Origin of the sequence: Rhodococcus sp. As11 (assembly GCF_048957735.1) — a bacterium.
Taxonomy (GTDB): domain Bacteria; phylum Actinomycetota; class Actinomycetes; order Mycobacteriales; family Mycobacteriaceae; genus Rhodococcus; species Rhodococcus gordoniae.
Map to the genome: position 1 here is coordinate 1 of NZ_JARDJE010000020.1, position 56,564 is coordinate 56,564.

The 56,564-nt window shown below is 66.1% G+C and carries 58 protein-coding genes and 2 pseudogenes (1 of these 60 running past the window's edge); 43 read left to right on the plus strand and 17 right to left on the minus strand.

The features are described from left to right. Positions 1–582 precede the first annotated feature (582 nt). The 3 genes from PV766_RS19835 to PV766_RS19845 all read left to right on the plus strand — a co-directional run bounded on the left by PV766_RS19835 (position 583) and on the right by PV766_RS19845 (position 2,713). On the plus strand, positions 583–1,050 hold the full coding sequence (locus PV766_RS19835; protein WP_421097699.1) for an ImmA/IrrE family metallo-endopeptidase: 468 nt from the start codon (positions 583–585) through the stop codon (positions 1,048–1,050). 104 nt (positions 1,051–1,154) lie between these two features. Beyond that, positions 1,155–2,135 (plus strand): hypothetical protein, encoded by a 981-nt coding sequence (locus PV766_RS19840; protein ID WP_421097700.1) that lies wholly within the window; start codon positions 1,155–1,157, stop codon positions 2,133–2,135. Then, positions 2,132–2,713 (plus strand): hypothetical protein, encoded by a 582-nt coding sequence (locus PV766_RS19845; RefSeq protein WP_421097701.1) that lies wholly within the window; start codon positions 2,132–2,134, stop codon positions 2,711–2,713. Before PV766_RS19840 ends, PV766_RS19845 begins: the two co-directional genes overlap by 4 nt. Here the strand turns inward: PV766_RS19845 and PV766_RS19850 are convergent. Both PV766_RS19850 and PV766_RS19855 read right to left on the minus strand, forming a co-directional pair. Then, on the minus strand, positions 2,710–3,057 hold the full coding sequence (locus tag PV766_RS19850; protein WP_019287537.1) for a helix-turn-helix domain-containing protein: 348 nt from the start codon (positions 3,055–3,057) through the stop codon (positions 2,710–2,712). The genes PV766_RS19845 and PV766_RS19850 overlap by 4 nt on opposite strands. Positions 3,058–3,274: 217 nt before the next feature. Further along, positions 3,275–3,721, minus strand: a complete 447-nt coding sequence (locus tag PV766_RS19855) for a helix-turn-helix domain-containing protein (protein ID WP_421097702.1) — start codon at positions 3,719–3,721, stop codon at positions 3,275–3,277. Positions 3,722–3,875: 154 nt separating this feature from the next. Between PV766_RS19855 and PV766_RS19860 the strand changes: the two genes are divergently transcribed. The 19 genes from PV766_RS19860 (at position 3,876) to PV766_RS19950 (ending at position 22,238) form a co-directional block, all read left to right on the plus strand. Next, complete coding sequence (locus tag PV766_RS19860) at positions 3,876–5,510, plus strand: cutinase family protein (RefSeq protein WP_387429040.1); 1,635 nt, start codon at positions 3,876–3,878, stop codon at positions 5,508–5,510. Between the two features lie 43 nt (positions 5,511–5,553). After that, positions 5,554–6,663: an insoluble domain protein gene (locus tag PV766_RS19865; protein ID WP_421097703.1), complete on the plus strand. Its 1,110-nt coding sequence runs from the start codon at positions 5,554–5,556 to the stop codon at positions 6,661–6,663. A 67-nt stretch (positions 6,664–6,730) separates the two neighbouring features. After that, a complete protein-coding gene (locus tag PV766_RS19870; protein WP_421097704.1) occupies positions 6,731–7,777 on the plus strand; it encodes a hypothetical protein in 1,047 nt (348 codons plus the stop codon). After that, positions 7,774–8,553, plus strand: a complete 780-nt coding sequence (locus PV766_RS19875) for a hypothetical protein (protein WP_421097705.1) — start codon at positions 7,774–7,776, stop codon at positions 8,551–8,553. Before PV766_RS19870 ends, PV766_RS19875 begins: the two co-directional genes overlap by 4 nt. Then, the gene (locus tag PV766_RS19880; RefSeq protein WP_421097706.1) at positions 8,550–9,122 is read left to right on the plus strand and encodes a hypothetical protein; all 573 of its coding nucleotides are present in this window, start codon (positions 8,550–8,552) and stop codon (positions 9,120–9,122) included. Before PV766_RS19875 ends, PV766_RS19880 begins: the two co-directional genes overlap by 4 nt. 15 nt (positions 9,123–9,137) lie before the next feature. Further along, positions 9,138–9,431, plus strand: a complete 294-nt coding sequence (locus PV766_RS19885) for a hypothetical protein (RefSeq protein ID WP_033098898.1) — start codon at positions 9,138–9,140, stop codon at positions 9,429–9,431. 16 nt (positions 9,432–9,447) lie between these two features. Continuing rightward, entirely contained in the window at positions 9,448–9,822 is a 375-nt protein-coding gene (locus PV766_RS19890) for a membrane protein (RefSeq protein WP_033098897.1), read from the plus strand. Next, the gene (locus PV766_RS19895) at positions 9,819–10,427 is read left to right on the plus strand and encodes a hypothetical protein (RefSeq protein WP_421097707.1); all 609 of its coding nucleotides are present in this window, start codon (positions 9,819–9,821) and stop codon (positions 10,425–10,427) included. The genes PV766_RS19890 and PV766_RS19895 overlap by 4 nt, the downstream gene beginning before the upstream one ends. Continuing rightward, entirely contained in the window at positions 10,424–11,263 is an 840-nt protein-coding gene (locus PV766_RS19900; protein WP_421097708.1) for a hypothetical protein, read from the plus strand. The genes PV766_RS19895 and PV766_RS19900 overlap by 4 nt, the downstream gene beginning before the upstream one ends. Next, on the plus strand, positions 11,254–12,831 hold the full coding sequence (locus PV766_RS19905) for a hypothetical protein (protein ID WP_421097709.1): 1,578 nt from the start codon (positions 11,254–11,256) through the stop codon (positions 12,829–12,831). Before PV766_RS19900 ends, PV766_RS19905 begins: the two co-directional genes overlap by 10 nt. After that, positions 12,828–14,333, plus strand: coding sequence for an SCO6880 family protein (locus tag PV766_RS19910; RefSeq protein WP_421097710.1), 1,506 nt, complete (start codon positions 12,828–12,830; stop codon positions 14,331–14,333). The genes PV766_RS19905 and PV766_RS19910 overlap by 4 nt, the downstream gene beginning before the upstream one ends. A gap of 15 nt (positions 14,334–14,348) precedes the next feature. Further along, positions 14,349–16,100 (plus strand): ATP-binding protein, encoded by a 1,752-nt coding sequence (locus PV766_RS19915; protein ID WP_421097711.1) that lies wholly within the window; start codon positions 14,349–14,351, stop codon positions 16,098–16,100. After that, positions 16,097–16,411 (plus strand): hypothetical protein, encoded by a 315-nt coding sequence (locus PV766_RS19920; protein ID WP_106201973.1) that lies wholly within the window; start codon positions 16,097–16,099, stop codon positions 16,409–16,411. Before PV766_RS19915 ends, PV766_RS19920 begins: the two co-directional genes overlap by 4 nt. Beyond that, a complete protein-coding gene (locus tag PV766_RS19925; protein WP_421097712.1) occupies positions 16,408–18,039 on the plus strand; it encodes a peptidoglycan DD-metalloendopeptidase family protein in 1,632 nt (543 codons plus the stop codon). The genes PV766_RS19920 and PV766_RS19925 overlap by 4 nt, the downstream gene beginning before the upstream one ends. A gap of 14 nt (positions 18,040–18,053) precedes the next feature. Continuing rightward, positions 18,054–18,605 carry a hypothetical protein gene (locus PV766_RS19930; RefSeq protein WP_106201990.1) on the plus strand — a complete coding sequence of 184 codons (552 nt, stop codon included), beginning with the start codon at positions 18,054–18,056 and terminating at the stop codon, positions 18,603–18,605. A 17-nt stretch (positions 18,606–18,622) separates the two neighbouring features. Further along, on the plus strand, positions 18,623–20,587 hold the full coding sequence (locus PV766_RS19935) for a type IV secretory system conjugative DNA transfer family protein (protein ID WP_421097713.1): 1,965 nt from the start codon (positions 18,623–18,625) through the stop codon (positions 20,585–20,587). 2 nt (positions 20,588–20,589) lie between these two features. After that, positions 20,590–21,087: a DUF4913 domain-containing protein gene (locus PV766_RS19940; RefSeq protein WP_193904099.1), complete on the plus strand. Its 498-nt coding sequence runs from the start codon at positions 20,590–20,592 to the stop codon at positions 21,085–21,087. 9 nt (positions 21,088–21,096) lie between these two features. Then, a complete protein-coding gene (locus PV766_RS19945) occupies positions 21,097–21,567 on the plus strand; it encodes a hypothetical protein (RefSeq protein ID WP_193904098.1) in 471 nt (156 codons plus the stop codon). Between the two features lie 77 nt (positions 21,568–21,644). Further along, on the plus strand, positions 21,645–22,238 hold the full coding sequence (locus tag PV766_RS19950) for a hypothetical protein (RefSeq protein ID WP_033098637.1): 594 nt from the start codon (positions 21,645–21,647) through the stop codon (positions 22,236–22,238). 55 nt (positions 22,239–22,293) lie between these two features. On the opposite strand, the gene PV766_RS19955 is transcribed toward PV766_RS19950, so the two are convergent. After that, positions 22,294–23,436, minus strand: coding sequence for a hypothetical protein (locus PV766_RS19955; protein ID WP_421097714.1), 1,143 nt, complete (start codon positions 23,434–23,436; stop codon positions 22,294–22,296). Positions 23,437–23,483: 47 nt separating this feature from the next. Then, positions 23,484–27,761 (minus strand): MobF family relaxase, encoded by a 4,278-nt coding sequence (gene mobF / locus PV766_RS19960; RefSeq protein ID WP_421097735.1) that lies wholly within the window; start codon positions 27,759–27,761, stop codon positions 23,484–23,486. 249 nt (positions 27,762–28,010) lie between these two features. On the opposite strand from mobF, the gene PV766_RS19965 reads away from it, so the two are divergent. The 4 genes from PV766_RS19965 to PV766_RS19980 all read left to right on the plus strand — a co-directional run bounded on the left by PV766_RS19965 (position 28,011) and on the right by PV766_RS19980 (position 29,907). Then, on the plus strand, positions 28,011–28,574 hold the full coding sequence (locus PV766_RS19965; protein WP_421097715.1) for a hypothetical protein: 564 nt from the start codon (positions 28,011–28,013) through the stop codon (positions 28,572–28,574). A 10-nt stretch (positions 28,575–28,584) separates the two neighbouring features. After that, entirely contained in the window at positions 28,585–29,154 is a 570-nt protein-coding gene (locus PV766_RS19970; RefSeq protein ID WP_421097716.1) for a hypothetical protein, read from the plus strand. 98 nt (positions 29,155–29,252) lie between these two features. Beyond that, positions 29,253–29,723, plus strand: coding sequence for a hypothetical protein (locus PV766_RS19975; protein WP_421097717.1), 471 nt, complete (start codon positions 29,253–29,255; stop codon positions 29,721–29,723). 13 nt (positions 29,724–29,736) lie between these two features. After that, a complete protein-coding gene (locus PV766_RS19980) occupies positions 29,737–29,907 on the plus strand; it encodes a hypothetical protein (protein WP_421097718.1) in 171 nt (56 codons plus the stop codon). 137 nt (positions 29,908–30,044) lie between these two features. On the opposite strand, the gene PV766_RS19985 is transcribed toward PV766_RS19980, so the two are convergent. Together PV766_RS19985 and PV766_RS19990 are read right to left on the minus strand one after the other, a co-directional pair. Then, positions 30,045–31,049, minus strand: a complete 1,005-nt coding sequence (locus PV766_RS19985; protein WP_421097719.1) for a DUF4192 domain-containing protein — start codon at positions 31,047–31,049, stop codon at positions 30,045–30,047. A gap of 873 nt (positions 31,050–31,922) precedes the next feature. Further along, a complete protein-coding gene (locus PV766_RS19990; protein WP_084295212.1) occupies positions 31,923–32,075 on the minus strand; it encodes a recombinase family protein in 153 nt (50 codons plus the stop codon). 207 nt (positions 32,076–32,282) lie between these two features. Between PV766_RS19990 and PV766_RS19995 the strand changes: the two genes are divergently transcribed. Both PV766_RS19995 and PV766_RS20000 read left to right on the plus strand, forming a co-directional pair. Then, entirely contained in the window at positions 32,283–33,134 is an 852-nt protein-coding gene (locus tag PV766_RS19995; RefSeq protein WP_421097720.1) for a PHP domain-containing protein, read from the plus strand. Positions 33,135–33,237: 103 nt separating this feature from the next. Further along, on the plus strand, positions 33,238–33,594 hold the full coding sequence (locus PV766_RS20000; RefSeq protein ID WP_421097721.1) for a hypothetical protein: 357 nt from the start codon (positions 33,238–33,240) through the stop codon (positions 33,592–33,594). Positions 33,595–33,680: 86 nt separating this feature from the next. On the opposite strand, the gene PV766_RS20005 is transcribed toward PV766_RS20000, so the two are convergent. Beyond that, the gene (locus PV766_RS20005; protein WP_421097722.1) at positions 33,681–34,619 is read right to left on the minus strand and encodes a phosphotransferase family protein; all 939 of its coding nucleotides are present in this window, start codon (positions 34,617–34,619) and stop codon (positions 33,681–33,683) included. A gap of 230 nt (positions 34,620–34,849) precedes the next feature. Continuing rightward, positions 34,850–35,893 (minus strand): alpha/beta hydrolase, encoded by a 1,044-nt coding sequence (locus PV766_RS20010; RefSeq protein ID WP_421097723.1) that lies wholly within the window; start codon positions 35,891–35,893, stop codon positions 34,850–34,852. A 509-nt stretch (positions 35,894–36,402) separates the two neighbouring features. On the opposite strand from PV766_RS20010, the gene PV766_RS20015 reads away from it, so the two are divergent. Further along, on the plus strand, positions 36,403–36,912 hold the full coding sequence (locus tag PV766_RS20015) for a hypothetical protein (protein ID WP_421097724.1): 510 nt from the start codon (positions 36,403–36,405) through the stop codon (positions 36,910–36,912). 223 nt (positions 36,913–37,135) lie between these two features. Here PV766_RS20015 and PV766_RS20020 read toward each other — a convergent pair whose 3' ends face one another. Beyond that, positions 37,136–37,270, minus strand: coding sequence for a hypothetical protein (locus tag PV766_RS20020; RefSeq protein WP_255163198.1), 135 nt, complete (start codon positions 37,268–37,270; stop codon positions 37,136–37,138). A gap of 278 nt (positions 37,271–37,548) precedes the next feature. On the opposite strand from PV766_RS20020, the gene PV766_RS20025 reads away from it, so the two are divergent. The 3 genes from PV766_RS20025 (at position 37,549) to PV766_RS20035 (ending at position 39,995) form a co-directional block, all read left to right on the plus strand. Continuing rightward, on the plus strand, positions 37,549–37,884 hold the full coding sequence (locus PV766_RS20025) for a DUF6412 domain-containing protein (protein WP_421097725.1): 336 nt from the start codon (positions 37,549–37,551) through the stop codon (positions 37,882–37,884). A 78-nt stretch (positions 37,885–37,962) separates the two neighbouring features. Beyond that, positions 37,963–38,628: an ABC transporter ATP-binding protein gene (locus PV766_RS20030; protein ID WP_421097726.1), complete on the plus strand. Its 666-nt coding sequence runs from the start codon at positions 37,963–37,965 to the stop codon at positions 38,626–38,628. A gap of 80 nt (positions 38,629–38,708) precedes the next feature. Continuing rightward, positions 38,709–39,995 carry a DUF6297 family protein gene (locus PV766_RS20035; protein WP_421097727.1) on the plus strand — a complete coding sequence of 429 codons (1,287 nt, stop codon included), beginning with the start codon at positions 38,709–38,711 and terminating at the stop codon, positions 39,993–39,995. 6 nt (positions 39,996–40,001) lie between these two features. On the opposite strand, the gene PV766_RS20040 is transcribed toward PV766_RS20035, so the two are convergent. From PV766_RS20040 to PV766_RS20050, 3 genes are all read right to left on the minus strand, one after another. Continuing rightward, positions 40,002–40,445, minus strand: coding sequence for a hypothetical protein (locus PV766_RS20040; RefSeq protein WP_421097728.1), 444 nt, complete (start codon positions 40,443–40,445; stop codon positions 40,002–40,004). Positions 40,446–40,500: 55 nt separating this feature from the next. After that, on the minus strand, positions 40,501–40,665 hold the full coding sequence (locus tag PV766_RS20045) for a hypothetical protein (RefSeq protein ID WP_421097729.1): 165 nt from the start codon (positions 40,663–40,665) through the stop codon (positions 40,501–40,503). Positions 40,666–40,899: 234 nt separating this feature from the next. Continuing rightward, positions 40,900–41,145, minus strand: a complete 246-nt coding sequence (locus tag PV766_RS20050) for a helix-turn-helix transcriptional regulator (protein ID WP_421097730.1) — start codon at positions 41,143–41,145, stop codon at positions 40,900–40,902. Between the two features lie 818 nt (positions 41,146–41,963). On the opposite strand from PV766_RS20050, the gene PV766_RS20055 reads away from it, so the two are divergent. After that, positions 41,964–42,161, plus strand: a complete 198-nt coding sequence (locus tag PV766_RS20055) for a hypothetical protein (RefSeq protein WP_421097731.1) — start codon at positions 41,964–41,966, stop codon at positions 42,159–42,161. A gap of 672 nt (positions 42,162–42,833) precedes the next feature. Here PV766_RS20055 and PV766_RS20060 read toward each other — a convergent pair. Continuing rightward, positions 42,834–43,283 carry a hypothetical protein gene (locus PV766_RS20060; protein WP_421097732.1) on the minus strand — a complete coding sequence of 150 codons (450 nt, stop codon included), beginning with the start codon at positions 43,281–43,283 and terminating at the stop codon, positions 42,834–42,836. Between the two features lie 682 nt (positions 43,284–43,965). On the opposite strand from PV766_RS20060, the gene PV766_RS20065 reads away from it, so the two are divergent. Both PV766_RS20065 and PV766_RS20070 read left to right on the plus strand, forming a co-directional pair. Beyond that, positions 43,966–45,144 (plus strand): tyrosine-type recombinase/integrase, encoded by a 1,179-nt coding sequence (locus PV766_RS20065; protein ID WP_033098744.1) that lies wholly within the window; start codon positions 43,966–43,968, stop codon positions 45,142–45,144. Continuing rightward, on the plus strand, positions 45,141–46,163 hold the full coding sequence (locus PV766_RS20070) for a hypothetical protein (protein WP_006553261.1): 1,023 nt from the start codon (positions 45,141–45,143) through the stop codon (positions 46,161–46,163). Before PV766_RS20065 ends, PV766_RS20070 begins: the two co-directional genes overlap by 4 nt. Before the next feature lie 130 nt (positions 46,164–46,293). On the opposite strand, the gene PV766_RS20075 is transcribed toward PV766_RS20070, so the two are convergent. Both PV766_RS20075 and PV766_RS20080 read right to left on the minus strand, forming a co-directional pair. Then, positions 46,294–46,494, minus strand: coding sequence for a hypothetical protein (locus PV766_RS20075; protein ID WP_006553262.1), 201 nt, complete (start codon positions 46,492–46,494; stop codon positions 46,294–46,296). A 182-nt stretch (positions 46,495–46,676) separates the two neighbouring features. Next, positions 46,677–47,132: pseudogene (locus PV766_RS20080) on the minus strand (HAD-IC family P-type ATPase); the annotation flags it as partial. 95 nt (positions 47,133–47,227) lie between these two features. Between PV766_RS20080 and PV766_RS20085 the strand changes: the two are divergent. Then, positions 47,228–47,542: pseudogene (locus PV766_RS20085) on the plus strand (arsenic resistance protein); the annotation flags it as partial. Between the two features lie 6 nt (positions 47,543–47,548). Here PV766_RS20085 and PV766_RS20090 read toward each other — a convergent pair. Beyond that, positions 47,549–48,472, minus strand: a complete 924-nt coding sequence (locus PV766_RS20090; RefSeq protein ID WP_039958313.1) for a cation diffusion facilitator family transporter — start codon at positions 48,470–48,472, stop codon at positions 47,549–47,551. A gap of 206 nt (positions 48,473–48,678) precedes the next feature. Here PV766_RS20090 and PV766_RS20095 point away from each other — a divergent pair, with 206 nt between their 5' ends. The 7 genes from PV766_RS20095 (at position 48,679) to PV766_RS20125 (ending at position 56,312) form a co-directional block, all read left to right on the plus strand. Continuing rightward, the gene (locus PV766_RS20095; protein ID WP_421097733.1) at positions 48,679–50,691 is read left to right on the plus strand and encodes a cytochrome c oxidase assembly protein; all 2,013 of its coding nucleotides are present in this window, start codon (positions 48,679–48,681) and stop codon (positions 50,689–50,691) included. Between the two features lie 370 nt (positions 50,692–51,061). Then, complete coding sequence (locus PV766_RS20100; protein WP_006553267.1) at positions 51,062–51,724, plus strand: M23 family metallopeptidase; 663 nt, start codon at positions 51,062–51,064, stop codon at positions 51,722–51,724. Positions 51,725–51,760: 36 nt separating this feature from the next. Continuing rightward, the gene (locus tag PV766_RS20105) at positions 51,761–52,123 is read left to right on the plus strand and encodes a BlaI/MecI/CopY family transcriptional regulator (protein WP_033098755.1); all 363 of its coding nucleotides are present in this window, start codon (positions 51,761–51,763) and stop codon (positions 52,121–52,123) included. Beyond that, on the plus strand, positions 52,120–53,067 hold the full coding sequence (locus tag PV766_RS20110; protein WP_006553269.1) for a M56 family metallopeptidase: 948 nt from the start codon (positions 52,120–52,122) through the stop codon (positions 53,065–53,067). The genes PV766_RS20105 and PV766_RS20110 overlap by 4 nt, the downstream gene beginning before the upstream one ends. 111 nt (positions 53,068–53,178) lie before the next feature. Next, on the plus strand, positions 53,179–54,957 hold the full coding sequence (ctaD, locus tag PV766_RS20115) for a cytochrome c oxidase subunit I (protein ID WP_255024910.1): 1,779 nt from the start codon (positions 53,179–53,181) through the stop codon (positions 54,955–54,957). Positions 54,958–55,009: 52 nt separating this feature from the next. Then, positions 55,010–55,528 (plus strand): hypothetical protein, encoded by a 519-nt coding sequence (locus tag PV766_RS20120; protein WP_039958327.1) that lies wholly within the window; start codon positions 55,010–55,012, stop codon positions 55,526–55,528. Positions 55,529–55,676: 148 nt separating this feature from the next. Next, complete coding sequence (locus PV766_RS20125; RefSeq protein ID WP_006553272.1) at positions 55,677–56,312, plus strand: hypothetical protein; 636 nt, start codon at positions 55,677–55,679, stop codon at positions 56,310–56,312. A gap of 106 nt (positions 56,313–56,418) precedes the next feature. Here PV766_RS20125 and PV766_RS20130 read toward each other — a convergent pair whose 3' ends face one another. Next, positions 56,419–56,564, minus strand: partial view of a vitamin K epoxide reductase family protein gene (locus PV766_RS20130; RefSeq protein ID WP_006553273.1) — the 3' portion only. The gene runs 484 nt beyond the window's last position; the window shows 146 of its 630 coding nt (coding positions 485–630); its start codon lies beyond the right edge, outside the window; its stop codon occupies positions 56,419–56,421.

Consider the following 56,564-nt stretch of genomic DNA (forward strand, 5'->3'; position numbering starts at 1 on the left):
TGCAATCCTTGCGTTCCTCGCGTGGCTTGCGTTGCAGGCGTGCCGTGCGTGGCGTGCCGACAGTGCAATCCTTGCGTTCCTCGCGTGGCTTGCGTTGCAGGCGTGCCGTGCGTGGCGTGCCGACAGTGCAATCCTTGCGTATCTCGCGTGGCTTGCGTTGCAGACACGCCGTGCAACATACGCAACATGTGCATTGCGTGCACGCAATGCATGCCGTGCATGCCGTGCATGCCGTGCATGCCGTGCATGCCGTGCATGCAATACCCGCGACACATGCGATGCATGCACTGACTGCTCTGCACGCGCAGCTCACTTGCGTGACGCCACACGCATTACACGCAGTGCATGCACGAGACGCGGAATGCTTATCTGCAGACGTGGTGCCACAGATCACATTTCGAGCCCGTAGAACTCGGTACGATGCCAAAGGTCGAATCTCCGGATTCGTCGATGTTCCGTCGGGGGGACGTCGGTTCGACGCGATTGCTGCGACCCCTCGACTTGGTGTGTGCCGAGTTCTCTAGAGAGCGACGTGAGGCGCCGAGGAGTGGGAGGGCGTCTGTGGACCCGGTAGTGGGTGCAGTGAGCGAGCTACTTGCACATGCGCGGGGGGATGAGGCGGCGTCGGTCTTCGGACTGATTCCGACGATCGAGCGGCTCCGTGACCGTCCCTTGCAGGTGGTCCGTAGTGACGATCTCGCCCCTGGCGTCTTCGGGGTCTGGCGCAGTTATCCGGAGCGGGACGAGATTCACTACGCCCCGTGGGTCGCGACTCCCGATCGGACCGTTGCTCACGAATTCGGGCACATGCTGCTGGGGCACAAGGGGGTGCCTGCGTTGGAGACTGCAAACCGGACGCTTCCCCCGGAGTGGCATGACATGGCCAATTTGATGCTGCGCGAGTGCGGCCAGCTCGACTGTCTCGACGAGTCTCGGCGGCGACTCGAGGTGGAGGCGGAGGCGTTCGCGTCGGAGTTGTGTCGGCGGATTGCCGGGGCAGATGGGGCGCGGTCGGCTCGGATTCGATCGTTGCTGAACGAGGCGTTGTAGCGGTGTTCGCTTCGATCGTCGTGTCGGTCTTGTTGTGGTGGGTGGCTCTCACTCGGTTGTGGCGTTGGCGCACTTCGCGCTCGGTTCTGACGCTCGGTACCGCTGTGGTGTTCATCTTCATGGCGCTGCACACGACGGTGAATGTCGGTGCGGTCGATCGGTTCATCAGTGAGGCCGTGGGGGTTGCGAACGCAACGTCGGCGGTCAAGCACGGGATCTTCTTCGGGATCTGTCTCGGCGCGTCGATCATCATCGTGGCGCTTCGGGTGCCTGACGTGGATCGTCAGCGGCGGTGGATCGCCCCTCTGTCGGCAGGGGCGGCGGCTGCAACCGCGGTGGCGGTCGCGTTGTTCTTCTCGGCGGAGCCAGCTCCTCAGGCGGCCGATGGGTACCAGTTCGACGAGCTCTACGTGCATCTGCCGGGCTATGCCGACTCCGCGGCCTTCGTGATGGGGGTGGCAGCTGTTCTGTGCACCGTCATCGCTGTGGTCGTGTTGCTGGGTTGGGATCTGGGCACGCCCTCAGGGCGGGGGCTGGCGATCCTGGCCTGTGGGGTTGCTGTGCTGGCATCGTATGCGTGGATTCGGGGCGGATACATCGTCGCTGCGCGCCTCGGGTGGGTCGAGACCTCGACGTATGCGCTGGATCTGACGACCCAGCTGGCTCTGATCGGAGCGGTTCTGACGACGCTCGGGCTGCTGTGGTCCTCTATCGAGGGCGTGTTCCGGAGTCAGAAGCAGCGTCGGGACTTCGCGGAGCTGTACATGGTCGTGGTGAAGGAACGCTGGCCGGGGGTGATCCGGGGCTCGTGGGCTTCGTTCGATCCGTCCCGGCGTACCGCGGACCGGGCGAATGAGGTGCTCGATGCGCTGTCGATGCAGGCCGATGTGGACAAGTTGCCCGAACATGGGGTGCCGGCGACTCCGGAGTCGATCGCGCGGTGGGTGGACACCGGCGAGTCCGGGGGCATCGGGGTCGATGGGTTGCGGCCCCCGGTGGGGTTCGATGCGGTCAAGTGGGTGCGCGCCGTCGGTAGGGCGTTCCAGGATATTCACCTCTGCGATAAGGCGGAGATGCGGAAGTGAAAGACCTGGTGGCCAGGGTGCTGACCGAGATCGCTGCGCCGTGGACGGTGAATATCGCGTCGTGCTTGATTCTCGGTTTCGCGATCGGTCATCCGGGCTGGGGCGCCTTCGTTGCGCTCTTCGCCGGGGTGCTGCCGATGGCGTTGATCGTGTGGGGGATGGTGCGTGATCGGATCGGGAACCATCACGTGACGGAGCATTCGGAACGTCATGGGTTGATCGGGGCGATCCTCGTCCTGGTGCTTGTGGCGCTCGTTGTGCAGCTCGTAGCTCAGGCGCCGAAAGAGATGATCGCCCTGACGTGCGCGGGCTTGGTGACCCTGGTGGGGATCGGAGTCTGGACCAGTGGGGTCGGCGTCAAGGCGTCGGTGCACATGGGGGTGTGGTGCGGCGTTGTCGCTGTCCTCGCGGTCGCACTGTCCCCCTGGTGGTGGACCGGATTGGTTCTCGCGCCGGCGATCGCATGGTCCCGGATGAGGTTGAAGCATCACACGAGGAAAGAAATTGCGGTCGGTGCCGTCACTGGCCTGGTCATTGCGCCGTTGACGTATCTCGCGATCGTGAACTTCCCCTATTAGGGCCGGGTGGGTTCGTCGTCGTAGGGGTTGTAGGTGCGAGCAGCTGCTTCGACGTCCTCGGTTCGCAGGGATTGCACCCACGAGATGTACCGCACAGCTTTTTCGAACGAGTCGTCGTCTGCGAAGTACTGCAGCGGGACGCGGAAGAAGTCGGCGAGGTCCTGGGCGACTTTCAGGCCCGGATTGGGGCGTTGACCGTTGAGCAGCATGGAGATGTAGCCCTGGGTGATGGATCCGCCGTTGCTGCGGATGCCATCGACGATCTCGTTCATGGTGAACGGGCCTCGGTCCTTGGGGTGGACGTTGTCGATCAGGTAGCGGAGCTTTTCGGCGAACGTCGCCACGGTGGACCTCCTCGTGAATCTCGACAACGGCCAGGTGAACCGGGCTTGTCAAATCTACAACCACCCCCACTGCGTGAATCGACTCGCCGCTGTGGGGGCTCCTCTACGTCCATCGTCTATCACCACGGTAATATTACGATCGTGATTTTGACCTTCGGGGGGTTTCCGATCGGATGGTCGGCGAAACGCAGGAGTGTGAGTGAATGTGCCGGCGGGGTCACCGTGTCGGTCTGCTCGACCGTCGGTGAGCGCGCATCCACAGCGCTCTCACCTGTTCCTCGGTTGTCTCGAAGATGCGTGCCAGCTTCAGGCATTCGGGATCGGTCAACGGGCGCTCGCCCCGTTCGAGACGGGAGTAGGTGGACTTCGACAACCCCAGTTCGTGAGCAATGTCGGCCTGCGCCAGGCCCTGTCGGGTCCGCCAGCTCGCCAGGGTTTGTACTCCGTCCGGCACGACGGCGAGTTCGCTCATTGCAACGTCGAGGACTGAGGCCACGCGTTCGAGCGCACTCGGGCTCGGTGCTCCCTCGCCGGTCTCCCAGCTTCGGATGGTGTTGTACGTGACCCCGGACAGGCGTCCGAGGTCGGAGCGGGACAGGCCCCGTTCGCGGCGCACCTCGGTGAGCCGGGTGGGATCGAACCCGTACAGGGCGCGGCGCGGCACACTCACCTCCGTCTCGGGTCCACTCCGGTAACTCTCGCACCAACTTTGCCGCATATGCGCAGCTAGGTGGAAATCGCCGCCGACATTCTTTAGGAAATAACTGTGGGAAATAACTTCGATCTGGAGTAAGGTCGTAGCCGTGAAGGAGGGGAATATGAGCGCGTGGCCCAAACGCATTGCAGCCGTATCAGTTTCGGCAGCTGTGCTGGCTACTGCCGGCCTGGGTACCGCCCCGGCCTATGCCCAGTCGAGCACGGGCGATGAACCGCACTGGCTCGGCGAGCTGGTCTCGGACTGCCCGGACCTGTACGTGCTCGGAATGCAGGGCACCACCGAGACCTCGCCCGATGCGCCGGTGAAGGTCGATACCGGAATGCTCTCGAACATCATGGGGCCGCTGCTCGATCAGGCCCGCCAGCTGGGCGCGAGCGTGGACCGGGCGTATGTGCCGTATCCCGGTTCGTTCGGTGGCCTGACGCCCGGCGGCACCGAGTCGTATGTCGAGTCGGTGACCGCGGGGGAGGAGAACCTGTCCCTGGCGGCGCAGAAGGTGCTCTCGCAGTGCCCCTCGGCCAAGCTCGCCGTCGTCGGCTTCTCCCAGGGCGCCCATGCCGCATCGAACTTCCTGCGTTCGGTTGGTGAGGGCACCGGGGCCGTTCCGGCCCGCTCGGTCGCAGCCGGTGCCTTGTTCGGCGCGCCGACCCGCAGCCCCGGATCGGGATTGTTCCCCGGGACCTCGCAGACAGCCCCGTCACCGGTTCCCGGTACCAGGGGAGAGGCGGTCAAGGCGCTGTCATCGGTGTCGTTCACCGCCCCCAAGGGGGGTGGCATCGGGCCGGTGGCCGATCTGACCAGCAGCTACGGCAGCCTGTCGGGACGGGTGTCGTCCTGGTGCCAGGGCGGGGATCTGGCCTGTGATGCGCCGGCGAACGCCCCGGTCGTGCGGGCGGTGGTCAACGTCGCCGGTCAGGTCGAGGTCGGCGGGGATCCGTTCGTCGCGATCTCCACGGTCGGACGGGCACTGGCATCGACAGCGTTCAAGACCGCCGTCGATGTGGTCAACCAGGACATTCAGGCGCCGAAGAACGCGCTGTCGGCGATCTCGGTCCAGCCGAAGAAGACCATCTCGCAGCGCCTGGCCGAGGCATCCGATCCTCGGGCCACGCCGCCGACGGGGCAGGAAGTCACCGCAGCGTTGATGAAGGTCGGGCTGATCGGCATCAATGCGGCGGTCACGGTCGTCAAGAAGGTGCTGACCCCGGAGACGATCGCAGCGGTCGCGGCGGCCGGGTTGGCCAATCCGGCCGCGGCCTTCGCTGTGCTCGCGGCCAAGACGGTCAGTGTGCTGCCCGAGCTGGTCCCGCCGGCGACCTCGCAGCGGCTGGTGCGGCAGACCTTCCAGATCGTGCAGAACGAGGTCAAGGCCAACCGGGATGCGTTCGACCTGGTGGCGATGACGACGGTGCGCAATGTCGCCGCCGAACATGGCTCCTACGGGTCGGTCCCGGCCACGGCCAGCGGGCAGGCTCCGACCCGGTTCGCTGCGTCCTGGCTCGCGGCCGCCGCAGCCGATATCCGGGCTGCGGCAGACCCCGCCGTCTCCACGTCCACCTCGGTGACCTCGACGTCCACGTCCACGTCCACCTCGGTGACCTCGACGTCCACGTCCACGTCCCCGTCGACGACGCCGCCCACCACCTCGGCACCGGCGGTGAGCACCACGACTGTGGTCGACGCGGGACCGACGGTGCTCGATCAAGGCGGCATCTCGGCCGCCGAACTCAATTGATTCACGTGATTCACGCCTCGACACAGAAGAAAGAGAAGCGAGTATGAGCAAACATCGCAGGGCATCGCGCATCGCCAAGGCGAGTGTCGTGCCCGCCACGGCCGCCGCGATCGTGGCAGCGGGCACCGGCCTGGCCTCGGCCGATCCGGTGGAACTTCCCTCGCAGGGTGGGGTGACCACCCCGGCACCGTCCACTCAGGGCGGTACTACCAGCGCGCCCGAGCCTCCGGCCAAGCAGATCTACTGGACTCCGCCGCCGGCGCAGCAGCGCGAGTATGCGCCGCTGCCGGACTACAACTACGACACGAACCGCTACGAGCGGCAGTCCTCTCCGCCGCCGATCGACCCGCTGGAGCTGCGTGCCCCGCAGCCGGTCGAGCCGGAACCGATCTACATCGCTCCGCCCGAGAAGATCATGGTCGGGGACATCCACTTCAACCAGCCGAACTGGGTCACCGACGATGACCGGGAGCGCACCAACAACACCGCCGGTCTGATCCGGTCGGATGTGGCGACGTTCTACAAGTCGGTCGGTATCGAAGCCAGCCGCGCCGATCGGGTAGCAACCGCTCAGATCACGGCAACCGCCGTCGGCGCGACTGCGGTCGGCACGGCGTGCGCCGTCGGTGGTGGCGCACTCGGCGGAACGATTGGTGGCCTTGCCGGTGCCGGGATGGCCGGCATGGTTCCGTTGCCGCCTCCGCTGCCCCAGATCACCACCGGTGTCGCCGGTACCGCCCTCGGTACCGCTGTCGGCGCGACGCTGGCCGGTGTGCCCTGCGCCGTCGGTGGTGGGCTGGTGGGTTTGGCTGCCGGGACCGCTTTCGGTGCCGGTGACGACGAAGGTCAGCCCATCGAGGTGGAACTGCCGGACGTAGGGGAGGACGTGCTCACCGAGCAGGCCGACTCCACAGTCGAGCAGTGGCAGTCCTCCGGCCCGGTCGGACAGGCCGCCGCCGACGCCGTCCGCAATGTCGTGCAGACCGCCCCGCAGGTCGATTCCCAGGTCCGTGAGTGGGTCAAGGTCCAGCCCGGTGGTGAAGGCGTGATCGCCGGTGTGGACAACGCACTGGATACCTTCTTCGGCGGTTCGGCCGGCACTGCCGCCGAGATGATCTCCACCGCGATCGGCGACGGCATCGTGCCGGCCTGACCTGCTCGACCAGCTTTCGGTGGGGGCGGGCACGCCCCGCCCCCACCACCCGACGACGGAGGACACTTTGTCGACCGACAATCGAGGAACACTCTTCCCGGATGTAACCGAGCACTACGGGCCGCAACCGACTCCCACCGAAGACACCGACACCGGATCGGTGCACTTCCCGATCCCGGACGAGACGATCGCCGACGCGGCGCTCGCCTCCTCGGACCTCGAACCGGTCGCTGCCGAGACCACCTGGGAATCCGACGACGATGCGGTCATCCAGACCGACCTGGAGCCGATCGGCACTGCTGAGACCCCCGTCGCCGACACTGCACCGGCCCCGCACCCTGACCACGACACCGGCGACGACCCGTATGCCACCGCCCCGGACTGGGTGCGCGCCCACATTCCGCGAGGTCCGCTGGTGATCGCGCAGCGCAACCGCGGGGGACTCAAGTCCGCGATCGGCCGTGCCCGTCCTCCCCGGCCGACTCCGGCCCCCGAGCCGGCCGAGGCCCCCGCCAGCGCCCCCGCCGTGCCGGTCACCGACACCGCTGCCGCTGCTCCGGCGAAGCGGGACGGCGATCGGTCCCGCACCTGGATGCTCGTCGGCGGCGGTGTCGCCGTGCTGGCAGTGGTCTCCGCTGCGGTGGTGACCGCGACGGTCGGCAGCACCGACGAACCACAGGTGCCGCCGCTGCCGTCCTCGTCGGTGGTGGCCTCGCCCTCGACCACCCCCACCACGACCGCGACCGCGGCGGCACCGGCGTGGTGCGCCCCGGTCACCGAGCCGGATCGGATCGTCGGCAACGGTCCCGGCGGACGTGATTCCGGTCCGGCGGTGATCCAGGCGTTCGAGCACGCCTACTACGTCCAGCGGGACGGCAAGGCCGTCGCAGAGCTGATGGTGCTGCCCGGCAACGATATTCAGAGCTTCATCGACGCTGTTCCGGCCGGGACCGAGCACTGCGTGACCGTGCTGCCGACCGAGGACCCCAACCGCTGGTCGGTCGATGTGCTGCTGAAGTTCCCGCCCGTGGGAGACGAAGGCATCCACAAGCAGTGGATCACCACCATGCCCGCCGACGGCGGCGTGAAGATCGCGAACGTGGAGAACCGATGAACAACGTTGTTGCATTGCGTCGCAGCCCGAAAATCGAGCAGCCCGAACACCTCTCGGCCATCGTGGTGGCCGGCTCCGGGGGAGCGGCCGCGACCACGACCTGCTTCGGCCTGGCCACTGCCCTGCGCCTCGGTGCCGATGCGCAGGTCGCGGCGATCGACGGCACCACCGACGGCGGGAACCTGCTCGCCCGTGTCGGGGTCGAACCGCTCGATTCTGCGCGGGCGGTCCGCCAGCTCGGCTCGCGGATGGCTGTCAGTAGTGCCGGGGCGGTGGTCGTCGGTCACGGCGAAGCCACCGACTCGGCCCTGGTGGACAGCCTGCTCGCCGACCGCAGCCTCGCCCGCATCCACGATGTCGGAACAGCCCTGCGCGCACGCCGTGTGGCTCCGTTGATCGAGGCCGGGGCTGCGATCGTCGTCGCGGTGCCGCCCCGTGCCGAACCGCTGGCCCGGATGCGCGGCGCCCTCGACTGGCTGGTGCGCACCTACGGACGCGACGTGCTCTCCCACACGGTGGTGGCGATCTCACACCAGCTCCCGCAGAGCGTGGTCGATCTGACCCCGATCCGCGATGCACTGTCCCCGCTGGTCGCCGGGTTCGTCGAAGTGCCCTTCGATGCGAGCCTGGCTCGCCCCGGCACCGTCGACCATCGCCGCCTGTCGGTCGAGTCGATCGATGCCTGGACCGATGTGCTCGACGCTTTCGGCCGCATCGAGGCCGGCCACCAGGACAACGACACCGCTGATCGGGTCGGGACGGGGGAGCTGGCATGACCGCCAGAGAACGCACCAGTGTCGACGCTCGTATCGAGCCGTACCCGGTTCCGGCTCCCGGACCGGCGGTGTGGCTGCTCGGCGCACACGGCGGGTCCGGGGTCTCCACCCTGGCCCAGTACTGGGACTTCGCCGACGACGCGAAGCGTCAATGGCCGTGCGGGAATGCCCGAGAGATCGAATCGCCCTATGTCGTGGTCGTCTGCCGCGAAACCATCCAGGGCCTGTCCAGTGCCCACGATCTGATCCTCGAACACCGCAACCGCGATCTGGCCTGCGAGTTGCTCGGGCTGGTCACCGTGGCCAACGCGGCCGGTCCGCTGCCGAAGGATGTGCGCCAACTGCGTTCGATCGTCACCGGCGCGGTCCAGGCGCACTGGTCGATCGGCTGGCACCGCTTTCTGGCCTCGGCCGCCCGATCGAGCCTTCCGACCTGGCGCGCCCTCGACGGCGTGCCCATCCAGACCAAGGGAGCGGTCATCGACGTTCCCGAGGACGTGATCGCTGCCGGGGTCGGCATCGTCACGGCAATCCAATCGAGTCTCCCGACCTTGTGGTCGGGCCAGTAGCACGGAGGACAGTTCATGATCCAGACGGTTGTAGATACCGCGTATCTCGCGCAGGGTGCCGTCAATTTCGACATCAACCCGGAAGTGCCTCCGGGCGCGAACGGCCTGCTCAAGCTGCTGAACTGGCTGCTGTGGGGCGTCACGCTCGCCTGCGTTGCGGCCCTGATCTTCTCGGGCGGCAAGTTCGCGTGGGAGAAGTGGCAGCACGGCTCGGGGGACTCGCCGAAGATGCTCGTCGGCTCGCTTGTCGGTGCGATCGTGGCGATCTCGGCGAACCAGATCCTCGGCGCCGTCACTTCTGCGGCGTAAGGGCGGGGGTCAAGCGATGCAGGTATCCGCTCAAGGGGTCGTGCCCCTTCCCGGCGAGGTCGTCGACGGCTTCCAAACGCTGCTGGGCTATGCGGCCGGGATCGTGTTCATCCTGTGCGTGGCCAAAGTGATCTTCGTCGGCGGACGCCTGGCCTGGGACCACAAGCACGGTGCCGGCATCGAATCCCCCACCGCCGCAGAGTTCGTCGCAGCGAACATCGGGGCGATCCTCGCCGGCGGCGTGGCCGCGACCATCGCCACGATCCTGCTGGCCACGGCCCAGGGGCCCCAAGCCCAGCAGATCGGAAGCGGTCATTCCCCGACGGTCATCGACCAGCTCGAACAGAGACAACAGCAACAGCAATCCGGCAACGAGGAGAACGAACGATGATGCGTCGGTGGGCGCGAGCAACGGTGGTCGCGGTGGCGCTGACTGCCACCAGCTGCGCAGGAACGCACACCCCCGGGTCCGAGCTGTCGATCACCGATCCACCGCAGATCAACCGGTGGATCACGCTCGGCGGGATCGAAGTGCCGATCGGCACCACCGACGGCCCCAGCAATGGTGAATGGGAACCCTTCGCCGGATTCAGCCACACCCCACAGGGAGCGGCGCTGGCGGCGATCACCCAGTCGGTGCAGCTGGCCACCGCTTCCGATCGCAACTGGCCCCAGATCCTGGCCGGTGTCGCCGCACCCGGCGACGGCCGCGACCTGTACGCCGCCCACCGGGGGCTGGTGGAGATTTCGGGCACCGACCCCGAGATGGTGCCGACCATCGTCGGCTACACCATCGACGACTACAGCGACGACGCTGCGACCGTCGGTGTCGTGCAGCGATTCTCCGATGATTCGCTCGCCTCTTCGACCACCCAGGTGGTGTGGGTCGACGACGACTGGCGACTGAACCTGCCCAGCGACGAGACCGCCGCCGCCATCACCGCTCTCGACGGATTGCCGTCGGAGCTGGTCGATCTCGAGGAGACGCGCAAGTGACCGAGCAGAACACCACCGACTCGACCCACGAGAAGAACACCCCTTCATTCGACGCCGAGAACGAACGCGCATCGTCGGCAACCAAACTCACCATCGGCTTGGCGGCGGTGGCCGTCATCGTCGTCGTCGGTGTCGTGGTCAGCCTGGTGATGGTCTTCCGAGGCGAGGACGCAGAGCCGTTGGTCTCTCTCGATCCGACCACCGGCAGTAGCGCCACCGCCCAGGACAAGGACGGTCTGTTCGAGCCGGACCCGGTCTTCGACAAAGGCAACCGTGTTATCTACGTGCCGCTCGAGCCCCACGGCGTGATCCTGTCCGACACCCTGGCCAGCTCGAACCGTCCGGCGGACCAGGCCCCTAGCGGGGTGATGCTCCAGCGCATCCACGGGAACATGGACCTTCCGTTCTCGACCTCCGATGGCCCCACCGCGTTCACCGACAACGGTGTCGCCACCGGGTTCTCTCGCACCGCGCAAGGAGCGGCACTCGCAGCAGCCCACTACTTCGGCTATGCCTACGCGGGCGGGAACCGGCTGAAAATGGCGACTGAGGCGGGACTGGTGTCGGACCCGAAGGGCGAGTTCTCCGCTCTGGGGATTGCTGACGACACGCCGGCGTCGGTGATGCCGATGGTCAACGTGCTGTTCAACCCTGATCTGACTCTGGTGAAGTTCGGCTACACCGTCGAACGCCCCAATGGCTCGGCCCAGATCGCGGTCTCAAAGATCCCGATGGTCTGGCGTGAGGGCACCGGCTGGGTGCTCCAGGCCGATTCCACCGCTCTCGGTGTCGAGTACGAATCCCTCTCGGCGGACGGGTGGCAACAATGGTGGTGACCCGCAGCTTGTGGACAGCACTGATCAAGGTTGTCGCCGTGACGTGTGTTGTCGGTGTCCTCGCCCTCGTGGGAGCACACACCGCAGCAGCGCAGGAGACGGATTCCTCCCTCACTCCGGCTACTGACGACTCGTCCCAGGTCGACGACGAGGAAGCCACAGGCTTCGAGCAGCTGGAGACCACCCTCGGCACGTTGACCTGCACCCCGGGTGGAATGCTGGCCGGCACCGTGGGTGGCTGGATCGCCAATCAGATCGGCGACGTGGACCTGCCCAGCTGCGGGGACGCGGTCGGCACCGCGGTCGATGCAGGTATCGGCACGATCGAAGATGTCGCCGGGGGCGTCGCTGAGGGTGCGGTCGAGAAGACGGCGCTGTGGATCGGCAATGCGGGTGTCGCGGTGCTGAAGTTCGCGCTCGGATGGTGGATCACCAGCACCGAAATGGACGGGGACACCTTCCAGACGACGGTAGCGACAGTCAACGACTACACCTTCTACATCCAGGTCGCGGCCCTGTCGTTGTCGCTGATCCTGCTCGGGGGCCGGCTGGCACTGGCCCGATCCGGCGCGATCCGCGACACCTCGGAAGAGGGTCTCAAGCAGATGGCCCGTGCGGCGGTGCTCGCCGGGGGAGCATCGACGCTGATCGTGCTCGGCACCGAACTGTCGGACCAGATTTCGGCCTGGTTCATGGACAGTGCGGTCGGCTCCGACCCGTCCCGCCTGGCCGAAGCGATGGTCTCGATCACCCTGTACTCCGGTCCGGCCGGTGTGGGCCTGCTGTTTCTGATCGGCATTATCGGCATGCTCGGCGGGTTGATGATGGCGTTTCTGATGCTGCTGCGCACCGGCATCCTCGTGCTCATGGCAGCGGCGCTGCCGATCGCCGGCGCGGCCGGAGGCACCAAGGTCGGCAGCCAGGCATACGAGAAGATGCTGGCCTGGACGATCGCATTCCTGCTGGTCAAGCCGGTCGGGGCGTTCGTGATCGGGGTCTCGGCGATCCTGTTCCTCGAGGCCACCCCGACCATCACCGATCCCGAGAACGGCGACGGGTTCATGGCCCTGTCCGGGGTCATCACCTTGTGTGCCGCGGCGCTGGTGCTGCCCGCCCTGATGCGCCTGATCGTCCCGAACATCGGTGCACTCGGAGGCGGCGGCAGCGGCCTCGCTGCTGCCGCAGGTTTGGTCGGTCTGCTCGGTGGGGGCGCGAAAGCCGCCGGGATGGTCGCCACCGGAGGTGCCAGCGGCGCGGCATCCGGAGCGGGATTCGCTGCGTCGAAGACGAAGGGTGACGACGAGCCACCCGGCGGCGGTGCGGGCGCACAGCCCACCGGCGCACCCGCTGGGTGGGGTACGGCAGGTGGCAACCCCGAAGGCAATCAGCAAGGAACTCCGCAGGGCAGCGGCATGGCTCCCCAAGGCAACGGCGCGGGCACTCCCGGCAGCACTGCTTCGAGTGGTTCCGGCGGTTCCGGTGCGGGCGGGTCCGCTAACACTGGCTCCGATGCGCCTGTGGCGACGGGGGCCGGCCACCAGTTCAACCGAGGGGGCTTCGAACAGTGAGCAACGAGCCGACATTCAACACCTACGGCAACTGGCGCCGACCCCGCAGCACCGGCCTGCTCGGAGCCACCTTCGGCACCTCGATCGCAGGGATCGCCGCCGCAGCCGTCGTCATCATCGCGGGCCTGTTCCTCGGCATGACGGTCGCATTGCTGCTCGCCATCCCCGTGATCGTCTGCTTCATCCCCCTGGTCATCTCCCGTGACGGCCGCTCCGGCTACGAAAGGGCACTGATGCGATTCCAGTTCTGGCGCGGCCGCCGCCGCGGTGAACACGCCTACGCCTCGGGCACGTTCTCCCGCGTTCCCGGGCGGGCCTACCGACTTCCCGGCGTGCTCGGCGACACCGAGCTCTACGAAGGCATCGACTCCGACGGGCGCACCTTCGGCATGATCCACATGCCCAGCCGGGGCGCCTACACCGTCGTCTTCGACGCCTACCCCCAAGGCGCCGAAGCCGTCGATCAGGACGTGATCGACCACTATGTCGGCAACTGGGCACAGTTCCTGTCCGGGGCCGGTGAGACCTCGGACATCCTCGCGGTGGTCACCACCGTCGAGACGCTGCCCGAGACCGGCATCGAACTGTACGAAACGGTGCACCAGAACACCCGCGCCGACGCCCCACAGCTCGCCCGCGATGCGGCCTACCAGCTCGCCACCGGCTTGACCTCCGGCGGTATCCGCCTCGCGGCGAGGATCGCGATCACCTTCGAGGCCAAGACCACCGAACGCAAACAGGACCCCTCCGAGCAGGCCGTCGAACTCGGCCGGCGTCTGCCCGCCCTGACGGCGTCGGCAGCACGCTCCGGTGTGCCCTGCTCGCCGATGGATGCCGACGACATCATGGCGTTCGTGCGCCGCTCCTACGACCCGGCCTCGCTCGTCGATGTCGAAGCCGGCGTGTACTCCGGGGAGGGCACCGGGCTGACCTGGGAGGACTGCGGTCCGCGGACCGCGCTGGAGAGCGCCGATGGCGGCAAGTACGTCCACGACGGTGCGGTGTCGGTGACCTGGGAGATGCGTGAAGCCCCCAAGGGAGCGGTGACCGAACGGGTGCTCCAGCGCCTGTTGGCCCCGAACGAGGCGGTGCCGCTCAAGCGGGTCTCGGTGATCTACCGGCCGCATTCGGCCGGGGAAGCCACCGACATCGCCGACAGCGACTACCGCAACGCGATGGCCGAAGCGCACGGTGGGTCGCTCAAGAACGGATCGATCGGTTCGGCGAAGTCGCAGATCGAGCTGGCGGCCACGGCCCAGGCCCGCATGGAACAGGCCCGTGGCGCCGGGATGGTGCGCTTCGGGGTGCTGGTGACCGTGACCGAACCGGCCGGCAGCTCCGATGTGCCGAAGATCGACGCCCTGGTCGAGGACCTCTCGCGGCAGAGCCGGCTGACGATCCGCCGCTCGTGGTGCTGGCAGGCCGCCGCGTTCGCGGCCTCCCTCGGCGTGGGAGTCATCGCGCCCGACCACACCACTATCCCGTCGTTCCTGAGCAACTAGGAGGAGGACGCTGTCATGGGTAAAGCCACGACCTCGACCCGGATCGCGCAAGCCGAGAAGATCGCCAAGACCCTGCTGTCGGACGACGAGTTGTCCGCTCTCGAGGAGCAAGCGGCCTCGGCGACCGGCATCACGAAGGCATGGAAGAAAAGCCTGGTCACCCGCCAGTACAGTCGCCGGGCGACGGTCGAGCGGTTGACCCGGATCAATTCCGACGGCTTCGACCGCCCGCTCGCCGAGCTCGACGATCGCGGATTCGACGGTGCCGGTGGGGGCCGGATGTCCACGGTGATGCCGCCGGTCGAATACCGGGGCACCTCGGTCCAGGTCGCCGGGATCTACCCGTGGATCGTCGGCGCGAAGGCTCCGCTGCTGGGCACCCCGCTGGGTCGGCATCTGACCACCGGCGCGGCCGTCGGATTCGATCCGCTCTACGCCTGGAAGATGAAGGCGATCACCGCCCCGTCCTGCTTCATCTGCGCCCTCAACGGCTTCGGCAAGTCGACGCTGCTGCGCCGGATCGCCCTCGGCGACATTGCGCGAGGCACATTGGTGCTCGTGCCCGGTGACGTCAAGCCGGACCTGCGGGTGCTCACCGAGCAGGTCGGCGGGCAGGTCAGCGAGGTCGGCTACGGCACCGGCGCGATCAACCCCCTCGATCGCGGCCCGATCGGCGATGCGATCGAGCAACTGCCTACCGGTTCCCTCGAACGGGAAAAGGCCGAGTTCGCGCTGCACGCCCGTCAGCTCAACATGATCTGTGCGCTGCTCGAGATCGTCCGCCGCGGCCCCCTGAAGGACTTCGAGGAAACCCTGCTCGCCTCGGCGATCCGGCTGCTCTACGCCCCGGACTCGCAGTTCGACAACGATCACGCAGCCCGCCTCGAGGACCTGCTGGCACTGATCGCGACCGGATCCGAGGAGCTGATGGACGACGCGGTGGCCGACACCGACGACGAATACCGCGGTCAGATCAAACCGCTGCTGCGCTCGCTGCGCGCGCTGGTCAAGGGCCGGTTCGGAGAAACCTTCAACCGGCACAGCACCGTGCGGATCGATATCACCAAGCCGATGGTGGACCTGGACATGTCCTCGGTCCCGCCCGGTGACGAATTGATGCGGGCCGCTGTGCTTCTCGCCGGGTGGAACGAAGCGTTCGCGGCGGTAGAAGCGGCGCATATCCTGGCCGACAACAAGGTGCCCGGAGCGAAGTCGATTGCCGCCCACATCATCTTGGACGAGGTCTGGCAGGTGATCCAGACCGGCAGCTCGGCGGTGGCCCGGTTGGATGCGGTGCAGCGGTTGCAGCGGTCGATGGGCGTGGCGATGACGATGGTCACGCACTCGCTCGCGGACTTCGAAAAGGTCGGGGCGCTGGGCATGATCGAACGCTCCCGCGCCCGCATCATCGGCCCGGTCCCCGAGGCCGAACTCGACCGGCTCGGCCGGTTCATGAAGTTTTCCCGCGCTGAGCGGGCGATGGTGACCGGCTGGGCCAACGACACCACGTCCTCGGTGGAGGAGAAGAAGGCACTGCGCCAAGCACGCCGCAAGGTCACCGGAGACGGCGATGGCACCGTCTCGGCGGGCAGTAAGCGCACCGCCGCCGGTGTCGGACATTTCCTGCTCAAGCTCGGTGAAGGCGCAACACCGGGCACCCCGTTCAAGGTGTGGGTGCCCCAGGCAGAAAAGGATTCCGGGATTCACGACACCGATGCCCGTCTGCGGGCGGCCGACGAGGACCGAGCCACGGGGCGTGCAGCGTGAGCCGGCGGGAGCGTCGCGGCCGTCGCCGGTACACCCTGGTCGATGACCTCACCCGTGAGGCCGCGATCGAGACGGTCCTGGGGCGCATGAAGGCCGGGGTCAGCTTCACCGCCGCTACGCGAGCCGCCGCTGCGCAGCTCGACGTCGCGGAGACGACGGTGCGGGGCTGGGTCAACCGCTCCGGCCGGCGCCCTCGCCGCACCCCGCAGGAAGTCGCCGCGTTGGAAGCGGAACTGGCACTGGCACAGGAGCTGAACCGGGCGCTGGCACGCAAGCACGGCATCGCCGCCGAGGATCTGAGCCTGCGGTGAACGGCAAGGGGGGTACCGGCCTGATCGCGCTGATTCTGGCGCTCACACTCATTCCGTTCTTCCTGCTCCTCGTCCTGGTGATGGGAATTGCGGACGAGGAAGATCGCGAGAACGGCACGAGCTGCCTCGGACCCGGCACCGGTCTCGGATCCGGCGACAAGCTCGCACCGATGGGTTCGTTCATCAAGCCGGTCGATCCCTCCACCGTCACCTTCACCTCCGGATTCGGCCCGCGTTGGGGCACCGAGCATCAGGGCATCGACCTGGCCGGGGCCATCGGCACCCCGATCTACGCCTCGGCCGACGGGGTGGTGCGCCAGGCCGGCCCCGCCAGCGGGTTCGGGCAGTGGGTGGTGCTCGACCATGTGATCGACGGTCAGCTCGTGTCCACCGTGTACGGGCACATCGAGACCTACACCGTCGCCGTCGGCGAGCAGGTCCGCGCCGGTCAGCAGATCGCCACCGTGGGCAATCGCGGGGAATCGACCGGCCCGCATCTGCACTGGGAAGTCTGGCCCGGCGGCTGGGGCACCGCAGCGGTGGACCCGTTGCCCTACTACGACTCCGCTCCCGCACCGGGACAGACCCCGGCCGGGCCGCCCACCGCGGTGCCGTCCGCCCCGCCGGAGGGGAACTTGGCGCAGCCGTTGCCGCCGTCGGCCGGTTCCGAGCAGGGCCTGCAGGTCGATGCGAAGAAACTCGCTCGCGCTGCCCACCTGAAGTTCGGGGACCGGATCGCGAGCATCGGGGGGTGGCGCGCCGACGGTGGCTACGCCAGCGATCACACCGAAGGTCGGGCTGTGGATCTGATGATCGCGAACTATCGCTCCGGTGACGGGGTGGCTCTCGGGGACGAGATCACCGATTACGTGCTGGCCAATGCGGAGTTCTTCAATGTCGAGTACGTGATCTGGCGGAAGACCTACTACCCCGTCGGCGGTGCCTCGAGTCTGATGGAAGACCGCGGCAGCGAGACCGAGAACCACTACGACCACGTGCACATCAGCGTCCACGGTCAGGGCACCGACGAGAGGTTGGTGTCGTGGGGGTCGCTGCCCGGTGGCAGCGGCAACGCCACCACGATGGCGGCGGACTGCCTCATCTCCGGGGACGGGGTGGGCGACTACCTCGCCGACGGCACCGTGCCACCGGAGTTCGTTCCGTGGATCGAGCGGGCCGGGTCGATCTGCCCGCAGATCAAACCGTCGCTGCTCGCTGCTCAGCTCGCCGCCGAGAACGGCTTCCGCCACGGAGACTCCGCTCCGGTATCGGTGACCGGAGCGATGGGACCGGCGCAGTTCATGCCGGGCACCTGGGCGAGCTACGGCCGCGACTACGACGGTGACGGCCGGGTCGATGTGAACAGCATCGGCGATGCCGTCATGGCCCAAGGCCACTACATGTGCACTATCGCCGACACCATCGACGGCTGGATCGACGACGGCACGGTCAGCGCACCGAACGGGCGCACCGAGCTGTATCTGGCCGGCTACAACGCCGGCGAAGGCGCCGTCCTGAACTCCGGCGGGTTCCCCACCGGGCACACCGACTACGTGGTCCAGACCCGCCCCTATGCCGACAAGATCATCGCCGCCGAACCGCAGTACCGGGCGATGAGCAACCAGTGAAAGAAGGCAAACCCGTGAGGATCACACGAGTCACCGCCGCGGCGGTGTGCACCGCGGCCGCCGTCGCTGTGGCGGGCTGCGGTAGCAGCGACCCCGCAGGTGAGCAGCACGTCCATGAGGGCAGCGACGACCATCAGGTGATCGAGCCGCTCTCACCCCAGCAGATCGACGCCGACGACACTGCGATCACCGCGATGCAGATGATCCTGTCCTGGCAGCCCGCGATCGACGAGAGCAAGACCGACGCCCTGATCCGGGCCACGCCGTATCTCGGTGGGGACCTGCTCGCCGTCGCCGAATCCGGCAGCCGTGCCGACGTCCGTCCGGATGCCGATTGGCAGCAGTGGGCGGCGGCGAAAGACGCCGTGACGGCGGTCTGCGCCCATTCGGATACCACCCCGGAGGCCCCGGCCGGGATGCGCACCGTGGTCATCGACGTGATCTGCACCCAGTCGGTGCTGCACGCCAGCGGGCGCAGCACCCGCCTGACCCCGCAGCTGTGGCGCACCACCATCGTCCGCACCGACGGCGGCTGGCGACTGACCGACTACCGATTCCAGCAGTAGAAGGGGACACACAAACGATGGCACAAACGAGACGCGAGCGACCGCGCAGCTCCTCGGCCGCCGACGAGGTGTTCCTCAAGGCGTTCCCGGCCCTGCTGGTGGCGGCGTATCTGCCGACGATCGCCTACAACACCGGTGGGGGAGCAGACCCCACCTGGAATCCGATCGGCTTGTTCTTCGCTCTGGGGTTCGGCTCGACGAGCTGGCCGGCGGGCGCGACGCTCGTCCTCGGCGTCGAGCTGGTCCTGCTCGCTGCTCTCGCCGGGGCCGGGTGGTGGGCGCTGCGCCGGTTCGGGGTGCTCGAGACCGTCAAGGGCAAGCAGTTCGAACAGCGCATCGACCGCCTCGCCCGCACGATGGTCGATCCGCGAGAAGTCGACGAGGCCGACCCGAAGTACCTCGCCGCCTCCACCGACCGGCTCGCCCCCGCCATCTCGCAGACTCATCCCGGCTACCTCGGCATCCCCCTCGGACACACCGTGGTCGGGGATCGTACCCTGCGCATGACCTGGGAATTCGTGGCGATCGCCTTCGCCGGCGCCCGCATGGGTAAATCCGCCTCGTTCGCTATCCCGGCGATCTGTCACGCCCCGGGGGCGGCGCTGGTGGCGTCGAACCGCGGGGATGTGTACTCGCACACCGTCGGTATCCGCCGCGAAACAGGACGGGTATGGGTATTCGACCTGCAAGGCGTGTCTACCGGCAACCGACAAGAACGTGCGAGCTTCTGGTTCAACCCGCTGCGCACCGTCACCGACCTGCCTTCTGCCGCGGCGGTATGCGGCTACTTCATCTCCGCTGCCACCGACGCCGGTGCCCGTGTCGATGCCTACTTCGACGGCAACGCCCGCGATCTGTTCGCCTCCTACATGCTCGCCGCCGCCCTGGCCGGCGGGGACATCCGGCATGTGGTCGAGTGGCTGACCAACACCCAGTCACAGATCCCCCCGGCCGTGCTCGAGCAGTACGGCTACCCGGAGCTGGCCCGCACGATGCGCGGTAAGCAGGCCGTCAACGCCAAGCAGCGTGACGGCTTCTACGACATGGCCCGGCGCTTCTTGTCCCCGTTGGACGAGCCTCGCTATGCCGAAGCAGTTCTGCCGAACCGCCGGGTCGTCATCGGCACTGATCAGTCCGGCAGGGTCACCGTCACAGAAGGGGAGCACGTCCACGACCTACCGGAGTTCATCTCCGCCGAGTTCGTCACCCGCACCGACACGATGTATGCGCTGTCCAAAGACGGTCCTGGTTCATCCTCGGCGATCTCCAGTGCCCTGGTCGGGCAGATCCTCACCTGCGCCGAGGAATACTCCGAGCAGCAGGAATCGGAACGGATGCCGATCCCGTTCACTGCGGTGCTCGACGAGGCCGCCAATATCTGCAAGATCGAGGACCTGCCCCGCTGGTACTCGCACTTCGGTGGCCGCGGCATCATCCTCATCACCTTCTTCCAGTCCCCCTCCCAGGGAGAAAAGGTCTGGGGCCGCGAAGCCTTCAAGTCCATGGTCGATGCGTGCAGTGTCGTCTGGTACGGCGGCAACGTCGAAGACGACGCCTTCCTGTCGGGTCTGGTCGATGCCGTGGGCACCCACTACGTCGACACCGAATCTCGCAGCCGCCCCACCGGCTTCTTCTCCAGCGGTCAGGCGAGTGTGTCGAACAACTGGCAGAAGGAAACCATCTTCGAAAAGCGGGACTTGCGGGCGCTGCCGAAAACCCGGGCGCTGGTGACGATCGGTGGCTCCACCCCGATCCTGGTCCGCAAAGCGTTCTGGGGGAACTCGCCGTTCGCCGAGGCGATCCGTCAGTCGACGAAGGACAGCAAGCAGCTCGGCCCTGCCCAACAAAAAGCGCTGCCGATGGGGGAGTCCGATCGCCTAGGCAGTGAGGGTCCGCAGCAACCACGCACCGTAGACGCGCCTGTCGTGGAGTCCTCCCGCACCACTGCCCTGTTTACGTCCGAGTTCATGTCGAAGGAATGAACATGGTGAATCTGCCCCGCACGACCGACGATCGCTGGGACACCGGCAACGAGTCCGGAGACGGCACCGCCGACGAGTGGACCCCGGAACAGGCCGCAGCAGTCGGCTCCACTCCGGAACCGCAGGAGAAGAAAGAGCCGAAGTACGCGAATGTCATCGCCTGGGTGAACGGTTTCTTCCTGCCGGTGATCCGCCGGCGGATCAGCGACAACGACGGCGGCCTGTCCTGGGATGCGAGGTGGTGGGCCTACCCGGAGGTCGTCGCCCGCCTGACCGCGCTACACCAAGCCTGGGAAGAAGCCCGCGCCTCGGATTCGATGTCCGCGATGTCCTCCTGGTGGATACAGCACCTCGAACCACATCTGAAGGTCATCCTCGACGGCGACACCGGACCGATGGCCAACGCCAAAGCCGACCGCAGCTTCATGGGCTGGCCCGCCCTGCCTGCCGACCCGGTTCCGTCCAACGTTCTTGACAAAATCCTCGACCAATACAACTAGGAGACAGCGATGATCCTCCAGACCGTCGCGCCCGCCCTCGTGTCCATCGACCCTGTCCTCCCGCCGACCGGACCACCGGCGTACCCCGTCATCGGTTTCATGCTCGGGGCAGTCCTGCTGCTCGCACCGACCGTCCTGCTGGTGAAGCTCGGGGTCGTTGCCCTGCGCGTAGTCCGGTGTCAGGAAATCGTCGGCGAACACTACATCCGTGATCGACACCTCGCCCCGACGACTCTTTCGATCGTGTGCTGGCTGATCGGACTGGGAGGCGTGTCCATGATTCCGGACCTAAGTCAGACCCTGATATTCCGCACCGTCCCCCCGACGGTGTTCGTCAGCGTAATCGTTGCTCCGCTGGTGGCGACCCTGGTGCTCGACGCGATCGCGTCGATGGTTCGTAGACGAACAGGCCGGTTCGTGGATGGTTCGAGCGCCCGAGCCGAACAACGGGAGACGCAGATCGTCAGCGAGCACAGCTAAGAGACAGCAGTGATCCGAGCGACGACACGACGACCCTGGGCCGGGACGGTCCGGGACGAGACATGGGAAGAAATGGCATGAAACTGACTTTGCCCAAGCCGGATCTGACACCGGCCGGTGACCAGTGGCGTCAGATGATCCGTGACGAACAGCAGCGATGGCTCGACGAGTGGGAAGTGTCGTTGAGCGACGATCAACGGGAGCTGGCGTTCTATCAGGCTGCGGCCGCGGTCGAGGAACTACGCGAGCGTGATCCTCGAGTGTCCGCCCTTCACGTGCAGGGCAGAGCATTCGATGCACTGTCCCGCTACGCACCTCGCAGCCGGTGGTGGTGGGTCCGGTACGCGGCCCCGACCCTGGTGTTCATCGTGGTGGCCGGCTGGTTCTATCTCGACCGGGACCTGGTGGTCCTGTGGGATTACGTCCCGGCCGGCGACACCACCGACCTGGTGGCGCAAGCCGTGGGATACGGGCGGTGGGCCACCGTGGTAGCGGTGGGCGCGGTACTGGTGTCCGTCTTCGGCCTTGCTGGGGTGATGTGGTTCAGCGGCTTCAAGGAAAAAGCCGCCCAATACTGGCTGACGGCCCTCGCAATGGCGCTGTGTGCTCTGGGCACCGGCGTGTTCGTCCTCGCTGCCACGATCTGCGTGCTGTACACCTACTCCAGCTGATCGAAAGACACCTGTGGGGGCCACCGTCCGGTGGTCCCCACAGTGCTGTCTTCGGTCAGTACCCGAGCGTTGCTTCGTGACTGTGTTCGACGCCGGTGTCAGGGACGAACGCGGCCTCGTTGGTGTGGTCGGGCGTGCGTTCGATGTTGAGCATCTCGGTCACCGACCGGGGATGACTGCTCATCGCAGCACCGACCGCATCGAGTAGTTCCTGACTGAGCTGGTTCAGGTTGACGGGTGACAGGGGAGGAGCGACCTCGTCGTCACCGTTGACCGGGCCGACCGCGGCGGCCAGACCCCGGCCGGCGGACTCGAGGGCAGCTCCGATCTTGCCCAGGTCACCACTGCTCGTCGGTGCCGTCTCTGCGATCCGTTCGAGCTGGTCGGACACATCCGCTTCGTTTTCTTCTTCGACTGCGTCGGCCGGGTCGGGCTGCGGGGCACGGTCGCTGGACGCGTCCGGGTTGGTCTCGGACTTGTCGACGTTCATCTCTACGGTGTCGGAGTCGGCGGTGTGTTCGTCGGTGGTGGGGGCGAGGGGTTCGGTCACCGCTGCCGGGACTTTCTCGGTGGGTTCGGCCACTGCGAGGTGCTGTTCGGACAGTTCGGCGAGCTTGTCGAACGACGGCACACTTCGGGCGGCGACGTAGGTCAATGCGACGGCGGCGGCGGCGTCGAAGACGCGGTTGTCGGCGTCCCGGTCGATGGCCTGCCGCTCGGCGAGGCGGCGGGCGATCTCGTCCGGGGGCATCTGCACCTGCACATATCGCTGCTGCTCTTGCCGGTACTGCTGTGCTCGCAGTGCGTCCAGTCGTGCCGCATTCTCCTGCGCGAGCTGCTCCCATTTGCGGGTGATCTGCGCCTGCGCGCCCACATGCCGGGCTGTTGCTGCTGCTGCCAGAATCTGGACCGTGGTCTGCTCGGCGGGCTGTCCCCGGAATGCGCCGAGAACCTCGGTTCGGTTCTTCGGTGCCGGGGCCGGATGCCCTTGAGCGCGGCGGCCGTCGACTTGGCGAAGAAAGCCGACGAGGTCGGTCACGTCCTGGCTGGCTTGCGCCCTGGCCGGTCGGGGTTGCGGTCTCGCCTGGGCACCGGCCGAGGGCCCGTCGGGCGAGTTCGGTGCACTCGCCGCCTCGGTGGGGTGAGCTGCTCGTCCCCGATTGCGCAGGAACCGCCGCTTCTGGTCGTTGTCCGCCATAGTCCTTCTCCTTGTGCCATCGGGGGCGGGGGTCGCCGCGTCCGGGCCTACAGGTCCCGTTCCGGTCCGGTGTCGTGGTCGAGGGGGTCGAGACCGAACTGGACGTTCGCCCCCGAATCGGTGCGTGTCCGTCGCGTCGACATGCCGGTGGTGAAGTCGGGTCCGCCGGCCTTGCGTCGGGCGAGTTCGGCGTCGATCTGGCCGAGGATGGTGCGTTCGGCGGTGATCGATTCTTCGAGTCGGGTGATGCGGTCGGTGATCCGCCCGATCGTGCGTTCGTCGGTGGCGCGGGCGCGGGCCTTGGCGGCTTCGGCGGCGCGGTAGTGCTGTGCACCGCGTTCGATCACCGCCCAGCGTCGCTCGGGCGGCGCTGCCTGTTCGGCGGCGGTCACAGCGGCGCGGGCAGCGGCGATCTGGTGTTCGGTGGCCTGCGGGGACCGGGTCAGGGCATCGAGTCGGGTGCGGGCAGCACGCACCACCGCGATGTTGCGTTCGTCGATTTCGACCTGTGCGAGGGACCGCTCCACGCCCGAGAGGGCAGACATCTCCCCTCGTGCCCGCTCGAGTTCGTCGCGGGCCAGCGACAGCAGCATCGCATCTTCGGTGAGCCGTCCCCGGCTGACACCTTGCGCGGACGCCAGCTCGGCGTCGCTGTAGCGGGCGTAGGGTCCGGCCACCTCGTCGCGGGTGTTCTCGGGTCGGCACAACCGCTCGATGTTCGTCTCGACCGCACCCTGGCGTGCCTGCCGGATGTGCGCCATCGGATCGGTCTCGTCGGCGGAGGCGTCGGCAAGCACCCGCGAGACCGCGATTTCCCGCACCGTGGACTCCCACAGCCGCACCCGGCGGGGATCGGTTCCCCGCTGGCCGATGGCGGTGATCCACGGCGCGCTGCATTCGAGTGCGGTGGTGGTGTAGGAGTCGATGAACGCGTGCATCTGCTGCTCGCACGAGCGGGCGTAGGCGGCGAGGATGGGATCGGTTTCGGCCGCGGCGTCGGTCAGTGCTGGCACACGGTAGCCGGCCACCGCATCGGTACGGCGGCGCGGCAACTGCGCTCCGTCCCCGGAATCGATGCGGGTCTTCAGGGCGCGGGCGATGACCTGGCCGGGGGAGTTGGTCTCGGTGTCGATCCGGCCGGCTCTGCCTTCGGAGCTCATCACGGCGGCGGCCTCACGCAGCAGAGTCTCGGTGTCCCACCCGAAAGTTTCCGACTGGGCGACGTAGGTGACGATCTGATCCCACCCCCCGAGGCTGTGCACCCAGCCGAACTGCTCCTCGGTGAGGATCCGATCGAGTAGCTCTTCGGTGTAGTCCTCGTACAGCTCCCCGACGGCAAGCATGTAGGTATTGGTGATCGTCGACCAGGACGCGGCCTTGCGCTGTTCGTCCTCGATCATCTGGTGCACGGTGCGCTGGGAACCGTCGCGGGCGATGATCTTCGCGAGCAGACCGATCGCGCCGGGATGCTCATCCGGGCGATGTTCGAAGTCCCAGTCGGGCAGCTCGTCGTTGGCAGCGTAGACGATATTGGCGTGTTTGCCGCGGGTGAGCGCGACGTACAACGACTGACGATCCATGTTCGCCCCGGCGAGCACGTGGCAGCTTCCCACCGTCATGCCCTGCGAGCGGTGCACGGTGGTCGCGTACCCGAGTTGCACGTTGTCGGTGATGTAGTCGGCGGCGACGGTGACCTGGCCGCCGCTGATGTTGTTGCGCAGCCGCAGCGATCCGTCGTCGCCGATCTCGGCGACGGTCCACAGGTCGCCGTTCTTCACCCGGCCCGAGGTGTTGCCGTCGGAGTCCTCGACGACGTACTTGGAGTTGTTCTTCCGGGTGACCACCACATCCCCGACAGCGGCTTCGAGACCGTCGGCCAGAACGATGCCGGGTCCGGTGACGGTGCCGCCTGCGCGGTAGTACGCAGCGGCCTTCTCGTTGAGCTCGCGCACCAAATCGTTGGTCGGAGCGACCATCAACGCAACCTGCCCGGCCTCGACGTCGGCGACATAGGCGTCAAAAACCAGATCGGCCAGCTCGTGCGCCATGCCCTGCCGGATGCGATCGTTCTGCTCGTACCACTCGAGCACCGTCACATCGCCCTTGCGCAAGCGCAGGCTCGCCTCGGCCTCACCGACGGTGGCGAAACGGTGGACCTTGCGCAGGAACGGGGCGTTGGTGCGATCGGCCAGATCACGCAGAACGCCACCGGCTTCGACGGAAGCGAGCTGCTGCGGATCACCCAGCAACCGCACCACCGCACCGGCCTCGGTGGCGATGCGGGTCAGGTCGGCCAGATCGCGGGCCGAGGCCATGCCCGCCTCGTCCACCAGCAACAGATCACCGCGGCTGATCCCGGTCGCGATACCGACGCGATCGCGGGTGAGCACGTCGGCGATGGTGCGGCCCTGAACCGAAATTTCCTCACCGAGCACTTCGGCGGCACGGGCCGACGGACCCAGGGCGATGACGTTTCCGTTGACGGCCTCCCAGGCCCGGGCGATCACGGTGGCCGCGGTGGTCTTGCCGGCACCGGCCGCACCGACCGCCACGGCAACCCGTGTGCCGGCCGTGAGGAAGTGGGTGATCATCGCGAGCTGATCGGCACCGAGCTCGTGGCCGTTCGCCTCCTCGACGGCGCGGATCGTGCGGCGAATGATCCGATCGTCCACGGTGTGCTCATCGTCCATCTGAGCCTGCTGACGCATGAAATCCTCGGCGTCGAGAACCGACTGCGCGGTATACCGCATCTGCGCGCGATCGACGAGCAGACTGCGCCGGCGTCCGCGTTCGACGCGGTCGCTGATCCGCTCGGGCAGGTGGTATTCCTCGATGTCGATGGGCAGGCAGTAGTCGCGCAGTGCGAGTTCGAGTGCATCATCGTGGATCGCGCGCAGCTGCTCGTCGTCGGCGAAACTGAACTCTCGCAGCCGCCTTTCGATCTCGGCGGTCACCGAGAACACCGTCCACGAACCGACCTTGTGCGAGAGCGTATCGACGACCTCGTCGACGAGCGCCGGCACCTGCTGCGGAGTCAGCACCGGACGGCGATCCCGCTCCCCGCGGACAGCGTCGACCAGCTCTGCGGGATCATTCCCCGCAAGAATCGCTTCGGCGCGCTCGCGCCATTCGGCCCGCAACTCGGCCAGTGACCGTGGGGGATTCTTCGCGTTGCGGGTGTCCAGAGTGGCCTGCTGCGCCTGGGCGTACTGCACCTTTTTCGGGGGATTCTTGCCGTAGCGGGTCTTGTAGTCGCGGGCCAGTTCTTCCTGGCGTGCCTCGATCGCGGCGCGGCGGGAGAACTCCTCGATCAGCGACAACGGGATGCCTTCGACCTCGTAGACCGGTTGCTTGCCGACCGGCGTATCCGGCCTCGGAGCGAAGGTGACACCGAGCTTGCGGGCCACCAGATCGGCCACCCGGGTGTTGTACTTCTCCGACGCCGACACGTTCGCCTTGTAGAGAATCGACCCGTCGATGGTGGTCCATCGGCCTTCGGCATAGACACGATTGACCACGGCGCTGTGGGTGTGCAGGTTCGGGTCCGCAGCGCGATTGTCGAAGTGATCGAACCGGGCGATCAACAGCCCGTCGGCCTTGACCTTGCGCTCCCCACCTTTACCGCGGCGGGTGTAGATCACCTGATCTTCGATCCACTCCAACGCTTCGTCCACGGCCTGCTTGTGGGCTTCCTCGACCGCGGCCTTGACCTGCGCGTCGCCCAGGCCCCACAGCAACGAGATGGACTTCATGGGGGTGAACACCAGGTCGTAGCCGGCCACCGGCTGACGCGCCTTGTTGTACTGCTCGGTGATGAACTTCCACACGCCTTCATCGCTGAGCAGCCCGGCCTGCTCACCACTTTCGCGGTTCAGGTGCTTGCGGGCGGTGGCGAACTGAATTTCCTTCTTCGCCTCGGTGGTCGGGTAATCGCCGTGCTTGGCCTTGTAGGCGCTGCAGAGTTCCTCGACGTCGTGGACGTACTCCTGACTGTTCTGAAACCACGAAAACGCCCGTCCGAGGGCGGTGCTCTGGGACCAGTTCAGATGGTCCTCGGCCGAGGCGCCGGGTCCGGGCTTGGTGTCCAAGGCGGTCGGAGTACGCGCTGCACCGAACACCGACCGCATCGCGGATTCGGTGACTTCGGTGCCGATCTCGACACCGACCTTCTCCGCCAGTTTCCCGCACCACACGCCGGGCGGGGTGCCCTTGGCGAGGTAGTAATCGACCGCATCGGGCTTGCGGGATTCGGTGGCGTCGCCCTTGGCGACATGCTTGGTGAGATAGACATAGCCGTCCCCAGCATTGAGCTTGTGGACGGTCATCACGGCGCCGATTATGCCACGTCGCACCTTTAGTGCATGAGGTGTGTATAGCTTTTTGGACCGAACTGAGTTCGGTCCAAGGTCGGACAGGGCCTCGATGGTCCTGTCCGAGCAGCGGAGCTGCGTGTGTCAGGCACGTGGGCGTCACGGTTGGTCGGTGTGGTGATCGGATCCGGACGTCGATGGAGCGTCCTCGATTCCGGTCGTCGGCCTCCCCGCCACCGGCGCGAGCCGCTACACTTCCTGCCTATGGCCTCGACTTCCCATTCGGCATCTCGCCGCTCACTTCGTCCGCACACGACGCCGAACGTTCGGGAAAACGCCCGCCGTCAGCGGGAGCGACTGCTCGCTCGACAAGCGGAACTCGAAGCGTTGGCCGGCCCCATCCACGACGCGACGGACAAGCTGTCCAAGCTCGAAGCAACGGTCGCCTCGCGGGCACAGGCTCCGCTGAAGAAGATCGAGCGGCTCGAGCAGACCCGCGATCGTCGCATCAAGAAGATCCAAGAGGAGTATGCGGCGAAGATCGCCGAGATCCAGCGGGAGATGGAAGCCGGCACGGAGACGTTGACTCCGCAGGAGCGCGAGCAGGAATCGTCGCTGCTGCGCGAGTACGCGGAAGCGATCGTGACGTTCAGCCGCAGCGCCTCGGCGTCGGAGCTGGCACCGCTGCTCGGCGTGAGCACCCGCGAGGCGAAGACGCTCATCATGCAAGCCAAGGCAGATCTCGGTGTCGCCGATGCCGCCGGGTCGGCTGCATCCTCGTCCGAGGACAAGCAGGACGACAAGCAGACGGTGCCTGCGGCGTCGTGATGCTGCCGTCATGAGTGACGACGGGGAGCCCGCGCTCGACATCGGGTTTCCCGATCTCGATGTCGAGATCGTCACTGAGGAGTCGGAGGAGCGGCCGCGGCGGGTCCGGGTGGTGGACAACTCGCTGCGTCCGTCGAAGACGAACATCGCGGCGTTCTGGTCGAAGGTCGTCAAGTCCCCGACGTGTTGGTATTGGGTCGGTGCGATCAGTGCGCCCGATGGATACGGGCGGTTCAACTTCCAGCGTGAGAACCGGCAACGCACGATGCTTGCGCATCGCTTCTCGGTGGAGTTGGTGCACGGTCCTCTGGCACCGGATGTGGTGTGCGAGCACAAATGCAACGAGCCGCTGTGCGTGCGCGTCGGGCCGGGGCATCTGGTGGAGTCCACGCACAGCGAGAACGTGCGCTACGCGATCGCTCTCGGCCGACTGTCCGGTCACGCCCTGCTCGACGGGCAGGGACGCTCACGTTATGAGCGGTCCCTCGCGATCCGTGAAGCGTTGTGCAACGGCTATGACGAGGACGCACTTTTTCATGCCAAGACCAACCCCGGTGACTGGCAAGGCACGTTGTTCTGACCATGACCGACATGAGCGGTACGCCGCCGTTGACGTCTTCGCCTTGTCGTGTCGGCGCAGTCGGTTACGGTTCGTCCAGCCCGCGAAAGGATCGGTAGATGACCACACCGCCGCTGCTGACCTTGCACACCGAGCACTTCGATCGCCTGACCCCGTATCCCGGTATTTCGACTGGACACTGGCTGGTGCAGGACGCCATTGAAGCTGAGGTCATCAGCTGGGACCGCGCAGTCTGGGGCGAGCTGATCTTCACCGTGGGGATAGAGGACTACGAGTTCGTTGTCGGTTACAGCGTCACCGGCGAGGTGTGTCTCTCGCGGGCCGCGAAAGTGGACATCCCCCATCCGGGGAATCCGTCACTGGATCCCCTCGAGGACAACGACCGCTACCCGCCGTTGCCCGATCCGTTGCAGCAGCCGGCCGAGTTCCTGCGTCTGGTCGTCGATGAACTCAATGCGCTGCATGAGGCCAGCACTCGCATGGTCGCGGTGTGGCCGGGTAACACCGGCGTCCCGGTGCTACCCCCACCACACACCGAGGCCCGGATTCCTGGGTCGGGTGCGGGATAGGCGAGAGATAACCATGGTGGAACGGTCACACATCGAAAAGCAGTTGTACGACGCGATCAAGCACGGCATCCGCCCGAACGAGAGCGAGCTCGAAGCGATCGTGGGCGATGAGAGTGTTCTCCGGTCGCCGTCGCCGGCGGTCGATTTCGTGTTCCCCGACGATGCGGAGCGCGACGAGTTCTGACGGCGTGCGCGTGGTTATGCTGTGCTCGGTAGGACGTGCGCCAGTGTCGGTCAGGCTCGATGCCTGATCGACACTCCAGCGCAACGGGCGAGGCCCCCGGAACTACCGATTCCGGGGGCCTCGCCCGTGTTGTGGTGTCAGATCCAGTCGCCGCTGGGGGCGGGAAGCTCGACGCGGAACTTCTCACGGGCGATACCGACTCCGGTGCCTGCGAGCTTGCGGATCATCGTCGGGTGCAGCCCTGCGGTGAGTGCTTTTTCGAGCAGTCCGAGCATCCGGGTGTCGCACAGCGGATGCTGGGTCGCTTCCTCTCGGGCGGCGGTGAACGCGCTTCCGGCGGCCGGTCCCTGGAAGTTCACGTAGGCGAAGAACCCGGCGACGGTCAACGCTGCCACACGCTCGCGGGTGCGCAGCTTGCTGGCGATCGCTTCCATCGTTTCGGAGGCGACGTTCGGGTCGATCACCGCCAGTCCCAGGATGGCGTCGCGGGCGTGGATGTCGGTGGTGAGCAACAGTCCGACTCGTGCGGCGAGAGCGGGATCGGGGGTGGTGCGGGTGCTCACCAGTTTGGCCAGCTCGCGGATGATGCTGCTCGCGAACTCCTCTCCCATCGTCTCTTTCGCGGCGCGGGCGCGTCGACGATCGGTGACGGTCACCGAGTCCTTGCGGCGGTAGCGGGCGGTGAGCTCGGAACGGTCGCGGGCCACGGTGCGGCCGCTCAGGACGGTCGCGGCGCCCACCTCGGTGATGGCGGGGTCGGGGACCGTGCCGGTCTCGAACAGTCCGCGCAGGTCGGTCCAGGTCTCGCCGCCGCGAATACTCGGGGTGTAGAAGCTGCCCCACACATCGGCTCCGGCACCGAGCAGCATCGCGATCACTCGCTCGGACTCATCGAGCACCTCATGGAAGGTGCGGTTCTCAGCGACCACGATGACGTACACGCTCTCGGTGTCATTGGAGCGTTTGATCGCGGCGGTGACGAGCGGATGGTCCATCTCGCCGAAGTCCATCCGGGCGATGTGGGACAGCCGGTTGCCCGCGAGGAAGACCAGCACGACCGACTGCGATGGCACGAAGCCCAGCATGGCGGGGATGGCAGCGATCATCTCGCCGGTGTTGTCAATCTTGATGGGCTCGGTCATGAGCCGCCTCCTCAGTGTCGGGGCGGACCTGCTCGGCCCGCCTGTTCTTGGTGCCCTTCTGGCAAGGAGATGACGACCTGCACAGGGCCGCGGGAGTGCAACCTCCGGACGGAAAAATCTTTCGAGGAGCGAAGCGGGGGAAAGAATTTTCCGGGCCACCAGGCCGCGCAGCGCCGGGGGTTGTGCGAAGCGGACCGCAGGTCAAAATCGGATGGTCAGAAGGGCACCTTCTCGGGGTTGTTGAGCAGGGCGGCGCGTCAGCGACGCTCGTTTCGGTGGACACCGAAGGTGGCCCGTGTCCGGCATCGAGGTGCCGGACACGGGCCACGGGATGGGGAGTGATGGGGGTGTACAGAGATGCTGATCGGTCGTGCGGGATTCGGTACCTGTCTGGTCTTGGTGGTGCTCGACGCATTGTTGGCGGCGTGGTTTCTTGCGGCCGGCTCACCCGGCCCAGGTCTCGGTTTGCGGCGATCACATCACTGTTCGTCCTGGCCGCGGTTCTGCGGCGTCCGCGAGCGGCACGCACGTCCTCGTTCGCGGACTCGGATCGGCCGGCCTCTGAATCTGGTGCTGCCGCGCCACCGCTGCGCGCCGACTTGCCTTCGAATGACCGTGTCGGGGATGGGATCGGAGCCCGCTCGGTGGCCCATGGAGGCAGCGCGGCGGAGGTGGGCCAACAACACCGAAGTCCACCCGTCGTGATCATGGTCGGTGGTGTCCGGCGGGTGCGCTACAGTCCTGTCCAGCGAGTCCGGGGGCCGCTACTGCCCAACACTCGGTCCGAGGATCCCTCGCGGGGCCTCGGCCCGAACTCGGTAACCTGGGGGATCACCGGGTTCGAGCAGTCGCGACCCCTTCGACGCCGTGACTCTAGCTGCGGACGGCGTAGGTGTGAGCGTCGGCGACGGTGTAGCCCTTGTCGGTGTAGATCCGGTCGTCGCGGGCTCCGAGGCGTTTGAGGGCCGTGCGTTGGGCTCGCAGATCTTGGCCCGCGGTGCTGCATCGGGCATATCCGATCAGGATTCCAACCCTGAGGCGACCACCGCACTGTTTGGGTCAGCGATACGAGATCCAAATGCAGGACGGTTAAACAGGACGGTCCAGCGACTCGATTCGGCAGGATGTGATCGAGTGCCAGGCCGTTTCGAGTGTGTTGTTTGGGGATCGTCGAACAGCACACCGCGCCCCCGAGGATCGGAGAATGGGTTCAGGCCATGCGAATATCGAACAATGCCCCTGCCTGCCGACAGTCACGTCCACAGCGAATGGTCCTGGGATACCGGCGGCCCGAATTCGTTCGCCGCCGGCCGGATGGAGACGATGTGTGAACGCGCCGTCGCGATCGGCCTCCCGGCAGTGGTCTTCACCGAACATTTCGACTTCGACGACGCGTGGCGCACCACCCCCGAGGACCTTTTGTCCCACCAACAAGACATGCTCGACCCCGACGGGTACCTGCGACCACCGCCACTGGACGTGGCCGGATACCGCGAGAGCATCGACCGATGCCGTCATCGGTTTCCCGACCTGACGATCCTCGCCGGAGTCGAGTTCGGCCAACCCCATCTGTTCCGGCGGCAGGCATCGATGCTGGTCGACGTGTCCACCTTCGAGCGGGTCAACGGTTCTCTTCACACCCGCGAGGTCGGTGACGACCGCTACGAACCCGACACACTGTTCCGGATGTGGCCTGCCGACGACGTGATCTGGGCCTACCTCGAGGAGATTCCCCGGATGGTCGCCGGATCCGATGAGTTCGAGGTGTTCTGCCACATCGACTACGCGGTCCGGGCGTGGCCGAGTGTCACAGAAGGCCCGTTCGATCCCCGACGCTTCGAGGAGGGGTTTCGAGCGGCGATGCGCTCCCTCGCCGAGAGCGGGCGCGCCTTGGAGATGAATACTCGCAGATTGTGGCCGTGGATTCTGCAATGGTGGACCGAGGAAGGCGGCCGGGCCATCACTTTCGGTAGCGATGCACACGTGCCGGAGGCTTTGGCCGACAACTTTCCCGAAGCTGTGGCGATGGTGGAGTTCTTCGGGTTCCGGCCCGGCCGGTGCGCGGAAGATTTCTGGGCCCGCTAGCGGATGTTCTGCGGTCTCCACGATCGGTCGACGAGACAATCCGGTTCGCGTCGGTCCTCGGCGTGCATGTCGTCAGGCGCGCTACGGTCCCAGGATGACGAGCGTGGGTGTTGTCGCCATCTGGCACGGTGAAGAAGGGTGGGGTGTCATCGAATCGTCGGACACTCCCACCGGGTGCTGGGTGCACTTCAGCAATCTTTGGACGCTCAATCATCCGCCTCTTGCCCGCGGGGAATCGATCGAGATCCGCGGACAGGGCTCCGACCTTCAGGTCGGCGAAATCGTGGACTTCGAGTGGGAGCGGGTACCGCAGGACCGCTATTCGTTCCGTGCTGTCGACGTCCGTCCGTGCAGGCAGCCGCCGCGCAGAACCGTAAGATTTTCCGTCAACGGTAAGCGGGTTCCATGGCCGATCGATCGCTTCGGCGAGCTCCCCTACGGTGACCTCTGGACCGAATAAGAAATAGGATCAGTCGCTCCCGCAGGTACCGAACACAGTGCCGGACAACCAACCAGCGACCACCGGCCTCGACTGCCGACAAGAGATCAAGCCAGGAGAGCGTCGACGACGTCCGGCCGGTTGAGAGCGTCGGCACACCAGGCGAAATGCCCGTCGTTGCCGTCGGCGTCGTACGCGTTCGCGGTGATCAGGGAGTACGCCGCGCGGTAGACCAACAGCGTCTCGCGTTCGTACCCCAGGCGGTCTTCGAGTTGCGCGTAGAGATCGAGTTCGGTGTTCAGGGCGCCATCGCCGTACATGTCGAAGATCGAAGCCGCTACGGCGCCGTCGAAGGCCGGATCTCCTTCCGTAGTGAAAAATCCCCAGTCGAGCACGGCGGTAGGGGTGCGGGCTTCGCCGATCAGGATGTTGCCCGGGATCAGGTCACCGTGGATGACGGAACGACGGCGGCTGTCGACCTCGTGCAGACGAGCGCGCAACGCGACAACTTTCTTGTCGAGTTCTTCGACAGCAGAATCGAGCGTCCGCCGGAACCGGGCGAGGCGACGCTCGGCCACGTCTGCGAGAGCGTTCGAGAAATCCTCGGACCCCTCGTAGAGGGGCGCACTCTCGTCCATGACCGGTAGGGTTCGCGCTGCGGGCACCGCGCCGCTTCCCGCCAGCTCGGCGAGTGCGTCGACAAGTGTGGACCGCGCTTCGTCGAGACCGGTGTGCCCGGTTTCGAGGAGATCAGCCAGGCTGGTGCCGACCAGCCGCTGTTCGATCGTGACGCAGCGGCCTTCGACTCGATGGATCTCGAGGATTCGAGGGATTTCGAACCGGAAGGAGTTGGCGGCCAGGGCGTTGCAGAAACACTGAAGCCGCTGTAGTGAGGCTTCCGATTCGTCGAACCAGATCTTCGCGACTCGGTTCCGGTCGACCGCGTAGACGGTGCCTTCCATCCCTTGCCCGAGCAGTCGAGGGCTCGTCCCGTCGGTCCAGCGCTCCAGGATCCGAATCGCATCGTCGTGGGGAAGGTAGCTCATCCATGAAGTCTCGCATCCCTCATCTTCCGGCTCGGAGCGTGCTGTTGACGCTCCACAAGCAGGACGTCCTCAATGGACCTGATGGTCCTCCGAAGCGGAGCGGGACTTCGAGACCGCTCGGAACCGTTCGACCTCCAGTACACGCGCCATCACGACACAGACGGGCGCATGCGGATGCAGTCGTGCCGGGTACCTGACGATCCCGGTGAGCGGTCACCAGCAAGGCTGAGTCATTCGGGCTGCGGCAACCCCAGTTCCTCCGCCAGCAGCGGCCAGGACCGGTGGAACGCGTCCTGCCAGTAACCCCACGAATGCGTCCCGGCCGGCTGCAGATCGAACGTCGCGGGAATGTCGAGCTCGTTCAGACGGGTCTGCAAATTGGTGGTGCACCAATGCACGGCCGCTTCGATCACCCCACCGACGACGACCTGATTGGCCAACGCCAACCCTTGCTGATCAAGCGCCGCATCCTGCTCCCCGATGGTGAACTCGTTGCCGAGGGTGTCGTGCGGACCGGGCAGCCCCGTCGCATCCGAGAGGAACAGACGCGTACCGCGCAACCCTTCGGCATGGACCACCGGATCATGGGCCACCCACGCCGGATCATCGTCCTCGCCGTACATATTCCGCACATCGCCGCCGCCCCAGGTCTCGACGACCAACTTGACGAACTCACGGCCGACCGGATCCGAGGTCTGGGCGCATCCGCTGTACCCGGCCACCGCCGAATAGAAGCCCGGCCTGGCGATCGCATACTGCAACACCGCCGTGGCGGTCATCGAATTCGCCGCGATGGCCTGCACCCCATTGGTGCCCAATGCGGCGTCGATCAGCGGGGGCAGCTCGTCGAGGAAGAACGTCTGCCACTTGTTCCTCCCGAGCTGCGGGTCCTCGCGCTTCCAGTCGGTGTAGTAGGAGAACGCCCCACCGAGGGGCATGACCACATTGACATTCTGACCGGTCAGGAACTCCCCGACATCGGTATTGACCCACCACGTCGCCGAATCGGTGCCACCCCCGGCACCGTTGACCAGATACAGCACCGGACGCGGCTCGGACGCATCGCGGGGGCGTTGCACCCGCACCGGAATGGTCGTGTCCATCGCCGCCGAGTACACCTGCACCGTCAGATACTGGCCGTCGATCTCACTCGACACGATGCGCGAGCCGTTCGAGGCGACCGGATCAGCGAGCAACGCGTGTGAGGCCACGATCGGATCCGACTCGCGGTCCTGCGCCGGCGCCACCCCACTACCCAGAGGCACGATCATCATCGCCGCCACCGCCGCGGCAACCGACCTCGCCCGGGCCCGCCCTACCGATACTCCGTCTCGCACGTCGACTCCCCCTTCGTCCTGCATCCCCCGGCCGGAATGCCGGCCACCCCGGATCTTCTCGTTCCGGACGCGTCGACGCTACCCAACGCCGGAAGGCAGAACCGACACCGGCAGTGAGGCACGGCCGTCACAAGTCCGTGTCGGGTCACATCCCGCGAATCCGAGCTACAAGCTGATAGAACCGGGTACTCGCAGCAGAGCGGTGGATCAAACGCTCAACCTAGTCACCCTTGAGGTTTCGGGGTGCTCGTCGATTCATTGCGCCGCAGTCACCTCGTCGCTCAGTGTGATGCTGACGCAGTCAGTATCACCGCCGTGGCCCACAGCTGAACGAGCCGCTGTCCCAAACAGTATGGGCGGCCTCGATGCTGAGCCTGGCTCGCTCGGCATCGATATCCTGACGTCTCGACCCTGTTCAACACCGCACACCCGGCAAGGACTCTTCCATGACCGCACGCCTGCCGAGCAGCATCGCAACCGCCATCGTCGCACTCGTGGCGATCTGCGGGTGCAGCACCGACCCGGGCTTACCGACCGCCGGGCGTGCCCCCACTTCTGCGGACGCGTTCCCACCGACGCATTCGTCCCTCGAGTTGCCCGCCTCCAGCATTCCGCCCGCGGAGCAGGTCACCGAGATGCTCGCTGCCGCGTTCGACTACGACGTGGAGTTGGAGACGCGAGTGCGCCTGTTCGAAGGCGCCAGCCTCGACACCCCCGATCCCGTCCAGCAGGTCGCGCACACCGGCGAAGCAACATTGCGCGCCACCACGGTCGTACCGGATGGTGCCCAGGCCCTGGCGGTCTCGGTGGTCGGCACCGGTGCCCCCGGCGGCGTGGCGCAGGCCATCACCATCGCACCCGGCAACAGCGCCGTCGTCCCGCTCGTCGCCGAGCACGGCATCTGGAAGATCAGCAGAGCGTGGATATGCACCTTGGCCGGGCCGCACTGTCGGTAGCACCGCATCAGGGACCGCGTCGTCGGTCCTGGTCGGTGTAGGCGATGCACTCGGCCGAGACCCCTTATGGCCGCGGCAGCCTACGGGCACCGGCGGCTCCGGCGATGCTCGACGTCGCTGGGAGTCGTGAATGTAAGCGTGTGCCTGGCGCATTCGTGCTCGCGCAGCCAGGACGACGTGGCGTCTTCGTCCGCCCGGGGATACCGGTGATAGTGACGTAACGTCACCCGCGGTCGGTCCGCACATCATCCATGTGCTCGGTGCGTAACCCCATCCAGCTCCCCACGCCGGCCACCGCGACGACGAGACCGACGATCGCCGGTGCCGACGGCCCCCATTCCACGACTCGCTCGGACACGGAAGCACCGGCATGAGGTCCCGGTCGCGAACGTCCATTGACAACAGGACGCGACGATCCTCACCCACTCCTTGCCCACACGCCTGCCGGAAGCTTCCAGGAAGACCGGCCCGACGAACCCGCCACCCGGTAGGTGTGTGAGCCGACGGCGCACATTCCCGAGGGACCTGTCGAGATGCAGCCCGGAGTGACGAGACATGCCCCGCTACGTCGACGGAGGCAGAGCATGTCGACCGTGCTCGTCCACCCGCGGGTGCGCCGTATATAGACTTGCCGGTATGTTCTTCGGTCCGCGCAGCGGTATGACCCTGGTGTGCTTTCTGTTGTCGTGGGCTGTTGCCGTTGTCTTCTCCGTCGATCTCGGCTCGGCCGGTCCTACACCGGTGTTGCTGGCAGGGCTCGTGGTCATCCTCGCCGCAGTGGCGGCTGTGCTGTGGACGGGCCGTGCGGACGATGCGCTGTTCGGTTTCGGCCGAACCACGCGTGGACCGACCGAGGAAGAACAACGCCGCCGCGGTGAGCTTCGGCGTCACTCCCATCCGGATACTTTCGGTCGTCCGCGACCCCGGGCGCCCGGCCCTCGGGCGGAGGCCGTATCGACTGTGCTCGCCTGAACGCGGGCTCGTCTGAACGATCGGTCTCCGCATCCTCGGTTCTGCTTTTCCGCACGAGGATCAACGGGAGATAAACCTATGCCCACCCCCATGCCCGCCCACTCGGCCCACGCTCATCCGGTCATCTCGGTCCGCCGGGCCAGCCGCCACTTCGGCGACCTGTGCGTCTTTTCCGACGTGAGCTTCGAGGTCGCTGCCGGCCGGTGTTGCGCGATCGTCGGTGCCAACGGCGCCGGTAAATCCACTCTGCTGCGCTGCGTGATCGGCGCCGACCGGCTCGATCACGGCAGCATCACCGTGCACGGACGTCTGGTCGACGAATCCTCGGCGACCTTCCGGGCCACTGTTGCCGCAGTGGTCGGCGAACCCGCCCTGTTCGCGCACCTGACCGCCCACGAACATCTGCAACTGGTCGGTGTCGCCCACGGCGCCGTCGACCCCTACACTTCGGCCACACGCATCCTCGATCAGGTCGGCCTTGCCGAGATCGCCGATCAACTTCCCGTGACGATGTCCAGTGGCCAGCGTCATCGCCTGGCGTTGGGTTCGGCGCTGGTGCGCCCTCACACGATAGTGGTACTCGACGAACCCGAGCAGCACCTCGACACCGGGGGCCGTGCCTGGCTCGCCGAAGCCATCCGCGCCGAGAAGCACGCTGGCACTGCGGTGCTGCTGGTCTCCCACGACCACACCCTGGTCACTGCAGTAGCCGACGAGATCGTCGACGGTGACTCATGGCGCTGACCGATACGTCCCGCCCGATTCCCTCCGCGTCGACACTGCGCGCCCTCCGCCGCAGTTTCGAACGTGCCCACACTCCGCCGATGCTCCGCGAAGGAACCTTCGCGTTGACCGCCCTCGGGGCGTATGGGTGCGGCGGTGTGCTGTGGTGGTTGACGACGCGGCCGGCGACCGTGCTCACCACCTCGCCTCTGATAGACACACACCAGCGGTGGAACCCGACATGGGGATGGGCCGTGGGCGGGGTGCTCACCGCCGCCCTGGTGACGGGAGCAGCAGCGCTGGGGCCGGTGAACGTTCGCAGCGAGACCGCATGGTGGTTGCTGCCCACCCCGGTCGACCGGCGCGGGGTGCTCCGGCCGCGGGTCGGTGCGACCCTCGGCATCGGAGGTGCCCTCGGTCTGGCCGGGGGTCGACTGTGCGGATTCGTCGGTGAACTCGCGCACTGGCTGCCGTGCACACTGCTCGGCGGCGCTCTCGGCGTCGGCAGTGTTGCGTTCGGAGTGCTCGTCCAGTGCGAGATCCTTCCCCCCTGGACCCTGCGTGTCGTTACCGCCGTCTGTCTCTCGGGTGCAGCCGTGGCTGCGATCGTCGCTACCGCAGGCGGCACGGTCGCGCTGATCACCTCGTGGGCTCTTGTCCTCGTCGGCTCGATCGTGGCGGCAGTCCTGTCCGGGATGGCCCTGTGGTGGTGCGGTCGGATCACGGTGGCCCGCATGGCGATCGGTTCCGAGACCGCCGCCGCGACGTCGGTGTCGCTGACGATGCTGGACCTGTCGATCGTCACCGGCGCCCTGGAACAACGAGCCTGGCGACGCGTGGCTCGCCGCCCCTCGCGCCGGATGCCCACCTCCCGCACCCGCGCCTTGATCCGCACCGACGCACTACGTCATGTGCGCCGTCCGCACTCGCTGCTCGTCGCGGCCGGTGCCGTGGGTACCGGGTGGGCGCTGTCGGCAGTGCTGTCGCCACTTGCTGCGGCATGGACGCAGCTGGCGCTCGTGTTCGGGGTGTGCATGATCTTCAGTGCCGGACTACGGGATCTGTGCGCCGATCCCGCACTCGCGGTGATGCTCGGAGCCGACGATCGAGGGTTGCGGTTGCCGTTGACGGTGATCCCCGTCGTAGCGGCGGTAGTGACGACGATGCTGACCGCACCGCTGGTGGCGATGAACCCGACACCGATGGCACTGGTGCTGATCGGCGCGGTGACCGCGATGTACCGGATCCGGACGCGAGCGCCCCTGACCTACGACGGTTTGATCCTCGAAACCGGCTTCGGACAAGTCCCGGTCGATCTGATCCGGCAAAAGATCCGCGGTAGCGACGTGATCGTCGTGGCTGCGGCACTACTCGCTGTCTGTGTCTGATCTCTTTCAATTGTCGATCTCCCACTCCGGGTACCGCGCCGGCGGAAGAAAATCCGGACGCCCGATCCGGATCGGGGCGACCTGATGATCATCGCTGCGGTGAACTCGGATGACGGCGGGATGCGCGATCCACTCACAGGCCCACAGCTCGGCCAGCCGGTGAACCGGCGGGTCCGCAACCCGCTCGTCGTCGACAGTGACATGAACGGTGGTGTCGGGTGCTGCAGTACCGACGACCGCCCACCAGGTCGGATGTGGGACATCGCCGGGAAAGACCTCGCCGAAGGCGGTCACCGCGGTGTAGTCCGGTTCGCTCCAGATCGGCACGCCCTGCTGCTCTGCCTCGTACAGAATCTCCAGTGCGTCCTCGGCGGCGACGAGATGCCTGCCGTCCTGCCGGTGCTGAAGCACCATGCCGGAGACGGGGAGAATGAGACGGTCGATGTGCATCGGGTTCCTCTCGGGGTCGGCAGAGTCGTCCGTTGAGGTAACCAGCGACCTGCACTCACTGCTCGATCGTCACAGATAGACGACCGATCTTCGACCGAACCTCGTGTTCGTCCCGGTGGGGTGGCATCCGACTGCCGCCCTCAGGCCGGGCGGGCAGTACCGGGCCATGGGCGATCGCATCGATCTCCTTGCCGTTCGAGGCGTCGATCAACGACGCCATGTCCGGATCCGGCCACCCGTTCGGGGCGGGCCGACGTCGCGACGTGTGGGAACCGATCCTGTCGCGACGACCCTCACTGCGGCCCAGGCACAACAGATGGTCTCAGTACGTGCCAGCGCAGAAAACCCGCCATCACTGTCATCGGGTCCTCCCCGACGCGCGTCGAACGGCGGGGCGACAAAGCGTATTCGTCTTCGTCGCCCCGCCCTCGATCACCCGAATGGCGGTAGAAGCTCACCGATCACGGGAGGTCGTCGACGAATCAGCCCAGAAGAACACCTCCTGTACGGGCCGGCCGAACGCGGCACTGATGCGCATTGCCAGGTCCAGACTCGGCCGCTGGTCTCCCCGTTCGAGGGCGCCGATCGTCTGTATGTGCGCCCCGCTCAGTTCCGCCAAGTGTCGGCGGGACAGTCCCAGGGTGGGACGTAGATCCCGAACAACATTGCCGATGCGACGTGCCGGTCCGTTCCGAGACATAGAGCTATTTTAGGAAAACCTAACGAAAAAGTATTGTTTAGAAACAAAATGATGTGTCAACGCAGCTAGAGCGGGGTGCGTCGGATCCCCCTGAATGACCGACCCTGAGCTCACCACCGGGCAGGACACGGCATTCCCGCCCACCGGACGATGCAGTAGCCGTCGAGAAAGTAGGTCCTGCTGGGGATCTCGACATTTCAGCGGGATACGGACAGTTCAGCGCACGGACCTGCGATGCCGCCACGCTCGCAGGGCGGGGCCTGTCACGACCCTGGACGAAGCTCGACGAGAACACCGACTTCCTGGATCCACGGTCCTTCCGGCGACCGGACCAGACCCACCCCACCCGGCCCCATAAGCCCTGCTCGGAAATCGGTATGGCAGGTTATTCGACCGTCCGCGAACCCTTGCTGGCCATCGCGGACGGAGCCGACTGACATGAAATCGAGAAACTGGCGAGTTCGATACCCGGGAAGTGTTCGAGGGAGGCACTGTCGGCGAGCCAGCCGACGCGAAATGCAGCGATTGCCGTCTGCGGTCCGCCGTTGGCACCCAAACCGCCGGCCGACACGAACATCCGTTCACATATGCGGGTGCGGCTGACGTCGGACTCTCGCAGCCGGGCTCGCGCCGTTCGGTGCTGTTCGCTGATCTCAGCTGAATCTAGCTGTGTGTACCGAGTGCCTCGATGGCCTTCTGTGGGGACTTGGCCGAAGAACGTGTACAACCGCGGCTGCGACACCTTCGGGCGTCAGAGTCGATGTGTCAATGCTTGTGAATGCCGTGCGTATCCACTCGGCAGTGTTGAAGTGATCGAAATGACCAAGCCGCCAGCGCAGTGCATCCTGCTCTTCTGCGTCCTCGGTGACGCGACGTCGATGCTCGACGGAGTCTACGTACAGGGCGACGCCGGTCACATCGACTCGTGGATCGAGTGCGGCTCTGATCTGTGTCCAGTAGGACTCGTCGGTGATGGTCTGGGGAACGATGACCAACTGCGGGCCGTCATCCGGTAGTTCGTGCACGACTGCGTTGAGCGTTGCGGCAACGAGTGTGCGCCACGCGCTCCACATCTGGAAGTCGCGCACGGCTGCAACTGGTTGGAGCACAGGACGTAGTAGTGCGCCGACCGCTTCAGGGTCGACAATGACTGCCCCTGGAATAGCGTGGGCGAGTACGCGTGCAGCTGTTGTCTTGCCGGCTCCGAAAGCGCCGTTGATCCAGACGATGCGCCTGCACTCGGCCTGCCGATCGGACGCCCCGCTTGCCGTACTTGTCATGCCTTGTTCGTCCCCCATCGATCCGACCCTCGAGCTGCGTGCGGAGGGCAAGTGCCCGACGGCACTGCGAGCGAGCGGTTTCCCAGTAGAACAGTGGTATTGAGCAGACCCTAGGCACGATTGGACAGAAGGGCTGGCAATTGGACCACTCGCGTGTCACTTCACACGAGAGCCTACAAAAGCCACTGTAGGTTCTCGGAGGACCTGCCACTTTCCAGATTTCGTGTCAGTAGGACACCCTCATCTCAGCGTTTCCCCAGATCAGGGGCAGCTGAGCGCCGGGACAGCACTGGAGTTCTTGAGGATTCCGGTCCCGTCTTACTGACCGTTCCAGAATGACCTCACGTGTTCGCAGGGTCGTCCGCTCGACAACGTAATCAACTCGATCCTGCCTGCCGACAGCAGTTTCTAGTAGCCCATCACTGCGTGGGCGCTGTGATGCTGGACGATACGCGGCGGCGCGTACGGTGCCGGCCAGATTTGCAGCTTGTATCGCTCGACCACCTCGTCGACGACGAGATCCCACGCCAGGTCGCGTCCTGCGGCATAGGCGCGGACCCGATAGGTTCCGGTGCCGGCCGAGAGCACCGTGTCCGGGAATCCCTCGACGGGTTCCTCCGCGCCGGTGAGGACCGTGGCGATATCCGAGTAGGTCTGCAGCGAGGCTTCCTCGATGTCTTCCCATCCGTTGTCGACGAGATCGGGAGCATCACCTAGGACCTCGACCTGCAGGTCGAGTGGTCCCATGGACATCCCCGTGTACACGTAGACCATCCCTGTGTCGGCAGCGAGCAGACCGAAGCCTGGCTCGGGCAACGGAGGAAGTTCTTCCCAGGCCCGATCGTCCGCGTCTTTCACGCAGAATATTCGGTCGACGCTGGCTCTGCCGGTGTACAACATCGTGTCTCTCTCCTTCTGCGACCGGAGCAGTCGATCGGCAGAGGACCGATCGTACGTCCCGGTGGTCCGTGCCCCTCGCGCATCATAGGAAAGGTCGGCTGATGGCCGAGGTGATGCGGCGTGAAGCAACTGGGGTCGCATCGTCCGGTTGCGCTGATCGGTGGTGTTCGAAGTTCGCTTCAGGCCCGGCGTGACCACGGTTGGTGGCCCGAGCAGAACATCCCGGAATAGTGCCGATGATGGGTGGCTGCGGACTTTCCGTACTGGCAGACCCCGGATCATCCGCCACGGGTCCGCCGCAGTGAGGGTCGTCGCGGCAAGAACATCCGAGTCCTGCACGTACCTGACCTCAACTTCGCTGGTCAGGGACACTTTCCCAGTGTCCGACCAGCACGGTGCAGACCGACACGAAACGCGGAAACCGACATACTACCGCCACGAAATCTGGAAACCGACACCGAATCGTGGAACCTACAAAAAGTACAAATCGGGCGCGATTCACGGTCCTGTCCAATGTCACTCATGGTTTGTGTGGTGTCGGTGTTGCTAATTGCCATTAGCGCACCATCGCCCCCGAAACACCTGTTGAGCGCCTTTTCCTGCTCGAGAGCGTCGGTGCGGGACGGTAGGCTCCTGTTTCGTGCCCGATGACCTGATCAGCCACCGTCCGGACGACGTTTCCGTGCCTGTGCCGACCGAGTCGGCCCCAGCTGCGCCGTCGGTGCCGGTGTTGCCGACCGAGACCCTCGTGCAGGTGGCCGGGACAGCGGGGCGGTCGCGGTCGGAGTCGACCCGCCGCAACTACGCCGCCGACTGGCAACGCTTCACCGCCTGGTGCCAGCGCGAAGGACACGCCCCGCTGCCGGCGCATCCGCTCACCGTCGCCGCCTACCTCCACGACGCGGCATCGACGGTGTCGGAGGTGGGGGAGCGGGCCTACTCACCCTCGACGTTGGCCCGCTGGGTCGCCGGGATCGGCTTCCACCACCGCCGCGCCGGCCACCCCGCCCCCGGAGCGGACGAGCTGGTCACCGCGACCCTGTCCGGGATCCGCCGGGACTATGCGGCGGCGGGGGAGCGGCCCCGCACCCCGCGGGCGCCGTTGCTCACCGCCGACATCGTCACCATCGTCGAGAAGATGCGCGCCGATACCGGCAGTTGGGCCGCGGAGGTCCTCGAACGCCGCGACTCCGCCATCTTCTTGGTGGGCTTCGCCGGGGCGTTTCGCCGCAGCGAACTCGTCGCGCTCACCTGTAGCGACGTGTCGCTGCACCGGCTCGACGGGCTGCACATCAAACTCCGGAAATCGAAGACCGATCAGGAAGGGCGGGGGAGTATCCGGGCCCTGCCGTTCACGCACAGCCACGTCAGTTGCCCGCCGTGTGCGTGGATGCGGTGGGCGCAGGTCGTCGCCGCCTTCGACACCGGGGGCCGCCCCGCCGTCATCCGGCTGCTCCGCACCGCCGAACCCTTCGAGGCGCACGTCTGCCGGGGATCGCGACCACGCATGGCGCCGTCCTCGCCGTGGTTGCGGGCGATCCGCAAGCACGGCAACCTCTCCGACACTGTCCTGTCGGGGGCGGCGGTACACAAAGCGATCCGGCGCCGCGCCGAACAGGCCGGCTACGACCCCGACATCGTCAAACAGCTCGGTGGTCATTCGTTGCGGGCCGGATTCGTCACCCAGGCCTTCCGCAACGGCGCCTCCGCGCACGCGATCATGCGCCAGACCGGTCACACCACCCCCGCCATGCTCGAGACCTACGCCCGCGAACACGCACCACTCATCGGCAACGCCGTCACCAATCTCGGCCTGTGACCGTGAGCGCCAGCGCCGGACGAGAGTTCTTCCGCAGCACCGATGTTCACGATGCCGACCTCGACCTGCGGATCCCCGCCCGCTACCGCCATGACTGGGCCCTGTTCACCGACTGGTGCACCGCCGCCGACCACCATCCCATCCCCGCCGCACCCGAATCCCTGGCGTTGTTCCTGCACGAGCACCCGGCCGTGGTCGCGACGCAGCGGCGCCGCTTGTCGGCGATCAACGCCGTCCACACCGGGCACGGCTATCCCGCCCCGGGGCGGACCGAGATGGTGCGCCGGCACCTCGACACCACTCGTGCTTCGCGTCTCGACCGGCTCGGGCGCCTTCTGGTGCAGCGGGCGGCCGAACTACCTGTCGAGGGATGGCCGAGCGGACTGTTCGGCCGCCGCGACGCGCTCCTGCTGGTCCTCGCCGCCACCGGCATGACCTTCACCGACCTCACCCGGCTGCGCCGCCGCGACCTCCGCCTCGACGGCAACACCCTCGTGGTTACCACCCGGACCGGCGAAAGATTCCGTCTCCCACCGGATTCCGAGACCGGGGACAACCCCGCGGTCGCGATCTACCAGCGGTGGGCGCAGATCCAGGCGTTCCTCGACCAGTATCCCGGCACCCATCTGCTGCGCCATCACCTCACCGACCCGAGCGAGATCATCACCGATCCGCTCGATGCGGAACAGGCTCGGCAACCGCTGTTGTGTCCGATCGACCGCTGGGGACACCTCCCACACGCGCAGCCGATGACCCCGCAATCGGTGTCGGCGCTGACCCGGGCGCACCTGTCCGGCCGGGCCCCGGTACGGAAGGTGTTGCCCGTTCCCCCGCAAGACGATGTCGACGCTTGGGTCGAGCCTGAGATCGACCTCGACGCCGGCTACTACGACCGCGGTACCACCGCCCGCCGCCGCGATCACCAGACCCTCGAAGACCTCACCGACGTCTTCGACGAGATCGAAGCCCGCACCGATGCGCTCCTCGAGGACCTGATGGGGGTGCTTGAGGGACTGTGAAGGGAGTCTGATGGAGTCGCCCGCTGGACGTGCACGCATGCCGTGCATTCATGCAGTTGTCGTCGGTCTTGATTCTCTCCGACGCATCCCACAGGAGTGCGCCAGAGCCACAGTTAACGAGCGCCGTCGATCAGGACAAGGCAGAACCGGATCCCGCCGAGCCGGTCGCCACGCCCGCCAACCACAGTGCAATGCACTCCGGCGTAAAGCGCTCCCACTTGCACAAGTTGAGGGCAGGCACGGGTGGGGCGGTGTCCGCAGCAGCGGTACCCATCGAACCCGCTCCGAGCGCGGCGGTCACAGCGGTCACGACGACGAACTTGCGCAGCATCAGGTGCCTTCCATAGACGTACATTCTGTGACATCGGAGATGGAGCACTTCGTTACCACAGTATCGATGCGGTCACCGAGGGAAAACCGATGCCATGCTCTTCGAAATCGGTGACCACCTGAAGCAGATGAGACAGGTGAGCGTCGAAGGTGGATTCGGCCAGATGACTAACGGTGGCGAGGTCACACGTGCGCAGCGGAACTGTGTCGGTCTGTGCGGACAGCACGGCGCCATTCGGTCTCTCGCAGCAATCGCAGTCCGTTGAGACCGACGAGGATGGTGGAGCCTTCATGACCCGCCACTCCCAGCGGCAGCGGCAGCGTGCCGACAAGGTCCCAGGTCACCAGGACCACGATGACCGAGGCGGCGATGACGAGGTTGGCGATGACCAGGCGTCGAGCCCTCCGGGCCAGGTGGATCACCGCAGGGATGGCGGTGAGGTCGTCACGGACGACGACCGCGTCGGCGGTCTGCAAGGTCAGATCCGATCCCGCGCCACCCATGGCGATACCGACATGCGCAGCGGCCAGCGCGGGAGCGTCGTTGATGCCGTCTCCGACGACGACCACTTTCGCTCCGTCGGCCTGCAGCGCGCGTACGGCGGCGACCTTGCCGTCGGGCAGCAGCCCGGCCTGCAGGCGCAGCGGCTCAGCGATCAGATCGGCGACCTCGGAATAGGTCTAGCTGCCGAAGAGCGTGTCGAACTGGCGAGTGCTGCCTCTGTCGACCGGCTGGGCCGTGGACGCTGTACGGGTTGCTGTTCACGATCGTGCTCCTATTCGCGCTCCAGGGCGAACAGATCACGTCGCAGCCATGGGACGTCGTGCGCATCGCTCTGCCTCTGCTCACCTATTTTGTCCTCATGTGGGGCGGCGGGTTCCTGTTCGGCGCCGCGATCGGTCTGGGCTACGAGCGCACCACCACCCTGGCGTTCACCGCCGCGGGCAACAACTTCGAACTGGCCATCGCAGCCTCGGCGACAGTGACCGTAGGATCGAAGGAGCTGCAGCGTGCGCCGTGTTCGTCCCAGGGACTCCTGGTGGGTCTGTGGAGGTCACCACGAGAGTTCGCGACAGCGTCCCTCGCCGTCGTGGGGTTCGACCTGCAGGGTGGCGTGTTCGAGGCCGAAGCGTTCCGCCAACAAGGTTTGTGCCGCTGTGAGCACGGCTGTGGAGTCCGCGTCGGATTCGGTGACCAGATGTGCAGAGGCCACTTCCATGCCCGAGGTAAGAGTCCAGACGTGCAGGTCGTGGGATTCATGGACTCCAGGAAGGGCATTAAGGGCGGCGTTGACCTCGGTGATGTCGATACTCTTCGGGGCTTGTTGGAGCAGTATGCCGATCGCGTGTCGGCCGAGATTGTAGGCCCGGGGCAGGACGAAGAGTCCGATGGCGACACCGATGAGCGGGTCGGCGTACCGCCAGCCGAACACGATGGTCACCACACCGCTGATAAGCACGCCGACCGAACCGAGCATGTCGGCCAGGACTTCGAGGTAGGCCCCGCGGACGTTGATGCTCTCCTTGGCGCCGGCGCGCAACAGGAGAAACGAAATGACGTTCATGGTGAGGCCGACCACGGCAACGATGGTGACGGGCAGGCCGGGGACTTCGGGTGGGGCGGACAGTCGTTGGAGGGCTTCGTAGAGAATCCAGAGGGCGACGCCGAACAGCAGGAGTGCGTTGAGCAGGGCGGCGAACACTTCGGTGCGGTACAGGCCGAAGGTCCGGTCCGGTCGGGTGCGGGCACGCTGGGCGACGGTGATAGCGGTGACGGCCATCAACACGCCGAACACGTCGGTGAACACGTGCGCGGAGTCGGAGAGCAAGGCCAGCGACGAGGTGGAGAGTCCGACGACGACCTGGAGCACAAAGGTCACCAGGCCCAGGGCCACGGCGATCCACAACCGTCGGACGTGTCGGCCGGAGGCGCTGGTGGCTTGGGCGGGCGAGAGGCCGTGTCCGTGTCCGTGGCTCATCGTTTTCCTTTCTCAAGACACCGACATCATATAGTCATATGCGCATGAATATATAGGATGGTCGCGAAAATTGGATCGGCACGATCAACTATCCTTCATAGTATTTCGGCGGCGAGGCGCGGCCTGCAGGTTCGGCCGGCGGGAACGGGCGAACAACGGACGAGGTGAGGTTTTCCGTGGCAGGTACCAGTAGAGCTGTAGTCGGCATGATGGTCTCTTGGACGGCAGGCGCGGCCCTGGTGGCGGCCGCCCTGGCGGCCGTGTCGAGCAGCGAGGTTCTGCGGTTGCTCGGGCTGCCGGATCCAGGAGTGCTCACGAGATACGGACTCCCGGCCGCCACCGCGATAGGGGAAGTGGCGGCGGTGGTGATGATCGGGTCGTTGCTGGTGGCGGCGGTGCTGGTACCACCACAGCGTTCCGGGCTGCTCGATGTCGACGGTTACCGCGCGGTGCGGACTGCGGGCGCGGCTACAGCGCTATGGGCAGGATCGGCGCTGGTGCTGATTCCTCTGTCGTTGTCGGACACCTCCGGCCAACCACTGAGCACCGTGTTCGCCGATCCGGTTCCGTTCGTGCAGTCGGTGGGGCAAATCGAGGCATCCACCGCCTGGCTGTGGACCGCGTGTATGGCTGCCGCGGTGGGGCTGGGATGCCGCCTCATTCTGCAGCACCGGTGGACACCGTTGTTGCTGGTCCTGGCGGTAGGGAGCCTGATGCCACGCGCGTTGACGGGACATTCCGCCGGGGGCGGATCGCATGATCTTGCCACCAACAGCCTGATACTTCATCTGGTGGCGGCCGGACTGTGGGCCGGGGGATTGGCAGCGTTGGTGTTGCACGCCGTGCGTGGTGGCGGACATCTCGATGTCGCCACACGCCGGTTCTCCGCGCTGGCGACGGTGGCATTCGTGGTGATGGCTGCGTCGGGAATAATTAATGCTCTGGTGCGGGTTCCGCTTCGGGAGTTTCTGTCCGGCCCCTACGGACTTGTGGTCCTGGCCAAGGTCGTCGCACTCGGTGTAGTGGGGTGGCTGGGCTGGCGCCAACGGACGGTGGCGATCACGGCTCTGGCCGCCGACGCGTCGAATCGGGGGACGTTCATACGCTTGGCGGTAATCGAATCTGCGGTCCTGACGGCCACGATTGGACTCGGGGTGGCGTTGGGCCGTACTCCGCCGCCATTGGGCGAACGTCGCGAACCCAGCCTGGTCGACGAAGTCTTGGGGTACGGGTTCGATGGTGCCCCGACGCTGGGCAGGTTGCTGACGGAGTGGCGGTTCGATCTGTTACTGGGAACCGCAGCGGTCGTGCTGGCAGCGCTCTACCTGCTGGGAGTGCGGAGGCTACGTGCAGTGAGGCAGCCGTGGCCGGTCCGGCGCACCGTGTCCTGGCTTCTCGGCTGTCTAGTGTTGCTTCTGGTGACATCCTCCGGGGTCGGGCGCTACGCCCCGGCGGCGTTCAGCGTGCACCTGCCCGCATCCGCAGCGCTGGCGATCGTGGTGCCCATGTGCTTGGTTCTGGGCGCTCCGCTCACCTTGGCGGCCCGCGCGGTTCGCTCCGGCCCCAGCGATGCAGTTCCAGGAGCCCGCGACTGGATGCGGGCGATTTTCGCCAGCACCGCACTGCGATGGGTGACCCATCCCCTGGTGGCCGCGGTGGTGCTCGTGGGCACCTTCTACCTGTTGTATCTCGGAGGACTGTACGACGGCGGCTCCTACCCGGGACGCATGGTGCTCGATATGTGGTTGCTGGCGGTGGGGTTGGTCTTCTTCTGGGTCACCGTCGGGATCGATCCTGTCCCCGTGCCGCAGGGACCGTTGACGCGCGTGGGAGCAGTGGCGGTCGCGCTGGCCGGCTACGCGTTCTTTCTGGTCGCCCTGATCATGGCGGATTTTGTGATCGCCGCCGAGTTCTATACCTCACTGCAACTGGGTTGGTTCGACGACTTGGCTGCCAATCAGCGACTCGGTGGAAACCTGGCGTGGGCCGTCGGCGAGCTACCGCTGCTACTGGCCACCGTGCTCGCGCTCGTGCGATGGAGTTCGATCGAAAACCAGCGTGCCCGGAAGCGGAACGACCAGGTCGACCGCGAGGGAGATCGCGAACTGGCCGCGTACAACGCGATGCTGAACGGACTGCACCCACACTCTCGTACCGCGGCAGCAGCCGACGCCGCTGACTCCGGCCACGACCCCAAGCGCGAATCGGAGACCGGGTAACGATCCGGTATTGAAACTATGCAGAATAGTAGTAACGTGTCGGTGTCCGTCACCGTTTCGTTATCACGCGAGCGGGTGCCTTCTTGAGGATGCGATCTTGGCCCGACACCGTAAACCAGAGCCCCAACTCGTCGTTCCCCGCCGCTCTGACTGTAGTACTGCAGCGTGGCCTGTTCCCGAGCCGACCGATCCCATCGACGCAGGTCGCGATGACGCTGCTTTCCCGACGACAGTGGCTGTCCTGGACCCGGCAGAACGTCTCGATATCGAGCATCGGGATGCCCTTGCCGAGCATGCGGACGCCCTCGCCCCGAGGCCGATCCGAAGCAAAGGCGCGCATCGCCGAACGAGCCCAGGAACCAGCGGACGCGTGCTGGCCGTGTCGGTAGCGGCAGGCGCGCTGCTGGCAGCAACGACCTCGAGCGCCCATGCCGCCTCGGTCCCTCCCACGGTCAGCGACGAGATCGAGGCCGCGTCGCAACCCTCAGCCCCTACGGATGTGCTACCCCAGGCCCCCCAGGTGTTGCAGGCCGTGCAGGTGCCGATGCTGGCAGACTTCGCGGATCAACTCGACCGGGCACGGATCCGGGAGGAGCGCCGACTCATGCAAGAGGCCGAGGCGCGCCGCCCAAAAACGCTGATGCCTGTCAGTGGCACGCTCACGTCGAACTTCGGACCCCGCTGGGGCACGAGCCACTACGGGCTCGACATCGCCAACTCGATCGGCACCCCGATCGTCTCGGTGACCGATGGCACGGTACTCGAGGCCGGTCCCGCCTCCGGCTTCGGACTGTGGGTACGAATCCTGCAGGACGACGGCACGATCGGGGTGTTCGGGCACATCGATCAGGCCTTGGTTTCTGCAGGTCAGCGCGTGCGAGCCGGGGAACAGATCGCCACCGTGGGCAATCGGGGACAATCGACCGGGCCACATCTGCACTATGAAGTGTGGGGACCGGACGGCCAGAAGGCCGATCCCATGGCATGGTTGAACGCACGAGGGGTTCAGATCGCGTCAGATGCACGCACATAGATAAGGGATAATCGGCGAATGTCTGCGAGGGAAGCCATACACAGGTTGGGGGGTCTCGAAGCCGAGGTGATGAACGAACTGTGGTCGACCGACGAGCCACAGTCGGTCCATGGCCTGGTCGAACGGCTTCGCGATCGCAAGGAATTCGCCTACACCACCATTTTGACCGTGGTCACCCATCTGTATGAGAAGGGCTGGGTGCAGCGAGAAAAACGCAGTCGCGCCTACTACTATTCGCCCTCACGCAGCCGGGAGGAAGCCACCTCCGAGGCACTGCGCGCCCTGCTCGACAGCAGCACCGACCCCAGCGCGGTGCTGCTGCATTTCGCCAAGACGGTCAGCGACCGCGAATACGATGCCCTGCGCCGGGGCTGGACGGGCCGGGCCGCCGACCAATGACATTGGCCCTGGTCCTGTTGCTCGGCGCCGCCCTGATCTCGATGGCGGCCCCGCGAATGCTCGGTCCGCTCGCCGCCACCTCCGTGCCTCCCGGAGTCCTGCTGGCGGCGTGGCTGGGCAGCATAGCCGGGGCCTTGTTCTTCGGCGCCTCCGCGGTGGTCACCTTGGCCTGGCCCGACCATGCGCCTGCCGAGACCGCGGTCGAGGCCGTGGTGCGGTGTCTGTCCGCGGTTTCCCACGCGATGCAGCCGTGGATCACCGAAACCCTGGCCGCTACCGGAGCCCTGGCCCTGCTCACCATAACCGTGCGAGCCGTGATCCTGGGTCGGCGGTACACCAGAGAACAAACCCGTCTACTCGACTACCACCGTGATGTGGTCTCCATCGTCGCCCACTCCCGCGACGACGGTGTGATGTGGCTGGCGCACCCGATGCCAATGGCCTACAGCGTGGCCGGCCGACCCGGATTCGTGGTGGCTACCGACGGGCTCTCGCAGTGTCTGAGCGGTTCCGAACGCGATGCTGTCCTGGCCCACGAGCGGGCACACCTGCGAGGCAGTCACCACCTGATCGTCACCACATGTGACATCTTGGCCGCGGTGCTTCCGGCAGTGCCGTTGTTCGCCGCCGCCCCGGCCGCGGTCAAAACCCTGGTCGAACTGACCGCTGATCAGCACGCTGCCCGCGCCACCAGCACGGCGACGGTGTGCTCGGCGCTGACCGTGGTCTCCGCTTCGACATTGCCGCAGCCGGCCGGGACCTTGGGGTTGAGCAACGAGATCTCGCTGCGACTGCTCAAGCTGCGCGTGAGCTGGCGGACGCGGTGCCCGAAGGTGTCGTACGCCACAGCTGCGGCGTTGTCGATGGCGATGCCTGTCGCTACCGCGCTGGTCGGGCTGGCGGCGACCTCCGCGGCCGTGTGCCTGACCCTCGCTCAGGCATGATCCGGCACGGGCGACCGAACCGACCCTAATTACTATGCAGCATAGTAATTAGGTACGCTCGAGGGCGTCTCATCACCGTGCGCTCGCGCGAAACTTCGGATCGGACAGCACATGACCGCTCTCGCCCCGCCACCCTGGCCTGCCGCTACCCGCCCCATGCCGGCGCGGCGCGGCCCCAAGGGTGCGTTCATCCACAAAATGATCACCACGACCGACCCGAAAGTACTGGGTCAGATGTACCTGGTGACCGCGTTCGCGTTCTTCGCGATCGGAGGCCTGATGGCCCTGATCATGCGCAGCGAACTGGCCGCGCCGGGTCTGCAGTTCCTCTCGAATGAGCAGTACAATCAGCTGTTCACCATGCATGGCACGATCATGCTGCTGATGTACGCCACTCCTGTGGTGTTCGGCTTTGCCAACTACATCCTTCCACTGCAGATCGGCGCGCCCGATGTCGCATTCCCCCGGCTGAACGCCTTCAGCTACTGGCTGTATCTGTTCGGATCCCTCGTTGCAGTCGGCGGCTTCATCACCCCCGGCGGCGCCGCCGACTTCGGCTGGACCGCGTATGTGCCTTTAAGCACGGAAGTGCACTCCCCCGGCATGGGCGCAAATCTATGGATCGTGGGCCTGGCCATCTCAGGACTGGGCACCATCCTGGGCGCAGTCAACTTCATCACCACCATCGTGTGTATGCGAGCCCCCGGCATGACGATGTTCCGGATGTCGATCTTCACTTGGAACATTCTCGTCACCTCCATCCTGATCCTCATCGCCTTTCCGCTGCTGACCGCAGCGTTGATGGGGCTGCTATACGACCGGGTACTCGGCGGTCACCTCTTCGATCCCGCCACCGGCGGAGTGATGCTCTGGCAGCATATGTTCTGGTTCTTCGGTCATCCCGAGGTCTACATCATCGCGCTGCCGTTCTTCGGCATCGTCTCCGAGATTTTCCCGGTGTTCTCCCGGAAGCCGATCTTCGGTTACACCGGCCTGATCTACGCCACCCTCGGCATCGCGGCCCTGTCGATCGCGGTGTGGGCGCACCACATGTATGCCACCGGCGCGGTGCTGCTGCCGTTCTTCTCGTTCATGACCTTCCTGATCGCCATCCCGACCGGAGTGAAGTTCTTCAACTGGATCGGCACCATGTGGAAGGGGCAGTTGACTTTCGAATCACCGATGTTGTTCTCCGTGGGTTTTTTGATCACCTTCCTCTTCGGCGGCCTGTCGGGCGTGATCCTGGCCTCCCCTCCTATGGACTTCCAGCTGCACGATTCGTACTTCGTGGTGGCGCACTTCCACTACGTCGTGTTCGGCACCGTGGTGTTTGCGACCTATGCGGGTATCTACTTCTGGTTTCCGAAGATGACCGGTCGAATGCTCGACGAGCGCCTAGGCAGGTGGCATTTCTGGTTGACATTTCTGGGCTTCCATTCCACCTTTCTCGTCCAGCACTGGCTGGGCAATGAAGGCATGCCCCGCCGGTACGCCGACTACCTGCCCTCGGACGGATTCACCACCCTGAACACGATTTCGACGATCGGATCTTTTGTCCTCGGTGCCTCGGTGTTGCCATTCGTGTGGAACATCTTCAAGAGCTACCGCTACGGGCAGATCGTCACTGTCGACGACCCCTGGGGCTACGGCAACTCGCTCGAATGGGCGACTACCTGCCCGCCGCCGCGACACAACTTCACCGAACTGCCGCAGATCCGCTCCGAACGGCCGGCGTTCGAGCTGCACTACCCGCACATGGTCGAACGCATGAGGGCCGAGGCACACGTGGGTTTCGGTGGTGCGCCCAGGAGCACCGAAATCGCTAAGCGTGAGCTTGCCGAACCGCGGAGCACCGGCGAGGCCTCGGCACGCACCGATAAGAAGGAATAAATCGTTCGCCGTCTCGGCGCCGAAAGATCGGAAAATACCGTTGAAGACCAACATGCCGGTGGTGACCGTGCCGGCAACAGACCGAGCCACCGCGGCATTGGCCGACTGGCTCATCCGAGACCTGACCGCCGTGACGCTCGAGCATGCAGGGCTTCCGGATCCTCAACGGTTACGTCGCCTGCCGCCGATCACCGCCGCGCACATCGGCAAGCCGGGTAAGTTGCGCCGACATGTGCGTGCGTTGGAACATGTTCTCGGGCAGGTGGATCGGCATCTTCGTGCCGGTGCGCACCTGCGCGAGCATGGCCTAGGAACCGAGTCGGTACCGGCCGTGCCGACAGAGCTCTTCGACGTGGCGGCGGACCTGGCCGGCACCGTCGTCGAGCGTGGCAGTCCGGCTGCGGCACTGGCCAATCGGGCGGTGCTGCTCGCGGCCGGAGTTATCGGCCGGGGGCTGGGGGTAGTCGATGCCTCCGCGACCTGGTCCGCTACCGCGGGGTCGTATTGCGCGATCATTGCGCAGTTGTGGCGGGACGAGCCCCAGGCACAGGTGCTGGTCGATCCCGGGTAGAGGGCTGGTGCCTGGTCCGAGGGGTGCGGGTACCTGCGCCGGTCGGTCCTCGGACGGATCGGGCTGGATCCATCCGAGGGCCGACCGGTCTGCTCCGCTTTGGACGGTCGCGGTCACCGGAACATTTTCCCAGGGCGGAGGTCGAGTTATGAGCGAGTCGGGTGACCGTAGTGATCCGGACGAGGTACAGCCCGGCGACGAGTCGACTGTCTACCCCGATCCGGTCCACCGTCGACAGGAGCTGGCGGCCGCCGAAAAGAGGGTCGCCGGACAGATCGATCCCGGGATGCGTGCGGTGGTGGTCGCTGCAGTGGTGGTGGTGGTGGCGGTCTCGTTCTCACTTCCGCACAACGGTGGCGCCAACGGCTGGCAGGTGCTGGCCGGCTCTACGGTGGCACAGGCCGAAACCATCACCCTTCCTTCGCGGATCTTTTTGGTGCTGGCAGCGGTGTTCGGGATCGTGCTCTCGATGCTGGCGCTGGTGACCCGACGATGGGTGCTGGCCTGGTTTGCCAGCGCCGGGTGCACGCTGGCGATCGTGTTCGGTGTGCTTGCCGTGTGGTCGCGGCAGACCCTCGATCCCGTCGCCGGTGGGGCCGGCCCGGGCATCGGCTTGTTTTTGGGGTGGGGAGCGATGACCGTCCTGGCGTACCACTGGATCAAGGTGGTTTGGGCGCGGTCGTCGCAGATGGTCGAGGCCGAGGCTGCCCGTCGGGCTGCCGAATCCGAGCTGCCCGAGCAGTACCTGCACCGGCTTCCTCCACCACGCGAGGACGGCACGTAGTCGTCCGAGCATTCCCGCGCGCCTCGCAAAAGGTACCTCGCGATGGGGAGAATATCGCTCGATGCGCCGTGAGTGAGCGGAGGCTGCCGCTACCCGGAAACTTTTGTCAGATCAGGGTTTGCCAGTACGGCCAGAAGGCGTGCGCTACCAGGGCGGATACAGTCAGCGTCCAGACGGTGGGGACCACTGCATGCAGCCGGTGCAGCCGCTGCCATGACCGCAACGGTCGATGTTTTTGCACCGCCTCGAGGT

What these genes read in the sequence shown, in the direction of transcription:
- PV766_RS19860 (WP_387429040.1), top strand. Translation starts at nt 3,876, where the DNA reads ATGAGCGCGTGGCCCAAACGCATTGCAGCCGTATCAGTTTCGGCAGCT.
- PV766_RS19865 (WP_421097703.1), top strand. Translation starts at nt 5,554, where the DNA reads ATGAGCAAACATCGCAGGGCATCGCGCATCGCCAAGGCGAGTGTCGTG.
- PV766_RS19875 (WP_421097705.1), top strand. Translation starts at nt 7,774, where the DNA reads ATGAACAACGTTGTTGCATTGCGTCGCAGCCCGAAAATCGAGCAGCCC.
- PV766_RS19880 (WP_421097706.1), top strand. Translation starts at nt 8,550, where the DNA reads ATGACCGCCAGAGAACGCACCAGTGTCGACGCTCGTATCGAGCCGTAC.
- PV766_RS19885 (WP_033098898.1), top strand. Translation starts at nt 9,138, where the DNA reads ATGATCCAGACGGTTGTAGATACCGCGTATCTCGCGCAGGGTGCCGTC.
- PV766_RS19890 (WP_033098897.1), top strand. Translation starts at nt 9,448, where the DNA reads ATGCAGGTATCCGCTCAAGGGGTCGTGCCCCTTCCCGGCGAGGTCGTC.
- PV766_RS19895 (WP_421097707.1), top strand. Translation starts at nt 9,819, where the DNA reads ATGATGCGTCGGTGGGCGCGAGCAACGGTGGTCGCGGTGGCGCTGACT.
- PV766_RS19905 (WP_421097709.1), top strand. Translation starts at nt 11,254, where the DNA reads ATGGTGGTGACCCGCAGCTTGTGGACAGCACTGATCAAGGTTGTCGCC.
- PV766_RS19915 (WP_421097711.1), top strand. Translation starts at nt 14,349, where the DNA reads ATGGGTAAAGCCACGACCTCGACCCGGATCGCGCAAGCCGAGAAGATC.
- PV766_RS19935 (WP_421097713.1), top strand. Translation starts at nt 18,623, where the DNA reads ATGGCACAAACGAGACGCGAGCGACCGCGCAGCTCCTCGGCCGCCGAC.
- PV766_RS19940 (WP_193904099.1), top strand. Translation starts at nt 20,590, where the DNA reads ATGGTGAATCTGCCCCGCACGACCGACGATCGCTGGGACACCGGCAAC.
- PV766_RS19945 (WP_193904098.1), top strand. Translation starts at nt 21,097, where the DNA reads ATGATCCTCCAGACCGTCGCGCCCGCCCTCGTGTCCATCGACCCTGTC.
- PV766_RS19950 (WP_033098637.1), top strand. Translation starts at nt 21,645, where the DNA reads ATGAAACTGACTTTGCCCAAGCCGGATCTGACACCGGCCGGTGACCAG.
- PV766_RS19955 (WP_421097714.1), bottom strand. Translation starts at nt 23,436, where the DNA reads ATGGCGGACAACGACCAGAAGCGGCGGTTCCTGCGCAATCGGGGACGA.
- mobF (WP_421097735.1), bottom strand. Translation starts at nt 27,761, where the DNA reads ATGACCGTCCACAAGCTCAATGCTGGGGACGGCTATGTCTATCTCACC.
- PV766_RS19965 (WP_421097715.1), top strand. Translation starts at nt 28,011, where the DNA reads ATGGCCTCGACTTCCCATTCGGCATCTCGCCGCTCACTTCGTCCGCAC.
- PV766_RS19970 (WP_421097716.1), top strand. Translation starts at nt 28,585, where the DNA reads ATGAGTGACGACGGGGAGCCCGCGCTCGACATCGGGTTTCCCGATCTC.
- PV766_RS19975 (WP_421097717.1), top strand. Translation starts at nt 29,253, where the DNA reads ATGACCACACCGCCGCTGCTGACCTTGCACACCGAGCACTTCGATCGC.
- PV766_RS19980 (WP_421097718.1), top strand. Translation starts at nt 29,737, where the DNA reads ATGGTGGAACGGTCACACATCGAAAAGCAGTTGTACGACGCGATCAAG.
- PV766_RS19985 (WP_421097719.1), bottom strand. Translation starts at nt 31,049, where the DNA reads ATGACCGAGCCCATCAAGATTGACAACACCGGCGAGATGATCGCTGCC.
- PV766_RS19995 (WP_421097720.1), top strand. Translation starts at nt 32,283, where the DNA reads ATGCCCCTGCCTGCCGACAGTCACGTCCACAGCGAATGGTCCTGGGAT.
- PV766_RS20005 (WP_421097722.1), bottom strand. Translation starts at nt 34,619, where the DNA reads ATGAGCTACCTTCCCCACGACGATGCGATTCGGATCCTGGAGCGCTGG.
- PV766_RS20010 (WP_421097723.1), bottom strand. Translation starts at nt 35,893, where the DNA reads ATGATGATCGTGCCTCTGGGTAGTGGGGTGGCGCCGGCGCAGGACCGC.
- PV766_RS20015 (WP_421097724.1), top strand. Translation starts at nt 36,403, where the DNA reads ATGACCGCACGCCTGCCGAGCAGCATCGCAACCGCCATCGTCGCACTC.
- PV766_RS20025 (WP_421097725.1), top strand. Translation starts at nt 37,549, where the DNA reads ATGTTCTTCGGTCCGCGCAGCGGTATGACCCTGGTGTGCTTTCTGTTG.
- PV766_RS20030 (WP_421097726.1), top strand. Translation starts at nt 37,963, where the DNA reads ATGCCCACCCCCATGCCCGCCCACTCGGCCCACGCTCATCCGGTCATC.
- PV766_RS20035 (WP_421097727.1), top strand. Translation starts at nt 38,709, where the DNA reads ATGCTCCGCGAAGGAACCTTCGCGTTGACCGCCCTCGGGGCGTATGGG.
- PV766_RS20040 (WP_421097728.1), bottom strand. Translation starts at nt 40,445, where the DNA reads ATGCACATCGACCGTCTCATTCTCCCCGTCTCCGGCATGGTGCTTCAG.
- PV766_RS20045 (WP_421097729.1), bottom strand. Translation starts at nt 40,665, where the DNA reads ATGGCGTCGTTGATCGACGCCTCGAACGGCAAGGAGATCGATGCGATC.
- PV766_RS20050 (WP_421097730.1), bottom strand. Translation starts at nt 41,145, where the DNA reads ATGTCTCGGAACGGACCGGCACGTCGCATCGGCAATGTTGTTCGGGAT.
- PV766_RS20055 (WP_421097731.1), top strand. Translation starts at nt 41,964, where the DNA reads ATGACCAAGCCGCCAGCGCAGTGCATCCTGCTCTTCTGCGTCCTCGGT.
- PV766_RS20075 (WP_006553262.1), bottom strand. Translation starts at nt 46,494, where the DNA reads ATGCTGCGCAAGTTCGTCGTCGTGACCGCTGTGACCGCCGCGCTCGGA.
- PV766_RS20090 (WP_039958313.1), bottom strand. Translation starts at nt 48,472, where the DNA reads ATGAGCCACGGACACGGACACGGCCTCTCGCCCGCCCAAGCCACCAGC.
- PV766_RS20095 (WP_421097733.1), top strand. Translation starts at nt 48,679, where the DNA reads ATGATGGTCTCTTGGACGGCAGGCGCGGCCCTGGTGGCGGCCGCCCTG.
- PV766_RS20110 (WP_006553269.1), top strand. Translation starts at nt 52,120, where the DNA reads ATGACATTGGCCCTGGTCCTGTTGCTCGGCGCCGCCCTGATCTCGATG.
- ctaD (WP_255024910.1), top strand. Translation starts at nt 53,179, where the DNA reads ATGACCGCTCTCGCCCCGCCACCCTGGCCTGCCGCTACCCGCCCCATG.
- PV766_RS20120 (WP_039958327.1), top strand. Translation starts at nt 55,010, where the DNA reads ATGCCGGTGGTGACCGTGCCGGCAACAGACCGAGCCACCGCGGCATTG.
- PV766_RS20125 (WP_006553272.1), top strand. Translation starts at nt 55,677, where the DNA reads ATGAGCGAGTCGGGTGACCGTAGTGATCCGGACGAGGTACAGCCCGGC.